The organism is Burkholderia sp. HAN2018, assembly GCF_024704855.1.
GTDB lineage: Bacteria > Pseudomonadota > Gammaproteobacteria > Burkholderiales > Burkholderiaceae > Burkholderia > Burkholderia cepacia.
In genome coordinates, this window is record NZ_QOBB01000044.1 from 1 (window position 1) to 42,017 (window position 42,017).

General features: G+C 67.2%; 44 protein-coding genes and 1 pseudogene. 19 read left to right on the forward strand and 26 right to left on the reverse strand.

What is annotated here, in order from left to right:
- Window positions 1–411 (reverse strand): annotated as a pseudogene (locus DPV74_RS14135) (DUF2339 domain-containing protein); the annotation flags it as partial.
- 48 nt (window positions 412–459) lie between these two features.
- On the opposite strand from DPV74_RS14135, the gene DPV74_RS14140 reads away from it, so the two are divergent.
- The 5 genes from DPV74_RS14140 to DPV74_RS14160 all read left to right on the forward strand — a co-directional run bounded on the left by DPV74_RS14140 (window position 460) and on the right by DPV74_RS14160 (window position 5,234).
- The gene (locus tag DPV74_RS14140; RefSeq protein ID WP_162923034.1) at window positions 460–930 is read left to right on the forward strand and encodes a hypothetical protein; all 471 of its coding nucleotides are present in this window, start codon (window positions 460–462) and stop codon (window positions 928–930) included.
- Window positions 931–1,017: 87 nt separating this feature from the next.
- On the forward strand, window positions 1,018–2,187 hold the full coding sequence (locus DPV74_RS14145) for a glycine betaine/L-proline ABC transporter ATP-binding protein (protein WP_021163995.1): 1,170 nt from the start codon (window positions 1,018–1,020) through the stop codon (window positions 2,185–2,187).
- Window positions 2,180–3,076, forward strand: coding sequence for a choline ABC transporter permease subunit (gene choW, locus DPV74_RS14150; RefSeq protein WP_021163994.1), 897 nt, complete (start codon window positions 2,180–2,182; stop codon window positions 3,074–3,076). The genes DPV74_RS14145 and choW overlap by 8 nt, the downstream gene beginning before the upstream one ends.
- A 107-nt stretch (window positions 3,077–3,183) precedes the next feature.
- Complete coding sequence (locus DPV74_RS14155) at window positions 3,184–4,182, forward strand: GlxA family transcriptional regulator (protein ID WP_027790601.1); 999 nt, start codon at window positions 3,184–3,186, stop codon at window positions 4,180–4,182.
- A 104-nt stretch (window positions 4,183–4,286) separates the two neighbouring features.
- Entirely contained in the window at window positions 4,287–5,234 is a 948-nt protein-coding gene (locus tag DPV74_RS14160; RefSeq protein ID WP_021163993.1) for a choline ABC transporter substrate-binding protein, read from the forward strand.
- Between the two features lie 115 nt (window positions 5,235–5,349).
- Here DPV74_RS14160 and DPV74_RS14165 read toward each other — a convergent pair whose 3' ends face one another.
- The 4 genes from DPV74_RS14165 to DPV74_RS14180 all read right to left on the reverse strand — a co-directional run bounded on the left by DPV74_RS14165 (window position 5,350) and on the right by DPV74_RS14180 (window position 8,824).
- Window positions 5,350–6,768 (reverse strand): tetratricopeptide repeat protein, encoded by a 1,419-nt coding sequence (locus DPV74_RS14165; protein WP_119337418.1) that lies wholly within the window; start codon window positions 6,766–6,768, stop codon window positions 5,350–5,352.
- Between the two features lie 135 nt (window positions 6,769–6,903).
- Window positions 6,904–7,860, reverse strand: coding sequence for a hypothetical protein (locus DPV74_RS14170; protein ID WP_059697134.1), 957 nt, complete (start codon window positions 7,858–7,860; stop codon window positions 6,904–6,906).
- Window positions 7,861–7,938: 78 nt separating this feature from the next.
- On the reverse strand, window positions 7,939–8,067 hold the full coding sequence (locus DPV74_RS14175; RefSeq protein WP_021163990.1) for a hypothetical protein: 129 nt from the start codon (window positions 8,065–8,067) through the stop codon (window positions 7,939–7,941).
- Between the two features lie 331 nt (window positions 8,068–8,398).
- Window positions 8,399–8,824, reverse strand: coding sequence for a PACE efflux transporter (locus tag DPV74_RS14180; protein ID WP_027790606.1), 426 nt, complete (start codon window positions 8,822–8,824; stop codon window positions 8,399–8,401).
- Between the two features lie 147 nt (window positions 8,825–8,971).
- Between DPV74_RS14180 and DPV74_RS14185 the strand changes: the two genes are divergently transcribed.
- Window positions 8,972–9,901 (forward strand): LysR substrate-binding domain-containing protein, encoded by a 930-nt coding sequence (locus tag DPV74_RS14185; protein ID WP_119337420.1) that lies wholly within the window; start codon window positions 8,972–8,974, stop codon window positions 9,899–9,901.
- Between the two features lie 45 nt (window positions 9,902–9,946).
- Here DPV74_RS14185 and DPV74_RS14190 read toward each other — a convergent pair whose 3' ends face one another.
- Together DPV74_RS14190 and DPV74_RS14195 are read right to left on the reverse strand one after the other, a co-directional pair.
- Window positions 9,947–11,107 (reverse strand): exo-alpha-sialidase, encoded by a 1,161-nt coding sequence (locus DPV74_RS14190; protein WP_119337421.1) that lies wholly within the window; start codon window positions 11,105–11,107, stop codon window positions 9,947–9,949.
- 67 nt (window positions 11,108–11,174) lie between these two features.
- Window positions 11,175–11,444, reverse strand: coding sequence for a MoaD/ThiS family protein (locus DPV74_RS14195; protein ID WP_059682289.1), 270 nt, complete (start codon window positions 11,442–11,444; stop codon window positions 11,175–11,177).
- 228 nt (window positions 11,445–11,672) lie between these two features.
- Here DPV74_RS14195 and DPV74_RS14200 point away from each other — a divergent pair, with 228 nt between their 5' ends.
- Window positions 11,673–12,038 carry an ASCH domain-containing protein gene (locus DPV74_RS14200; RefSeq protein ID WP_119337422.1) on the forward strand — a complete coding sequence of 122 codons (366 nt, stop codon included), beginning with the start codon at window positions 11,673–11,675 and terminating at the stop codon, window positions 12,036–12,038.
- A gap of 96 nt (window positions 12,039–12,134) precedes the next feature.
- Here DPV74_RS14200 and DPV74_RS14205 read toward each other — a convergent pair whose 3' ends face one another.
- Window positions 12,135–12,824, reverse strand: coding sequence for an aspartyl/asparaginyl beta-hydroxylase domain-containing protein (locus tag DPV74_RS14205; protein WP_060082562.1), 690 nt, complete (start codon window positions 12,822–12,824; stop codon window positions 12,135–12,137).
- 241 nt (window positions 12,825–13,065) lie between these two features.
- Here DPV74_RS14205 and DPV74_RS14210 point away from each other — a divergent pair, with 241 nt between their 5' ends.
- Both DPV74_RS14210 and DPV74_RS14215 read left to right on the forward strand, forming a co-directional pair.
- Window positions 13,066–13,410 carry a DUF4148 domain-containing protein gene (locus DPV74_RS14210; RefSeq protein ID WP_060174280.1) on the forward strand — a complete coding sequence of 115 codons (345 nt, stop codon included), beginning with the start codon at window positions 13,066–13,068 and terminating at the stop codon, window positions 13,408–13,410.
- 71 nt (window positions 13,411–13,481) lie between these two features.
- On the forward strand, window positions 13,482–13,757 hold the full coding sequence (locus DPV74_RS14215) for a DUF4148 domain-containing protein (protein ID WP_119337433.1): 276 nt from the start codon (window positions 13,482–13,484) through the stop codon (window positions 13,755–13,757).
- A 243-nt stretch (window positions 13,758–14,000) separates the two neighbouring features.
- Here DPV74_RS14215 and DPV74_RS14220 read toward each other — a convergent pair whose 3' ends face one another.
- The 3 genes from DPV74_RS14220 to DPV74_RS14230 all read right to left on the reverse strand — a co-directional run bounded on the left by DPV74_RS14220 (window position 14,001) and on the right by DPV74_RS14230 (window position 16,708).
- Window positions 14,001–14,528: a cytochrome b gene (locus DPV74_RS14220; protein WP_059697126.1), complete on the reverse strand. Its 528-nt coding sequence runs from the start codon at window positions 14,526–14,528 to the stop codon at window positions 14,001–14,003.
- 69 nt (window positions 14,529–14,597) lie between these two features.
- Window positions 14,598–16,052 (reverse strand): ATP-binding protein, encoded by a 1,455-nt coding sequence (locus tag DPV74_RS14225; RefSeq protein ID WP_119337423.1) that lies wholly within the window; start codon window positions 16,050–16,052, stop codon window positions 14,598–14,600.
- A complete protein-coding gene (locus tag DPV74_RS14230) occupies window positions 16,049–16,708 on the reverse strand; it encodes a response regulator (protein WP_021156343.1) in 660 nt (219 codons plus the stop codon). The genes DPV74_RS14225 and DPV74_RS14230 overlap by 4 nt, the downstream gene beginning before the upstream one ends.
- A 225-nt stretch (window positions 16,709–16,933) precedes the next feature.
- Between DPV74_RS14230 and DPV74_RS14235 the strand changes: the two genes are divergently transcribed.
- The 3 genes from DPV74_RS14235 (at window position 16,934) to DPV74_RS14245 (ending at window position 19,655) form a co-directional block, all read left to right on the forward strand.
- Window positions 16,934–17,338, forward strand: coding sequence for a hypothetical protein (locus DPV74_RS14235; protein ID WP_124546912.1), 405 nt, complete (start codon window positions 16,934–16,936; stop codon window positions 17,336–17,338).
- 65 nt (window positions 17,339–17,403) lie between these two features.
- Window positions 17,404–18,573: a bacteriohopanetetrol glucosamine biosynthesis glycosyltransferase HpnI gene (gene hpnI, locus DPV74_RS14240; RefSeq protein WP_027790619.1), complete on the forward strand. Its 1,170-nt coding sequence runs from the start codon at window positions 17,404–17,406 to the stop codon at window positions 18,571–18,573.
- Window positions 18,570–19,655 carry a lysylphosphatidylglycerol synthase domain-containing protein gene (locus DPV74_RS14245; RefSeq protein WP_119337424.1) on the forward strand — a complete coding sequence of 362 codons (1,086 nt, stop codon included), beginning with the start codon at window positions 18,570–18,572 and terminating at the stop codon, window positions 19,653–19,655. The genes hpnI and DPV74_RS14245 overlap by 4 nt, the downstream gene beginning before the upstream one ends.
- Window positions 19,656–19,698: 43 nt before the next feature.
- Here DPV74_RS14245 and denD read toward each other — a convergent pair whose 3' ends face one another.
- The 8 genes from denD to DPV74_RS14285 all read right to left on the reverse strand — a co-directional run bounded on the left by denD (window position 19,699) and on the right by DPV74_RS14285 (window position 27,869).
- Entirely contained in the window at window positions 19,699–20,670 is a 972-nt protein-coding gene (gene denD / locus DPV74_RS14250; RefSeq protein ID WP_119337425.1) for a D-erythronate dehydrogenase, read from the reverse strand.
- A 28-nt stretch (window positions 20,671–20,698) separates the two neighbouring features.
- Window positions 20,699–21,478, reverse strand: coding sequence for a 2-oxo-tetronate isomerase (gene otnI, locus DPV74_RS14255; protein ID WP_059697122.1), 780 nt, complete (start codon window positions 21,476–21,478; stop codon window positions 20,699–20,701).
- Between the two features lie 68 nt (window positions 21,479–21,546).
- Complete coding sequence (locus DPV74_RS14260; RefSeq protein ID WP_042972687.1) at window positions 21,547–22,872, reverse strand: MFS transporter; 1,326 nt, start codon at window positions 22,870–22,872, stop codon at window positions 21,547–21,549.
- Window positions 22,873–22,985: 113 nt separating this feature from the next.
- Window positions 22,986–23,624 (reverse strand): aldolase, encoded by a 639-nt coding sequence (locus DPV74_RS14265; RefSeq protein WP_021156336.1) that lies wholly within the window; start codon window positions 23,622–23,624, stop codon window positions 22,986–22,988.
- On the reverse strand, window positions 23,621–24,910 hold the full coding sequence (gene otnK, locus DPV74_RS14270) for a 3-oxo-tetronate kinase (RefSeq protein WP_060082557.1): 1,290 nt from the start codon (window positions 24,908–24,910) through the stop codon (window positions 23,621–23,623). Before otnK ends, DPV74_RS14265 begins: the two co-directional genes overlap by 4 nt.
- Before the next feature lie 19 nt (window positions 24,911–24,929).
- The gene (gene ltnD, locus DPV74_RS14275; RefSeq protein WP_119337426.1) at window positions 24,930–25,820 is read right to left on the reverse strand and encodes an L-threonate dehydrogenase; all 891 of its coding nucleotides are present in this window, start codon (window positions 25,818–25,820) and stop codon (window positions 24,930–24,932) included.
- Window positions 25,821–25,890: 70 nt separating this feature from the next.
- Window positions 25,891–26,595, reverse strand: a complete 705-nt coding sequence (locus tag DPV74_RS14280; protein ID WP_027790626.1) for a FadR/GntR family transcriptional regulator — start codon at window positions 26,593–26,595, stop codon at window positions 25,891–25,893.
- A 200-nt stretch (window positions 26,596–26,795) separates the two neighbouring features.
- The gene (locus DPV74_RS14285; RefSeq protein ID WP_027790627.1) at window positions 26,796–27,869 is read right to left on the reverse strand and encodes a GlxA family transcriptional regulator; all 1,074 of its coding nucleotides are present in this window, start codon (window positions 27,867–27,869) and stop codon (window positions 26,796–26,798) included.
- 302 nt (window positions 27,870–28,171) lie between these two features.
- On the opposite strand from DPV74_RS14285, the gene DPV74_RS14290 reads away from it, so the two are divergent.
- From DPV74_RS14290 to DPV74_RS14315, 6 genes are read left to right on the forward strand one after another with little or no spacing between them, the layout of a single operon-like run.
- On the forward strand, window positions 28,172–29,557 hold the full coding sequence (locus DPV74_RS14290; RefSeq protein WP_119337427.1) for an L-serine ammonia-lyase: 1,386 nt from the start codon (window positions 28,172–28,174) through the stop codon (window positions 29,555–29,557).
- 14 nt (window positions 29,558–29,571) lie between these two features.
- Window positions 29,572–30,816, forward strand: a complete 1,245-nt coding sequence (locus DPV74_RS14295) for a sarcosine oxidase subunit beta family protein (protein ID WP_006480591.1) — start codon at window positions 29,572–29,574, stop codon at window positions 30,814–30,816.
- A gap of 16 nt (window positions 30,817–30,832) precedes the next feature.
- Window positions 30,833–31,132 carry a sarcosine oxidase subunit delta gene (locus DPV74_RS14300; protein ID WP_027790629.1) on the forward strand — a complete coding sequence of 100 codons (300 nt, stop codon included), beginning with the start codon at window positions 30,833–30,835 and terminating at the stop codon, window positions 31,130–31,132.
- Window positions 31,129–34,140: a sarcosine oxidase subunit alpha family protein gene (locus DPV74_RS14305; RefSeq protein ID WP_119337428.1), complete on the forward strand. Its 3,012-nt coding sequence runs from the start codon at window positions 31,129–31,131 to the stop codon at window positions 34,138–34,140. Before DPV74_RS14300 ends, DPV74_RS14305 begins: the two co-directional genes overlap by 4 nt.
- Entirely contained in the window at window positions 34,130–34,762 is a 633-nt protein-coding gene (locus DPV74_RS14310) for a sarcosine oxidase subunit gamma (RefSeq protein WP_059622413.1), read from the forward strand. Before DPV74_RS14305 ends, DPV74_RS14310 begins: the two co-directional genes overlap by 11 nt.
- Window positions 34,759–35,199, forward strand: coding sequence for a dihydroneopterin aldolase (locus tag DPV74_RS14315; RefSeq protein WP_027790632.1), 441 nt, complete (start codon window positions 34,759–34,761; stop codon window positions 35,197–35,199). The genes DPV74_RS14310 and DPV74_RS14315 overlap by 4 nt, the downstream gene beginning before the upstream one ends.
- Window positions 35,200–35,534: 335 nt before the next feature.
- On the opposite strand, the gene DPV74_RS14320 is transcribed toward DPV74_RS14315, so the two are convergent.
- Window positions 35,535–36,608 (reverse strand): alkene reductase, encoded by a 1,074-nt coding sequence (locus DPV74_RS14320; protein ID WP_119337429.1) that lies wholly within the window; start codon window positions 36,606–36,608, stop codon window positions 35,535–35,537.
- Between the two features lie 168 nt (window positions 36,609–36,776).
- Here DPV74_RS14320 and DPV74_RS14325 point away from each other — a divergent pair, with 168 nt between their 5' ends.
- Window positions 36,777–37,652: a LysR family transcriptional regulator gene (locus DPV74_RS14325; RefSeq protein WP_119337434.1), complete on the forward strand. Its 876-nt coding sequence runs from the start codon at window positions 36,777–36,779 to the stop codon at window positions 37,650–37,652.
- 30 nt (window positions 37,653–37,682) lie between these two features.
- Here the strand turns inward: DPV74_RS14325 and DPV74_RS14330 are convergent, their stop codons facing one another.
- From DPV74_RS14330 to DPV74_RS14355, 6 genes are all read right to left on the reverse strand, one after another.
- Complete coding sequence (locus DPV74_RS14330; RefSeq protein ID WP_081078886.1) at window positions 37,683–38,093, reverse strand: lysozyme inhibitor LprI family protein; 411 nt, start codon at window positions 38,091–38,093, stop codon at window positions 37,683–37,685.
- A 45-nt stretch (window positions 38,094–38,138) separates the two neighbouring features.
- The gene (locus DPV74_RS14335) at window positions 38,139–38,825 is read right to left on the reverse strand and encodes a lytic transglycosylase domain-containing protein (protein ID WP_119337430.1); all 687 of its coding nucleotides are present in this window, start codon (window positions 38,823–38,825) and stop codon (window positions 38,139–38,141) included.
- Window positions 38,826–38,982: 157 nt separating this feature from the next.
- A complete protein-coding gene (gene arr, locus DPV74_RS14340; protein WP_119337431.1) occupies window positions 38,983–39,378 on the reverse strand; it encodes an NAD(+)--rifampin ADP-ribosyltransferase in 396 nt (131 codons plus the stop codon).
- 32 nt (window positions 39,379–39,410) lie between these two features.
- The gene (locus DPV74_RS14345; protein ID WP_027790637.1) at window positions 39,411–40,199 is read right to left on the reverse strand and encodes an ABC transporter permease; all 789 of its coding nucleotides are present in this window, start codon (window positions 40,197–40,199) and stop codon (window positions 39,411–39,413) included.
- Window positions 40,196–41,167 (reverse strand): ABC transporter ATP-binding protein, encoded by a 972-nt coding sequence (locus DPV74_RS14350; RefSeq protein WP_119337432.1) that lies wholly within the window; start codon window positions 41,165–41,167, stop codon window positions 40,196–40,198. Before DPV74_RS14350 ends, DPV74_RS14345 begins: the two co-directional genes overlap by 4 nt.
- A partial coding sequence (locus tag DPV74_RS14355) for an ABC transporter permease (RefSeq protein ID WP_162923035.1) occupies window positions 41,164–42,017 on the reverse strand: 854 nt, incomplete at its 5' end. The genes DPV74_RS14350 and DPV74_RS14355, both read right to left, overlap by 4 nt.

The following is a 42,017-nucleotide window of genomic DNA, read 5'->3' on the forward strand; positions in this document are numbered from 1 at the left end:
CGTGGCCGAAGGCGGGATGGGGGCGGATGAGGTCGCGGACGGCGCCGCGGACACCGATGCGGTGCCGGCGGGCGTGTGCGCCGTCGCCGCGGTCGAGGTCGAGGTCGAGCCGGCCTTCGCGCCGGCCAGCTGGCCGCGCAGCGACGCGACTTCACGTGTCAGCGTCTCGACGGTGGCTTCGAGCCGCGCGACGCGATCGGCGAGCGGAACCGGCGGCTGGGCGGGCGGCGCCTGCATCGCGAACGTGTCGGGTGCCGCGCCTTTGCCCTTGCGCTTGCGCTGTTGCAGCGTGTGATCGAGACAGAACCCGATCGCGGCGCCGAGCACGGCGCCGTTGACGGCGGAGAAATCCCCGATCAATGCGGCAATCCCGCCCACGACGAAGCCGATTGCGGTAAAAGCCCAGTTCATCTCGCCTTGCTCCCTCTCTCGTATCGTTATCGGCCCGCGATCGGACGTATGCCGGTCGAGGCGGTGTCGGCATGGCCGGCAGGCGAACCGGCATGCACGGCTGAAGGCGGCCGCCGCATGGCGGCCTGCGTCGCAATCAGCCTGTTGGCGGGGAATGTATCACAGCGGCTGTCGGGGATTTTCCGGGTCGGCGCGGTATCGCGGCGTGCACCTTCCGGTGTCGTCGTACGGCTTTTTGCACGGTCATGCTTTTTATCGGTGAATGCCGCGCGTGCATTTGTCAGGCTAGTTGGCCGCGGGATCGGACGTGGAATTGTCGTAAAGCGACGCGCGCCCGATGCGAATTCGCGCATAAAACGACGCGATATGCGCCACGCTGCTGCGCACAAGTCCGGCGCGCGATGCCCGCCGTTGCTGGCCGTGCGCGTATTGCGCCGCCGCAATCGCGTGCCGCCGCGCGCCGTGGCCCGCCCGGCGGGGCTGGAGGCCGTGTCGTATTTGCGCAAGCGTTTGTCGTAATTCGTCGGCAGGTCGGGGTTTTTTCTGGCAACTATGTAGGCACGCTATGACACACGTGAGTCCCCGCTACACGAGGAGAAGGTTTCGATGGATGCCCCCAAGGTCGTGGTCGAAGGTCTGTGCAAGGTGTTTGGTAGTAACCCGCAGCAGGCGCTCGACATGCTCGCCGCCGGCGCGACGAAGGATGACGTGCTGAAGCGCACCGGCCAGGTTGTCGGCGTGCACAACGTCTCCTTCGATGTGCAGGAAGGCGAAATTTTCGTGCTGATGGGCCTGTCCGGCTCCGGCAAATCCACGCTGATCCGCCTCGTGAACCGGCTGGTCGATCCGAGCGCCGGCAAGGTGATGATCGACGGGCTCGACGTCGCGTCGGCGCGCCGCTCGGCGCTGACCGCGCTGCGCCGCAAGGACATGAGCATGGTGTTCCAGTCGTTCGCGCTGATGCCGCATCGCTCCGTGGTGTCGAACGCCGCGTTCGGCCTGGAAGTCGCGGGCGTCGGCAAGAAGGAACGCGAGCGCCGCGCGATGGAAGTGCTCGAGCAGGTCGGCCTTGCGCCGTTCTCGCACAAGCTGCCGTCCGAGCTGTCGGGCGGCATGCAGCAGCGCGTGGGCCTCGCCCGTGCGCTGGCCGTGAACCCGTCGCTGATGATCATGGACGAGGCGTTCTCCGCGCTCGATCCGCTCAAGCGCCGCGAAATGCAGGATGTGCTGCTGCAACTGCAGAAGGAACAGCGCCGCACGATCATGTTCGTGTCGCACGATCTGGAAGAAGCGCTGCGCATCGGCAACCGCATCGCGATCATGGAAGGCGGCCGGCTCGTGCAGGTCGGCACGCCGCAGGACATCATCGCGAACCCGGCCGACGACTACGTGCGCGCGTTCTTCGACGGCATCGACACCAGCCGCTACCTCACGGCCGGCGACCTGATGCAGACGGGCGCCGTGCCGATCGTGTCGAAGTGCGATGCCGCGAACGTCGCGGCCACGCTGAACGGCAGTGCCGACTATGCGTTCGTGCTCGACGCGCAACGCAAGATCCGCGGCTTCGTCACGCGCGATGCAATCGGTCAGGACACCCCGTCCGTGAGCCCGATCGAAAGCATCCGGCGCGATGCGTCGCTCGAACATGTCGTCGCGCGCGTGGTCGCGAGCCCGAATGCGCTGCCTGTCGTCGACGACGACGGCTGCTACTGCGGCTCGGTCGATCGTGCGCTCATCCTGAAGGCCATCACGCGTTCGCGAGGCTCCCATGTCTGAAATGATTCCGCTCGGTACCTGGGTCGACCAGTCCGTTCACTACCTGCTCGACCATGACGCCAAGACGTTCGACGCGATCGGTCAAGCGATCGAGGGGCTCGCGGCCTTCGTCGAGCATGGCCTGCAGGCGATCCCGATGTGGCTGATGATGGCGATCTTCATCGGCGTCGGGCTGTGGCGGGTGGGCTGGCGCTTCGCGCTGTTCACCACCGCGTCGCTGCTGCTGATTTTCGCGACCGGCTTCTGGGACCAGACCGTCATCACGCTCGGCCTCACGCTGTCGTCGACGATCATCAGCCTCGTGCTCGGCATCCCGCTCGGCATCTGGGCCGCGAAGAGCAAGTGGGTCGCCGCGATCGTGCGCCCGATCCTCGACCTGATGCAGACGATGCCCGCGTTCGTCTACCTGATTCCGGCCGCGATGCTGTTCGGTCTCGGCCGCGTGCCGGGGATCCTGTCGACGGTGATCTTCGCGATGCCGCCGGCGGTACGCTTGACGAGCCTCGGTATCCGGCACGTGAACCGCGAGATCGTCGAAGCCGGCCAGGCCTTCGGCTGCACGCCGTGGCAGCTGCTGTACAAGGTGCAGTTCCCGAATGCGCTGCCGTCGATCATGCAGGGCGTGAACCAGACGATCATGATGGCGCTGTCGATGGTGATCATCGCGTCGATGGTCGGCGCGGGCGGCCTCGGCAACGACGTGCTCGCCAGTATCCAGCGCCTCGACATCGGCCTCGGTTTCGAAAGCGGCCTGTCGGTCGTGCTGCTCGCGATCATTCTCGACCGCATCACCGAAAGCTTCGGCCGCGCGCCGGGCACCGTGAAGGCGCCGCTGTTCTCGGGCCTCAAGCAGCTGTTTCGCGTGAAGGCCTCACCCGCACAGGCCTGACCTCCGGCGGCCGGAAGCCCCGGCCGCTTACCTTGACGATAGAAAACGACTTCCGCGGCTTCGGCCGCGGGGGTGGCCCCCTGCAACCTCCTCGCCAGGAGACCGATGTGACGTCTGCCGTCGCTGTCGCGCCCGCCGCCTGCGTTTCACCGGTTTCGTCCCTCGCCCATTTCGGCTTCCTGACGCTGCCGAACTTCTCGATGATCGCGTTCTCGAGCGCCGTCGAAGTGCTTCGGATGGCGAATTACGTCGGGCGGGCCGATCACTACCAGTGGTCGATCTACTCGCTCGACGGCAGCCCGGTGCATGCCAGCAACGGCATCGCGGTACGGCCGACGCAGGCGCTCGACTACACGAAGCTGCCCGACGTGATGATCGTATGCGGCGGCATCCGCATCCGCGACGTGGTCGACGAAGAGGCGCGCGATACGCTCGCGGCGCTTGCCGAACGCGGGCTGCCGCTCGGCGGCATCTGCACGGGCGCGTATGCGCTGATGTCGAGCGGACTGCTCGACGGCTATCGCTGCACCGTGCACTGGGAGAACCTGTCGTCGCTGCATGCCGAGTTCCCGCAGGTCGGGTTCGCCGACGAACTGTTCGTCGTCGACCGCGACCGGCTGACCTGCACCGGCGGCACCGCGCCGCTCGACCTGATGCTGAACCTCGTCGGCATGCGGTTCGGCCAGCAGCTGGCCGCGCAGGTATCCGAGCAGTTCATCCTGGAGCGCATCCGCAGCTCGACCGATACGCAGCCGATTCCGGTCGATGCGCGCGTCGGCTTCTCGCGCGCGGAGCTGATCGAGGTCGTGCGGCTGATGGAGGCGAACATCGAGGAGCCGCTGTCGCTCGAGGAACTCGCTCGGCTTGTGCGGCTGTCGCAGCGGCACCTGCAGCGGATGTTCAAGGTGTATTTGAACGTGTCGCCGACCCACTATTACCTGACGCTGCGCCTGAAGCGCGCGCGCGACCTGCTGCGCACGACCGACGCGTCGATCGCGCGCGTGACGACGGTCTGCGGGTTTCATTCGCCGTGCCATTTCAGCAAGGCCTACCGCGCGCAGTTCGGCCATGCGCCGAGCTACGAGCGCAGGCTGCCGGGGCGCTGACTGTCGAGAATCATCCAGTCCGCGACGTCGCCGGGATCGCGGCGCGCGGCTTCAATAAACGATCCCGCATTCAAGCAAACGACATCACTTTGAGGAGAAGCAAGATGAAGCGCCTATTGATCGCAGCGGTGTGCGGGATCGGGATAACCGCGCCGATGTCGGCCGTTTATGCGGCCGATCCGCCCGTGTGCAAGAACGTGCGCTTCGCGGATGTCGGCTGGTCCGACATCGCGGCGACCACGGGCCTCGCCACGACGATGCTGCAGGGGCTCGGCTACAACCCGACGAAGACGATCGCGTCGGTGCCGATCACGTTCGCGGGGATCAAGAGCAAGCAGATCGACGTGTTCCTCGGCTACTGGTCGCCGACGATGGACCCGATCATCCAGCCGTTCACGAAGGCCGGCACGATCAAGGTGCTCTCCACGCCCAACCTGACCGGCGCGAAATACACGCTCGCGGTGCCCGACTACGTCTATCAGGGCGGCCTGAAGTCGTTCGCGGACATCCAGAAATATGCGGACAAGCTGAACGGCAAGATCTACGGGATCGAGCCAGGCAACGACGGCAACCTGCTGATCAAGAAGATGATCGACGGCAACCAGTTCGGCCTCGGCAAGTTCAAGATGGTCGAGTCGAGCGAGGCCGGGATGCTGGTCGAGGTGAATCGCGCGATCCGCGACAAGCAGTGGATCGTGTTCCTCGGCTGGGAGCCGCATCCGATGAACGTGCAGATGAAGATCGACTACCTGAGCGGCGGCGACGACGTGTTCGGCCCGAACTACGGCGAAGCGAAGGTGCTGACGGCGACGCCGCCCGACTACGCGCAGCGCTGCCCGAACGTCGCGAAGTTCGTGTCGAACCTGCAGTTCACGACGACGATCGAGAACCACGTGATGGTGCCGATCATGAACAAGGTGGAGCCGAACAAGGCGGCTGCCGAATGGCTGAAGGCGAACCCGCAGGCGCTCGACAAGTGGCTCGCGGGCGTGACGACGCTCGACGGCAAGCCGGGCCTGCCGGCGGTGAAGGCGTATCTCGGCGTGCATTGAGCGACGCGGCCGGGCGTTCGCCCGGCCCGCAAGCGGCTTGACGGATTCGCGCCCCCGTCCCGGGAAGATTCCGGTAGCCGGGGGCGTCGGCATGCCTGTCCGGCGTGAGCCGGCATCAGGCCACGACTTGCATGAGCCACGCGTTGATGCGTCGAATCACGTCGCTCCAGTCGCCTTCGCGGGTTTGGCGCACGGCGGTCGCATGCGCGATCCAGGGGCTCGCGGTACCCTCGACGCCCCAGCGCCAGTCGCCACAGACGTGGGTCGGTACGCAAGTCCGCATCCCCATCATGGCCGCCAGGTTGGCGACACCCGAATCGACCGCGACCACGGCATCCAGTTGGGCCATGCATGCAGCCGTGTCGCCGAAATCCCGAATCCCGGGCTGGTAGTGACCGACATTGCCGGCCGGCGTGCCCGCCAGCGCCGCGGCAGCGGGGTGATGCAGATTCACGAAATGCATGCTTTCCGCAATGGCGGGGTGTGCCACGATCGCGTCGATCGCATCGAGCGGCAGGCTGCGGCGGCTGGCCCAGCACCTGACGATGGCGCCTTTTTCGGGCCAATGTCGTTGGACGCAATCCCAGAACAGTCCGATCAGCTTCTTGCCCGGATGTTGCCCGCGCACTTGCGCGGCCCATTCGGCAGCGATCCGCTGCTTGTGCGGCGGCGTCTTGATGTACGGCGCGAACCATCGTTCCGGCAGGCGTGTCCGCCGGGCTTTCAGCATCGGCAAATGAAGCAGCGAGGCATGCAGGTCCGGCGCGAAACTGTCGGCGCGTGCCTGCAGTTCATGGGGCAACGGCGCATGAAACTGCACCGGATTGGGGGCGGCGACGACCTCGCACTGCGGCAGTGACGCCTGCATGAGCGCGTGGCTCTGCGGATGGCAGGTGAGCATGACGTGCGCGCCTTCGTCCAGCCAGTCGGCCACGCAGGCCGAGAGGAGAAAGTTGTCGCCGAAGCCGTGTTCATGCGTGATCAGGACACGCCTGCCGCGCACAGTCGATTCGCCGTCCCATGTCGGCAGGTCGACCGGGCGGTAATTGGCGGACAGGCGCGGAACGTCGTCACGCATTCGCCAATAGGCGAAGCCGCGCGGATCGCCCGCCTTGAGCATCGCTTCTCCCATCGCGAATCCGATCGATGCCCTCATCTCGGCAGGGCCGGATGCCGCCATCCGGAAGGCTTCGTCGAGCAACGCGATGGCCTGCGCGAGATCGCCGGCCATCATCAGGCTCATGCCCAGTCGCAAGCGGTGGAGTTCGGGCCGGCTGTGCCGCGACGGATCGCGTTTCCAGGCTTCGGCGGCTTCGACATAGCGGCCCAGCAGGTAGAGCGCATCGGCACGCCGTGTCATGGAGACGGCGTCGTGCGGGTCGAGCGCCAGCGCCAGGTCGGCCCAGGGGAGCATTTCCTCCTCTCGCCGGAGGGCCGTCAACAGTTCGCAGATTCGATGCAGGATCGCGGGATCACGTGAATCGCCTGCGTATTGCGTCTGCGCGGCATGCAGTTGCTGTTCGAGGTCGACCATGAATGCGGTTCCGGCCGGCGCGCTCACCGTGCGGGGCGGGCGCAACGGGATCCGGCGCGAGCAGGGGGCCGGAGGCGGGCATCACGATGCCGGCACTTCGTCGGGGCGTCGATGCCGGCCGTGTCGTCGCAGGGGCTACACACGGAATGCGCCGTCGAAGATGACGGTGTCGTCGAACAGGATCTTTCCGGACGAAAACACCAGATCCAGATGATGGCTGCCGCGTTCACCGCCGCCGAGGCCAAGGTGCAACCCGGGATGGCGTTCTTCGAAACTTGCATTGCGTCCATGCAGCCTGACGTTCAGGTTCGTCCCGATCCCGAACTCCTCGACGATCCTGTTTCCCGCGCATTTGTCGAGATACAACCTGAAATCGTCCTCGAGCTGTCGATTGGCCGATTCGACGCTGACCACCTGGCTCCGCTCGATCCCGATCTTCAATATCGGGTCGATGACACCGTACTTGATGGCAAAGGGCACCGTGCTCAGGAAGGTGCCGCCGAACAAGACGCTTCCGGTCAGGTCGAGTACGCGGGTCGCCACTTCGCCGGGCATCAGGTCGTAGTGGTTGCGGCCATCGAGGCTTTTCCATGTCTGATCCAGCGTTCCGTGCAGCGAACCACCGAAGCCGTCGTGAAATTGCACGCGTCGAGCGCGTTGCGCCGCCGCAATGATGCGTTCGTTGCGGGCGGCAATGTCGTCGATGCTCTCGGAAAAGGCCTCCTTGAAGAATTCGCCGTATTCCCGCAGCAATACCGACTTCTTCCAGTGCTCGGCCATTTTCGGCTTGAGGGGCGGGATGAACGACGGCCCATGCGGGTTGATGTCGGAACGTATGGACGAGTCGTACATGAAGATGAACATGTCACACCGGTCGATTTCCTTTATGACCTGTTCGTGATTTTCCGTGTCAAGCTCGACGTAGGTGAACGAATATTCGAGTTTTTTCGGGCAGTGCCGGATAATCGATTGCGCGGTATTTCTCTGGCTTTGATCCGAACCGACCAGGATGTTGGCGCCGGCTGAATGTTTCTGAACCATGGCTGGATGACCGCGGACACACGAAAAGAAATTTTCGACACTTTTTTCCATGATTATCTCCGGGGTATCCAGTTTCTGGATCAAAAAAATGGCGGGTCATTGCGATCCGCCATCGTTCGGGCTGCCTGCTTAGGCCCACAGAGCCGTTGCGAATGGAATGACTGCGCTGTCCTTCATCATCTCGACCCAGTCTTCATGCTGATCTTCCTGCATCCATTCGATCAGCGGGAGATCCTGCTTTTCCTGATTTTCGTTCATGATGATTTCCTTGTTTAGGAATTGAACTGCGAACATCGCAAATCGCCCCCGAAAATTCGAGGGCGGATTTAGCGATTGAGTGAGCGCATGGGGTTGCGCCGATTATATAGGGTGGGTGTGAATGATTGCCTTCTGTTAATCGTCAGACAACATTAGCATTCGAATTTGCGGAGGGACAATGTAACGTAAACCCTAGGGTCGTTTTGATTTTGTGAATGCTGGTGGCGGTGGTGTTTGAATGTCGAAAAAATGAAACGGGGGTGTGTTTTGAAATGGGAATAAACGCACCGATTGATGTCGATTTCGACTACTTGATTACCGGGCGCTCGTTTCATTCCCCCTTCGTCGCCGCGGGCACGTCGAACACGCGATCGAACGCCCACTGGAAGGCGAACGCGTAACAGAAGAAGAACGCAAACAGCCCGATGTCGACGACGAACGCGTCGAACCACGAGATGTCGAGCCACCACGACACCACGGGCACCAGGATGAAGATGAGCCCGCCTTCGAATCCGGTGGCGTGCAGGATCCGCCGCCCGAGCGTGCGTGCCGGCTGCCGGCGCGACGCTTCCCAGCGCTCGAACAGCGCGTTGAAGATCATGTTCCACAGCATCGCGATCGCCGACATCGTCGCCGACAGCGCGCCAGAATAGACGAGGCCCTGCTTGAAGAGCGCCGCGATCACGGGCGAGATGCAGGAAATCGCGATCGCTTCGTAGAGCACCGCCTGCGTGATCCTGCGCGATAGGCCTTGCACGTTGTTTCTCCGGTTCGACGTCATTCGCCGCGGCACCCTGCCGTGACGTCCCGCAAGGCTATTCGCGTTGCACGCCCGCTTCAATTCACCTAATCTCACCCCGATTCAATCGAATTCAACCCGGCCCGATCCGGCCCGCGAGGCCCCGTGTTCTCGAAACTTCCCCTGACCGCATTGCGTGTATTCGAAGCGTCGGCGCGGCTTGGCGCGTTCAAGGCTGCCGCGGACGAGCTGTCCGTGACGCCGGCCGCCGTGTCGCACCAGATCAAGTCGCTCGAAAGCCGGCTCGGCGTGCTGCTGTTCGAGCGCGGCGCGAGCGGCGTGCGGCTCACGGAGGAGGGCGAGCAACTGTTTCGCGCGAGTCACGATGCATTGCTGGCGCTGAGCCGCGGGCTCGATGCGGTGCGGCCGGAAGCGACCGGCGAGCGCACGCTCGTGCTGACCACCACGCCCGCATTTGCCGCGATGTGGCTGATTCCGCGTCTCGGGCGGTTTCGTCGCATCGATCCGCAACTGCACATCAAGGTCGAAACCGGCAACACGCTCGCCGATCTCGAACGCGATGCGCGGATCGATCTCGCGATTCGCGCATCGTCGCGCACGTTTCCGGCACTGCACGAGATTGCGCTGATCGACGAGTATTTCGGCGCTTATGCGGCCGCCGGGTTCGACGCGCACCGCACGGACGAGCCGCTCGACCTGATCGAGACCGTGTGGGATACGCCGTTGCCGGTGTCGGTCGACTGGGCGTCGTGGTGTCGTGCGGCCGGCCGCGACGCGTGGCTCGAACGCGCGGTGTTTCGCCATTACGACGACGAGCATTACGCGTTGCAGGCCGTGCTGCACGGGCAGGGCATCGCGCTGCTCAGCTCGGTGCTGGCTGCCGAGCATGTCGCGCACGGGGCACTGACGCCGATCGAGCCGTCGGTGCGGCTCGACGGCGCGCGTTTCGTCGCGCTGTGCCGGCCCGGGCGTGAGCGTGAGCCGCAGGTCAGGTCGTTTCTCGACTGGCTCGAAGCGGAGATCGCGCAGACGCGGGTGGCGGTGGCGCGGATGGGGGCGGGCGTCGAGCGCTAAAGCGGGGCCGCGCGCGCCGTGTGCGAACGGTGCGCCCGTACATCGTCACCCGAACCTGACGCAATACACCGGCGGCAAATGCGCGGACACCAACTGCCAGTGTTCCCCGCCGTCAACGGACGTCCACAACCCGCCGGTCGTCGACGCCATCGCGAGGCGCGTGCCCGAATCGTCCACCGCGAGCCCATGCCGATACACGAGGTCGTACGCGGGTGCGGGCGGCAGCCCGTTCGTGAATGACTCGAAACTGCGCCCGCCGTCGCGCGTGCGCGTGACGATGAACCGGCCGTCCACCGGAATCCGGCACGCGTCCTTCACGGCCGGCACGAACCACGCGGTGTCCGGCTCGTGCGGATGCACGGCCACCGCGAAACCGAAGCTCGACGGCTGTGCCTCGATCCTCCGCCAGTGTTCGGCGCCGTCGGTCGAGCGGAAGATCGCGCAGTGATGCTGCGTCCACAGCACGTCCGGGTTGGCCGCGCACTGCACGACGCGGTGCGGGTCCTGCGCGTTGGGTTCGCCGCGTCGCTCGGGCGGCATGTAGTCGGCTTCCATGCCGTCGGCCGTCACACGCCACGTCGCGCCGCCGTCGGCGGTCTGCCAGACGCCGCCGCACGAGATGCCGATCGTCACGTGCCGGCTGTCGCGCGGATCGACCATCACCGAATGGATGCCCGGCGCATCGTATCCGCCGCCGCCCCATTCGGCGCGCTCCGGGCGATCCCACAATGCCCGGTTGAGCACCCAGGAACCGCCGCCGTCGTCGGAGCGGAACAGCCCGCCGGGAATCGTGCCCGCCCACAGCACGCCCGGCTCGTCGGTGCCGCCGGCTTCGAGCGACCAGATCTGCTGGAGCGTCCACGGCGGCTGCGGCGGGCCGGGCGGCGCGTCGCCCGTGTCGCCCGTGTCACTCGCGGCGCCCGTGCCCGACGGGGCGCTCGCGGGCGGATCGTCGGCAGGCTGCGGCGGATATACAGGCACCGCGCATTCTTCCCAGTCGGTGGCGCCGGCCCGCCTGCGATGCAGTTTCACGCCGAAATGTCCCAGGTTGAGCGCCGCATACAGCGTGCCGTCGCGCGGGTCGGCGAGCGCCATGCTGACCGGCTCGCCGGCGAAATGCGGCTCGCCGAGCGTCCAGCCGCCGTTGCCGCCGGGTTGCAGGACGAACAGGCCCTTGCGGGTGGCGACGAGCAGTCGATCGTTCATGTGCGATGTCTCCTGATGGCCCGACCTGGCGTTCCGGTACGCGGTCGGCGCTTGTGCATGCGTCCCTTTATCCGCCTGTCAGCGCCTGTACGACATAGACCCGGCTCGCGTCGCCGAGCACGTCGGACAGGCGCTGACGATCGCGTATCGGCTGGCCGTCGATGAATACCGACAGGTGTTTGCGCAGCGCGCCCTGGTCGTCGAGGATGTAGCCGCGCAGTCGCGGCTGCTCGCCGAAAACGGTGTCGAATGCTTCGCCGAGCGTGCGGGCGTCGATTTCGCGCTCGGGCGTTTCGATATGCCGCTGGATCGAGGCGGCGAAGAAGAGGTGCGCCATGGCGGTGGCTGGCAGGAGCCGCGCGGAGGGGACGGTCTTTAGTTTAGGCGATCCGTCGGAGGCGCCAAGACGACGTCTCGTAGTCGCCGTGCGCCGGCGTGTCGATCCGTCGCGATCGACACGATCACGCGGATCGGCAACAATCCCGCCCGGGCCGCCGTGCTGCCGTGCTGCCGTGCCGCTCGACGGTCGCACGCTCTCCACTTGCCGATGAAGGAAATCCCCGCCATGCCGCGATCCGCGCTGTCGATCGTCAAACCGGCCGTCGACGATATCGTCGCGGGCCGCAAGTGCGTGGAAATCCGTTCTTGGGCGCCGCCGGCCATCCCGTTGCGCGATCTCGTGCTGGTGCAGAACACGATCTTCCTGCGACAGGATGGGCAGGAGGATCCCGACGGTATCGCGCTCGCGATGGTCGATGTCGTGGGGGTGCACGACTGGACGCCCGATGAAGCCCGCTCGCAAGGCAAGCAATGGTGTGCCGGATACGTGTGCTGGGAACTGGAGAACGTTCGGCAGATCGCGCCGCCTGTTCCGTGCGTCGCGAAGCGCGGCATCTATGCGTTGCCGGATGATTTCGGAAAGGTATCCTGATGATTTCGCCTGCATCAGGGGCGAACCGAACGCCCTTTCGACACAAGAGAGGGCAGTCGAAATGAAGAGTCGCCCGGAGCGTGCCCGCCGCCCGCGCTAAACCGGAATCGATCGCCCGCGTATCCTGATCCCGATCCGCACGATGCCGATCACCGCATTCGACAGCCACGTGAGCAGGCGCGGCATTCCGCGTCGGCGGATATCGAGCAGCAGCACGATCCGCACGGCGTCGCTGTCGTTCCACACCTCGTGCATGAACGTATCGTCCCACAGCAGGAAACGGCCTTCGTCGAGCCGGTATTCGTGGCCGTCCACCTTCAGCACGGCGGCTGGCGCACCGTCCGCGCGCTTCGGCATCGACAGCACGAGATAGCCGCGCAGGATGCCGCGAAACGGCCCGCGATGCGGTGGAATGTGCTTGCCGGGTGCGAGGAACGACAGCGATGCGGACAGCACGTCCGGCGACGTCGCGACGATCGACGCGACGGTCGGGCAGCGCGACAGGTTGCGCGGGAACGGCTGGCCGTACGCCTGCATGATGAACATCCGCCAGTCGCGTGCATCGTTGGCCGAGATGTCGTACTGCTCGCGCATGATCTCGTGGAAGCGCGGGATGCGCGCCATGTCGCGCGCCACGGCGAATGCCTCCGCCTGGATGGCGGGCCACGCACGGACGAAACGCTCGGCATCGGGAAACGCGGCCGTATCGAGCACCGCGCCGCCGTCGATATGGCGGTCGTACAGCGTGCGCAGCAGGCCGGCTGCATAGTCGTAAGCGACGGACATGGTCGATCGAGGCGCGATCCGGAAAGGGTGACGTCAGTCTGCCCGAAGCGGGTCGGGCGCTGCGTTACGTCAGGTTACGCCGGCTGACGAAAGAATGACAGGTTCATGAATGTTCGTTCCACGCGCCCCCGGAGCCGGAGAAGCCGCGTGAATCGAGCTGCGACATGCGGGAATAAATGCACACGCTCCGTCGTCATACGGGTGTAGCACGTCGTCTCGTTGACTTCTCGAGGAGTGGAACATGAACAAGCATTGGCTGGTGGCCGCCGCCGTGGCGGCGATTTCTTTCGCGGGTGTCGCGGCGCCCGCATCGGCGCAGGCACTGACGCGCGCGCAGGTCAGGCAGCAACTGATCGACGCCGAGAACCAGGGGCTGCGCTTCGTGACCGATACGTCGTATCCGGACGTGAGCCCGCTGTTCCGGCAGCAGGTCGAACGGATGCCGCAGCGCCAGGCCGGCACGGCAGTCGGCAGCGAGCCGGCCGCCTCGTCCGATGCAGGCAAGCCGGCGACGATGGCGCCGCGCCAGCGTTCCGCCGCATGCGTCGGCCCGGCGAGTTTCTGCACGATCTATTTCGGCAGCTGACGCAGCCGCCTGCATTCGCAGGGCCGGCATTCACCCAGGTTGATCGATACGGAACATTGAAGGAGCTCATGATGAAAGCATATATCGCAGTACTGATGATGATCGCGGCGATCGTCGGTCAGTCGGCCTTCGCGCAATCGGCCGCGCCGCTGACGCGCGCGCAGGTTCGCGACGAATTGATGCGCCTGGAAGCAGCCGGGTACGACCCGGCGAAAGGGGACGACGGCGAGTATCCGGCGGACCTCCAGGCGGCGCAAGCGAAGCTTGCCGATCAGGACCGGGCCCGGATGGCGGCTGCCGGCGCGCATGCACCGGCGGCCGGTATGCCGGCGCAGAACAGCAACTAGGTGTCGATATGGTCTTGTGCGACTTCCGGCCGTCGTGTTCGCGGCACGGCTGTCCGGCAGCCGTTCGTGCCGCCCGACGCGGTGGATGGACACCGGCCGCCGTGCCCGTCATCGCGCGCCGCTTCGCTCGGCGCCGCGATCATCTGGCCGGCGGCGCGCGATGAGCTGGGGCGACGACGGGTTCGGCCCTGGCGGCAGGCCGGTTCATGCGCGCGATGGCATGCCGTGCTGCCGATCGCGCGATCACCAGGGCATCATGCGCTGCAGGATCTGATCGCGCAGCACGAAGCGGTGCGCCAGCGCCGCTGCGACGTGCAGGCAAATGCCGGCGAACAGCGCCCAGGCGAGGATGCCGTGCACATCGCCCATCGCGTGGCCGAATCCGGAACCGGCCGCCGACAGCGCGGGCAGCGGCACGATCCCGAGCAGCGTTACGCCCCACGCGCGCGACGATGCGTTGATCCAGCCGAGCAGCGGCACGGCGATCAGCAGCGCGTAGAGCGCGAAATGCGTGACGCCCGACAGCGCACGCATTGCGGGAGACAGGTCGTTCGCCGGCGGGCGATGCGTCGCGCGCCACAGCACGCGGCAGGCCATCGCGGCGAGCAGTGCGGTGCCCACGATCAGGTGAGCGGCGATCAGGCCGACGGGTTGCGTATCGCGATGCACGTCGGGCATCGTCCAGCCGATCGCATATTGGGCGACGATCAGCGCGACGATCAGCCAGTGAAGAAAACGCGCAACGGTGTCATAACGGGCGGGTGTGGACATGAAGGCTCCTGCGTACGACGGGGACGGTATTGGACGGGTGGATTCTACGACCGCATGCTTAACGAAACGTTAAGCACGCGGCATCTCATGCGGTGATCGGTCGTCGGGTGAGCCTGCCGGCCGCGCTTCGCCCGCGTCCGCCGACGGCAGTGCAACCGCGACGCCGAGACCCTGGCCGCCGATGCCGGGCCCGAACTGCACGGTGCCGCCCAGGTATTGCGCGATGCGCGTGACGATCGACAACCCGAGCCCGCTGCCGGGCGACTGCGCGCCGCTGCCGCGATAGAAGCGGTCGCCGAGCCGCTCGTACTCGCCGGGGGCGACGCCGGGCCCGTCGTCGCGAACGACGATGCATTGCAGTGCGCCGTCGTCGCGCACGCCGAGCTCGATGCGGCCGCCCGGGCGGCCGTACTTCACGGCGTTGTCGACGAGGTTGTCGAGCAGGATGCCGATCAGGATCGGATCGGCGTCGATCGCGCGTCCGGAGACGGGGCCGGCCACGAGGTCGATGGCCTTGTCCGACGCCTTCGCGAGATGGCGGTCGAGGGCAGCTTCGACGAGTTCGCGAACGGCGAGCGCGCGTGTCGGAATGCGTTCGTATTCGTCGAGCCGCGCGAGCAGCAGCAACTGCTCGGCGAGACGCGCACTGCGGTCGACGCCTTGAACGACCCGCTGCATCGCGAGCCGCTGGAGTGCCGGATCGTCGGTCGCGATGGCCACCTGGGCCTGGACCTTGATCGCGGCAAGCGGTGTCTTGAGCTCGTGCGCGGCGTCGGACGTGAACGCGCGCTCGCGCACGATCGATTGCCGCAGTCGGGCCAGCAGGCGGTCGATCGCGTCGACCAGCGGGCGCACTTCGTCCGGCACGGCCGCGATGCCGAGCGGTTCGAGCGATCGCGCGTCGCGCGCGCCGATCAGCGTCGACAGCGTCTTCAACGGCGCGAGACCGCGTCCGATCAGATACCAGAGGAGCAGCGCCAGCACCGGGAGCGCGACGATCAACGGCAGGACGATGCCGCGCGCGGTGCCGGTCGCCAGGTCGCTGCGCGTGTTCGCGATTTCCATCACGCGGATCCAGCGCCCCGACGCGTCGTCGCGCAGCGTGTGCGTCCGCCATGACGCGTCGTGGACGACGATCGTTTCGGGAAGACCGCGCGAGTCGTGCGCGTCGGGCAGGCCGGCGGCGCCGGCCGGGAGGCTCGACGCGACGACCTGGCCCCGTGCGTCGCGCACCTCGAACAGCACGTCGCGCGGAAGGCGATCGCCGTCGGTTTCGGGGACGGGTTTCGAGCCGCGGCGATCCAGTTCGACACGCGCGTCCGGCGGAACACGGGCGAGGCGGCCGAGGTCGGCAGGCGAGAGGTTGACCAGCAGCGACGCATATTCGACGAGGCGGGCGTCTTCCCATTCGCCGATCTCGCGCGTCGCGTACCGGAAGCTGCCGAACACGGCGGCGAGCCACACGACCGTCACGCAGCCGAGCGCCATCGACGAAACGCGGCGCCGTATCGAGCGGGACGTCATGCGAGATCGACGACGTAGCCGACGCCTCGAACGGTGCGGATCAGTTCCGCGCCGAGCTTCTTGCGCAGGTTCGACACATGCACCTCGATCGCATTGCTTTCGATACCTTCCTGCCAGCCGTACAGGGTGTCCTCGAGGCGCGAGCGCGACTGCGGCGCGCCCGGGTGGCTGACCAGCTGAACCAGGATGGCCCACTCGCGCGACGTGAGCGCGATGCGCGACGCATCGCGTGTCACCGTGTGGGCGGTCAGGTCGATCGTGATGTCGCGCCACACGATCTCGTCGCCGGCGCGGCCCTGCGAGCGGCGCACGAGCGCGCGGCAGCGGGCGAGCACTTCGGTCAGTTCGAACGGTTTCGCGAGATAGTCGTCGGCGCCGTCGTCGAGGCCGCGGACGCGGTCGGCCACGGTGCCGCGCGCGGTCAGGACCAGCACGGGGACGGTATCGCCCGCATCGCGCAACGCGCGCAGCAGCTCGGTGCCCGATTTCCCGGGCAGGCCGAGATCGAGCACGACGAGCGCGAAGCGCGTGGTCGCGAGGGCGGCTGCCGCTGCGTGACCGTCGCGCAACCAGTCGACGTGATAGCCGGCCTGGGTCAGGCTGATCTCGAGACCGCTGCCGATCAGGTCGTCGTCTTCAACAAGGAGGAGTCGCATGGTCGATTCGGGGGCAGGATGCCTGCGATTGTACGAGCGCGACCCGCCTGCCGCGCAACGGAATGTAATTGTGCTGGATCAAACTTCTCCCGATTCTGAAGAACGCTTAAGGTTCGGCGGCGGCAATCCCGCTACCATCGGCCACACCGTTTCCAGGGGGATTTTCCGCTGCCCCTGATCCCGAACCGGGTCACGCCTGTCCGGCTTGCCCGTCAATCCGCGACCTTGCCGATCGATGTCCGATCGACGCGAGTCGCCCGTACGGGAGATTCATTCCTCATGGCCCCCTCAACGATCGAGCGATGGCGCGCCTACCTGCTGATCGCCGCGCTGGCCGGCATGTTCGTCCAGTGCTTCGTGCTGGTTTCATGGCTGGCGCTGCGCGTACCCGAGGCATTTTTCACGACGATGACGTTTCGCATGTGGACCGTCGTCGCGATCGTCACCGCGATCCTTTCGGTCCGCAAGCTTGCCCGCGCGGCGTTCAGAGCGGCGCTGGATTGCGGATTCGTACACGTGACCGGAATCGATCGTCACACGGTAGCCGTGTCATCCGATTGCGCGTACCGTCGGCTGGTCATCCTTCATATCCGGCTCAACGGAAATCGGTTCCGCTACGCACACGGGTGAGCCCGCCTTCGCGCGTGCCCGCCCCGACGCACCACGGTCCCGCCGGGCCACCACTGGGGAATCGCATGGTGTTGCTGCATGTGCTGCACGCGCTGGCCGGCGCGATGTCGATCGTCTGCGGGCTGGGCGTATTGCTGGGTATTGCGTATACGGTCGCGGCCAGCGTGCTGGTCGGGCGGTTCTTTTCGAGGCCGGCGGCGCAGCCGCGCGAGTATCCGGGCGTCACCGTCGCGAAGCCGCTACACGGCGACGAGTGGCAGCTCGTACAGCATCTCGAAAGCTTCTTCGTGCAGAATTATCCGGGCCCCGTCCAGCACCTGTTCGGCGTGCACGATGCAGGCGACGCGGCACTCGCGGCCGTCGAGACGCTGCGTGCACGCTACCCTGACGCGAACATCAAGGTCGTCGCCGATGCGCGGCTGTACGGGCCGAACCGCAAGATCGGCAATCTCGTGAACATGCTCGAACACGCGGAGTATGCGGTGCTGTGCCTCGCCGACAGCGACGTGCTGGTCGAGCGCGATTATCTGCGCGCGGTCGTCGGCGCGCTGCAGCAGCCGGATGTCGGCATCGTGACGAGCGTGTACCGTGGCGTCGCATCGCCGGGTTTCTGGCCCAGGATCGCCGTCGCGATGACGAACTACCATTTCCTGCCGGGCGTGATCACCGGGCTCTGCATCGGGCGTGCGCGGCCCTGCTTTGGCCAGACGATTGCGATCACGCGCGCGACGCTCGAACGTATCGGCGGCCTCGCGCGATTCGCGCATCACCTGGCCGAGGATCACGCGCTGGGCGAAGCGGTGCGGCAGGCGGGCGCGCAGGTCGTCATCCCGCCGTTCGTCGTCGGGCATGCGTGCGTCGAGGAGACGTTCTCAAGGCTGTACGCCCACGAGTTGCGCTGGAGCTGCACGATTCGCGCGGCGGACCGGCTCGGTCATGCGGGCTCGGTGCTGATGCACCCGGTGCCGCTCGCGCTGCTGGCGCTGCTGTTCTCGGGCGGCACGGCCGCCGCGTGCGCGCTGGCGGTCGCGGCGCTCGCCGCGCGGGTGCTGCTGATGCTGAAAACCAGCCGTGCAACCGGTGCGGGGCTGCGCGGCGCAATCTGGCTGCCGTTCGTCGATCTCCTGCAGTTCTTCGTGTTCGTGTCGAGCTTCTTCTCGTCGCATGTCGTGTGGCGCGGCACGCGCTTTCGCGTGAACCGGGAAGGGCGGTTGTCGGCGGCGAGCGAATCATGACGACGCAGACGAACCCCGGCGGCGACGCCGCCCGGAACGCCACGCGCAGCGACGCGCGGCTTCGGCGCGCGGGGCAGGCAGCGGCGCTGGGCGGGCTGGCGCTCGCCGTGTGGCTGATCTGGCGCGAGCATCCGCTGGACATCCTGCATCGCCTGCAGATTGCCGGCGCCGGGCTGCTGATCGCGGCGCTGGTTCACCTTCTGCCGATGCTCGCGAATGCGTGGGACTGGCGGATGCTGATCCGCGGCCCGCGCCGGCCGTCGTTCGCGACGATGCTGAAACTCGTGTGGATTCGCGAGTCGATCAACGGGCTGCTGCCGGTCGCGCGCATCGGCGGCGAGATCGTGTCGTTCGGCCTGCTGCGGCAGGCGGGCGTGCGGCCGGCGACGATCGTGGCCAGCCTCGTCGCCGACATGCAGCTGACGCTGATCAGCCAGCTGGTGTTCGCGCTGGTCGCGATCGGCTACGTGCTCGGGCACGTCTCGTCCGATGCCGCCCGGGTGGCCGGGAATCTCGCGATCGGCATGGCCGCGCTGGTGCCGGTGCTGCTGCTGTTCGCGCTGGTGCAGCATGCGCGGCCGTTCGAGCGCGCGATGCGCGTGCTGAACCGCGTCACGAGCGGGAAGGTGGTGGCGCTCGTCGGCGAATCGGCGCGTACCGATCAGTCGATCCGGATGATCTGGAGAAAGACCGGCATCGTCGTGCGCTACCTCGCGATCTGGCAAACCCTGCAGTTCGTGGGCTACGCGCTGGAAATCTGGCTCGCGCTGGTCTTTCTCGGTGCGGAGCCGACCTTCGCGCAGGCGCTCGCGATCGAGGCGCTGATCCAGCTCGTGAGCAGTATCGCGTTCCTGATGCCGGGCGGCCTCGGCGTGCAGGAGGGCGGCTTCGTGCTGATCGGCGGGCTCCTCGGGTTCGATCCGCCGACGTGTCTTGCACTGGCCGGTGCCCGCCGCGTGCGCGACCTGCTGTTCTATCTGCCGGGCCTGCTCGCGTGGCAGTGGGTGGCCGGTTCGGCGAACCGGCCGGGCGGAACGAAACGCGCGTCGTTGCCCATCGGGGAATCCGCCCGGCCGCATTGACGCGGCCACGCAGGCCGTGCCTGCGCGGCCGGCGGCGCGGGAATCAGCGCCGTTCGTCGGCGAGATGGCTGCGGATCACGTCCGCGAACGACGTGTCGCCCTTCAATCCGAGGGCTTCCGCGCGCGACGTGTCCCACCGGCCCGGCCAGCTGCCGACGATCTTCTCGACGCGCTCGTCGGGCACATGGCGGATCAGCTTCACGACTTCGTCGCCCGCGACTTCGCGCAGCGCCGCGATCATTTCGTCGACCGATACCGACAGGCCGGGCAAATTGATCACGCGTCTGTTGCCCAGCTTCGCGCTGTCGATTTCGCAGCCCGCGACGAGCGCTTCGATCGCGCCGCGCGGCGACAGCAGCCACAGCCGCGTCGAACCCGGCACCGGGCACACGCTTTCCTCGCCGTTCAGCGGCTCGCGGATGATGCCGCTCGCGAACGACGACGCGGCCGCATTCGGGCGGCCCGGCCGCACGCTGATCGTCGGCAGCCGCAGCACGCGGCCGTCGACGAAGCCGCGCCGCGCGTAGTCGCACAGCAGCAGCTCGGCGATCGCCTTCTCGGCGCCGTACGACGATTGCGGGTTCAGCGCGGTGTCGTCCTGCACGACATCGGGGAGCGTGCCGCCATACACCGCGACCGAGCTCGTGAACACGACGCGCGGCCGGTGGCCACGGGCGCGGCACACTTCGAGCAGCGCGCGCGACGCGTCGAGGTTGATCCGCATGCCGAGATCGAAATCGGCCTCGGCCTGCCCGCTGACGATTGCCGCGAGGTGGAAGATCGCGCCGGTTTGCGTGTCGATCGCGCGTTCGAGCACCGCGCGATCGGCGATGTCGCCGACGATCGACGTCACGCGCGCATCGCCGAAATCGCTGCCTTCGACGACGTCGAGCAGCACCAGCTCGTCGATCTTCTCGCTGCGGCCGTCGGGGCCGCTCAGTTCGCCGCGCTCGAGCAGCTTGCGCGCCAGACGCTGGCCGAGAAAGCCGGCGCCGCCGGTGATCAGTACTTTCATGTTCGTTACCTTCCGAGGAATGCGTGAATTAGCGGGAGCAGGCCCTGAGCCAGCCGAGCCCTTCCGACGTGCCGGCCTTCGGGCGGTACTCGCAACCGATCCAGCCGTCGTAGCCGAGCGTGTCGATCAGCTCGAACAGATACGGGTAGTTGAGTTCGCCGAGATCCGGCTCGTGGCGGTCGGGCACGCCCGCGATCTGGATATGGCCGATGCCCGCGAAATCGCGCCGGAGCTTGGTCGCGAGATCGCCTTCGACGATCTGGCAGTGGTAGCAGTCGAACTGCACCTTCAGGTTCGGCGCACCGACTTCCGCGCGGATCGCCTGCGCGTCGTCCTGGCGGCTCAGGAAATAGCCGGGCATGTCGCGCTGGTTGATCGGCTCGATCAGGATCGTGATGCCGTGCGCGGCAGCGGCCTGCGCGGCATGGCGCAGGTTCGACAGGTAGGTGTCGCGATGGCGCGCGCGGTCGGCGCCCGGCGGCACCATCCCGGCCATCACGTGCAGCTTCCGGTTGCCGAGTACGCGTGCATAGTCGAGCGCCTGGTCGATGCCGCGCCGGAACTCGTCCTCGCGGCCCGGCAGCGATGCGGTGCCGCGTTCGCCCGCGGCCCAGTCGCCGGGCGGCGCGTTGAACAGCGCCTGTTCGAGGTTGTGCGCGTCGAGGCGCGCGCGGATGTCCTCGGCGGCGAAGTCGTACGGGAACAGGTACTCGACGGCCTTGAAGCCGTCGTAGGCGGCAGCGGCGAAGCGTTCGAGGAACGCGTGCTCGGTGTACATCATCGAGAGGTTGGCGGCGAAGCGTGGCATGGCAGCGGGTCCTGTGAATGAATGGGGCGGGGCATACGTCGCCCCGCGTCGAATGGCAACTCGGCGATTCAGCGGTTCACGAGTTTCGCGGGCGTGAGCCACACGGCGATCGCGCCGATCACGAGCATCGCGGCCAGCACGTACATGCCGGACGCCGTGCTGTGCGTGACGTCCTTCAGGTAGCCGATCACGTACGGGCTCGCGAACCCGGCGAGGTTGCCGACCGAGTTGATGATCGCGATCCCGGCGGCGGCGGCGGAGCCCGCGAGGAACGCGGTCGGCAGCGACCAGAACAGCGGTGCGCAGGTCAGCACGCCGCCCGCCGCGAGCGAGAGGAACACGATCGATACCGCCGTATTGTGCGAGTACGACGCGGCGACCGCAAACCCGACCGCGCCCATCAGCGCGGGCACGATCAGGTGCCAGCGGCGTTCGCGGCGCTTGTCCGCGCTGTGGCCGAACAGGTTCATCACGACGATCGCGACGAGGAACGGGATCGCGGACAGCAGGCCGATCTGCAGCGTATCGGTGATGCCGGTCGACTTCACGAGCGTCGGCATCCAGAACGTGAGGCCGTACTGGCCCGTGACGAACGCGAAGTAGATCAGCGACATCCACCACATGCGCGGGTCGGCGAACACGGCCTTCAGCGAGTGGCCGTGCTGCTGCTGTTCCTGCGGCTGTGCGGCGATCTCGTCCTCCAGCAGTTGTTTCTCGCGTTCGTCGAGCCACTTCGCGCCGCGGATGCTGTTGTCGAGATACAGGATGGTCGCGATGCCGACGAGCACGGCCGGCACGGCTTCGATCATGAACATCCATTGCCAGCCGTGGAAACCCGAGCCGCCGTGGAAGCGCTCCATGATCCAGCCCGACAGCGGGTTGCCGAAGATGCCCGACACGGGAATTGCGGACATGAACACCGCGATGATCTTCGCGCGGCGATGCGACGGGAACCAGTACGTGAGATACAGGATCACGCCGGGATAGAAGCCGGCTTCCGCGAGGCCGAGCAGGAAGCGCAGCACGTAGAACTGCGTCGGCGTCTGCACGAATGCGAACAGCCCGGACAGCAGGCCCCACGTGATCATGATCCGCGCGATCCAGATGCGTGCGCCGATGCGGTGCATCAGCATGTTGCTTGGCAGTTCGAACAGAAAATAGCCAAGGAAGAAGATGCCGGCGCCGAGCCCGAACACGGTTTCGCTGAACGCGAGATCCTGCGACATCTGCAGCTTCGCGAAGCCGACGTTCACGCGGTCGAGATACGCGACCACGTAGCAGAGCATCAGGAACGGCACGATGCGCCAGAACACTTTCTTGTAGGTGCGGTCGAGTTCCGCGGCATGGGCGGGCGCGGCGGGCGAGCGGCCAGCGGCCGCGTCGAGAGCAGTCATCGTCGTCTCCAGGATGTTGTGTGCCGGCGGCGTGTACGCCGCCGGATCATTGTGTGTGCTGACGGAAGGGCCCGCGCACACGGCGGGCATGGGAATCGTTGCGGGGTACGTCGCTACCAGCGCGCGCCGAAGCTGGCGCGCAATTCGTCGAGCGCGGCTTCGTCGAGCGGTTCGGGTTTCGGGTTCGTCATCAGCCACAGCCGCGCCGTTTCCTCGAGCTCTTCGAGCGCATACGACGCGTGCGACACCGATGGCCCCCACATCACCGGGCCGAGGCGGTCGAGCAGCACGCCGCGCACCTGGTCGGCGAGCGCCGCGACTTCCGCGGCGACGCCCGGATCGCCGGGGCGGCGGTAGCGGATCAGCGGAATGTGGCCGACCTTCATCACGTAGTACGGCGTGATCGGCGGCAGCACGTCGGTGTCGCGCCATACGCCCGCGAGCGTCAGCGCGACGAGGTGCGTCGAATGGGTGTGGACGACGCCGTTCGCTTCGGCATTGCGTGCGTAGATGCCGCGATGCAGTGCGAGCGTCTTCGACGGCTTGCCGCCCGATACGGGCTGGCCGTCGAGGCCGACCTTCGCGATGTCGTTCGGGTCGAGCCGGCCGAGGCACGCGTCGGTCGGCGTGATCAGCCAGCCGTCGGGCAGCCGCGCGCTGATGTTGCCGGCGCTCCCGACCGCGTGGCCGCGCGCGTACAGGCTGGCGCCGACGACGCAGATCTCTTCGCGCAGTTTCGCTTCGTCGCTCATCGTGCGGCTCCGTCCAGCGCGCGCAGCGCCTTGTCGAAAAAGTCCGTGGTGCCGAAGTTGCCGGACTTCAGCGCGAGGCCGAGCGGCTGGGCGTCGATGGTGGCCGTCGCCGGCACGCCCGGATCGATCTGCGCGCCGATCTGCAGCGACTTCACGTCGAGCGCCTGCACGACCGCGCCGGACGTCTCGCCGCCGGCGACGACGAACTTGCGCACGCCGAGATCGCGCAGCCCGCGCGCGATCGCCGCGAGCGTGGCTTCGACGAGATGGCCGGCCGCGTCGACGCCGAGCGCTTGTTGTACGGCCTTCACTTCGTCAGGCGTCGCGGTCGCGTAGATCAGCACGGGCTGCGGCAGGTGCGTGCGCGCGAACGCGAGTGCCTGGTCGACGACGGGTTCGCCGCGCGATGCCGCGAGCGGATCGATGCGGAAGCTCGGCCGCGTGGCGCGCCATGCGGCGACCTGCGCGTTGGTGGCCTTCGATGCACTGCCGGCGAGCACCGCCGACAGGCCGTCGATACGCGGCAGCGACGCCGCGTTGTCGCGTTCGGGCAGTTGCTCCGCGCGGCGGAAATTCGCGGGCAGGCCGAGCGCGATGCCCGAGCCGCCGGTGACGAGCGGCAGGCCCGCGCAGGCTTCGCCGAGCACGTAGAGGTCGCGGTCCGACAGCGCGTCGGCGATCGCGAATCGTGCGCCTTCCGCACGCAACTGGTCGATCCGCGTGCGCACGGCGGCCGCGCCCAGCGCGATCGTGTCGTAGCGGATCAGGCCGACGGGCGACTTCGTTTGCCGCTGCAGCACGCGCACGAGGTTCGCGTCCTTCATCGGCGTGAGCGGATGGTTTTCCATGCCCGATTCGTTCAGCAGCACGTCGCCGACGAACAGGTGGCCGCGATAGATCGTGCGGCCGTTCTCGGGGAACGCCGGGCATGCGATCGTGAAGCCGCCGCCGGCCGCATCGAGCAGCGCATCGGCGACGGGCCCGATGTTGCCCGCGTCGGTCGAATCGAACGTCGAGCAGTACTTGAAGAAGAATTGCCGGCAGCCTTGCTCGCGCAGCCATGCGTAGGCGGCGAGCGATTGCGCGACGGCGTCGGCCGCGGGGATCGTGCGCGACTTCAGCGCGACGACGATCGCGTCCGCATCAAGCGTGGCGCCGTCGGCGGGCACGCCGATCGTCTGCACGGTGCGCATGCCGCTCTTCACGAGCATGTTCGCGAGATCGGTCGCGCCGGTGAAATCGTCGGCGATGCAGCCGAGCAGGGGACGGGAAACGGGAGCGGTCATGGCGGGTACGTCGTTCGAATCAGCGGGCGGGCGGCAGCGTGATGCCGGGGAAGGTCTTGATCACGGCGGAATCGTCCTCGCCGCCGTGGCCGGCGCTCGACGCGCTCATGAACATCTGGTGCGCGGTGGCCGACAGCGGCAGCGGGAACTTGCTGCGGCGTGCGGTATCGAGCACGAGGCCGAGATCCTTCACGAAGATGTCGACGGCCGACAGCGGCGTGTAGTCGCCGTTCAGGATGTGCGGCACGCGGTTCTCGAACATCCACGAATTGCCGGCGCTGTGCGTGATCACGTCGTACAGCGCATCGGCATCGACGCCTTCGCGCAAGCCCAGCGCCATCGCCTCGGCTGCTGCTGCGATATGCACGCCGGCCAGCAACTGGTTGATGATCTTCACCTTCGAGCCGATGCCGTGCGCATCGCCGAGGCGATAGACCTTGCCGGCGATCGCGGCGAGCACGTCCTCGCAGCCCGCGTACGCGGCGGCCGGGCCCGACGTCATCATCGTCATCTCGCCGGAGGCCGCGCGCGCGGCGCCGCCGGATACGGGCGCATCGAGCATCTGCAGGCCGGCGGCCTCGATGCGTGCGCCGAGTGCCACCGCGAATTCCGGTGCGACGGTCGCGCTGGCGATCACGACGCCGCCCGGCTTCATCGCCGCGACCGCGCCGTGCTCGCCGAACAGCACCGTTTCGGTCTGCGCGGCATTCACGACGAGCGTAACGACGACGTCGCACTGCGCGCCGAGTTCGGCCGGCGTCGCGCAGGCGACGCCGCCTTCGGCGGCGAATGCCTGCAGCACGGTTTCGCGCACGTCGCATGCGTGCACGCGCAGGCCGGCGCGCAGCAGCGAGCGGGCGACGCCGAGGCCCATCGCGCCGAGGCCGATGACTCCAACATTTCGTGACATGGTCAACCTTGATCGATTCGGAAGAGGTTCGTGACAGCGGCGGCGCCCGTAACGGCCGCGGCCGCCGGCTTCAGCAGATGCCGGCTTCCGCGAGACGGCGGGCGGCGTTGTACATATGCGTGCGTGCCGCGTTGCGCGCGGCCATCGGGTCGCGCGCGCGGATCGCGTCGGCGATCGCCGCGTGTTCCTCGCGCACCTGGCGCGAGAAGTCCTCGCGCGTCGCTTCGTTGCGCCGCGTGACCTTCACGCCGGCTTCGAGGTACTGGTTCAGGAACTGCAGCGTCTTCAGGAAATACGGGTTGCCGGTGACGGCCGCGATCGTGCGGTGGAACGCGACGTCTTCCGCGACGCCGTCGCGCCCTTCGGCCACGGCATCGTCGATCTTGCGCAGCGCCTCGTCGATGTCGGCCATGTCCTCGTCGGTGTGGTGCAGGGCCGCTTCGGCCGCGACCTCGGCCTCGATCGCGCGGCGCACCGCGAGCAGGTGCGGCAGCGAGGTGGCCTCGACCGCTTCCGCATAGTCGATCCGCAGCGGCCGGATCGCGCCGTGCTGGTTCACGTACACGCCGCTGCCCTGGCGCGGCTCGACCACGCCTTCGTTCTTCAGCCGCGAGATCGCCTCGCGGATCACGGTGCGGCTCACGCCGAATTCCTGCGCGAGCACGGCCTCCGTCGGCAGCTTGCCGGTGGCCGAGAAGCTGCCGACTTCGATCTGCTTGAGCAGTTGTTGCGCGACATGGTCGCTCATCGCACGGGCGGGAATTTTCTCGAACATGGTGCTCTGGCTTGTAAGGTTATGTGGTCATCATACAAATTTGAGCGCGACGAAGCATCCGGGATAACCCTCGATCAACGGAGGGCAACGTCGGTTAAATCAACTGAAACCGGTTCCATTTGAAGGGAAATCGGCGCGATCGACTATCGTTTCGCGGTGGGTCAGCCGGGCGGGAAAGAGCAGTGCGGGTGCGTTGGCCGTCAGTCGGCGATGTCCTCGACGGAGTCGTCCGTCGCATCTGCCGTCGCGCCGGCTTCCGCCACTTCTCCGCCGCGCTCCCGATAAGTCGCCGGCGGCACGCCGAACTGCTTGCGGAACTCGCGCCCGAGGTGCGACGCATCGGCGAACCCGCAGCTCGACGCGATATCGGCCACCGTGCGGTCGGAACTGGTCAGCAGCCACGCGGCCGTGCGCAGCCGCACCTGTTTCGCGAACGCCTGCGGGCTCTTGCCCGTTTCCGCCTTGAACAGCCGTTCGAGCTGCCGCGTCGACAGGTCGAGCTTGTTCGCGAGTTCATCGAGCGACAGCGCCCGCCCGACATGCTGTTCCATCAGGAGAATCGCGCGCTTGACCTTCGGGTGCGTCGCCGGCTCGAGGCCCGGCGGATGCGGCTGCGGCGCATTCCCTTTCTGCATCTCGCCGACCAGCAGGATGCGCAGCGCCTTCTGCACGGTCGCGTGATCGAAATGGCGCAGCAGGATCGCGGCGGCGACGTCGATCGACGCGCGGCCGCCCGAGCAGGTGATGCGGCGCCGGTCGATCACGAACAGGCGGTCGGCGATCAGCAGGTCGGGATCGGCGGCCGGAAAGCGCTCGATGAAATCCCAGTAATGGAACCAGCTCACGCAGGTGCGGTAGCCGTCGAGCACGCCTGCGCGCATCAGCGTGAACACGCCGGTGCAGATCCCGACGACCGTTGCGCCGCCGGCCGCCGCGCGGCGGATGAAGTCGAGCGTCTCGGGGCCCGCTTGCGGCCCCGAATGCAGCAGCCCGCCGACCACCACCACGTAGTCGAACGGCTCGGCCGCGTCGAAGGTTTCCCATGGCGTGATCTGGATCCCGCAGCTCGCGCGCACCGGCGCGAGGGTTTCGCCGATCACGCTCCACGCGCAGCGCACGGGCTTGCTGTAGTCGCCGTCGTCCGCCGACAGCCGGAGCATGTCGACGAAGCCCGAGAAGGCCGTCAGCGTGAAGTTCGGCAGCAGCACGATGCCGAAGCGGATGCGTCGCGGTGCGGGTTCTGCGAGGGGGGAAGCGGGTACGTCGGGTGTCATCGCGGCCAATCTCTTCACGCCGGGCAGGCGGTCTCACTCAGTCTGTCGATACGGGTAACGCGGGTACGGCAGTCGGGCACGGCCGGGCGACGCGGATGCAGCCAGCGTCGCCGATCGGCTCCGGCGCGACTTGTGGTTTTCCGTCGCGAACCATCGCCAAAACGCACTTTCCGGCCCGCCGGCGCGGCGCTTGGCGGCGGTATCCCACGCCGATGCCGTTTTTGTTCTATCGGCCGATTTTACGCTTTGATGTACTGGTGCCCAACGTCACTTGATGTATGTCCCCATCCAGAGGAAGCCAGATGAACGTCAGCGCGTTCGACCTGTTCAAGATCGGCATCGGCCCGTCCAGTTCGCACACGGTCGGCCCGATGATCGCCGCGTGCCGCTTCGCGTCGCACGTGGAGGACGCGAACCTGCTCGGTTTCGTGCGCCGCGTGCGGGTCGAACTATACGGCTCGCTCGGCGCGACCGGCAAGGGCCACGGCACCGACAAGGCCGTGCTGCTCGGCCTCGAGGGCCACCTGCCCGACACGATCGATCCCGACCTGATCGAGCCGCGGCTGGCCGCGATCCGCGCGGAGAAATCGCTGTCGCTGCTCGGCAGGCAGACGGTGCGCTTCGACGAAAAGGAACACATCGGCTTCTATCGCAAGCTGATGAGCGGCACGAGCATCGTGCACCCGAACGGGATGCGCTTCCAGGCCTTCGACGAACACGGCCAGCTGCTCGTCGAGAAAGAGTATTACTCGGTTGGCGGCGGCTTCGTCGTGAACCGCGACGGCGATCGCGTGAACGGCGTGCGCGCGGCGGTCGAGGTGCCGTACCCGTTCCGCACCGGCGACGACCTGATGCGCCAGTGCCGCGAGCACGGGCTGTCGATCGCCGAGCTGATGATGCGCAACGAATGCGCGCTGCGCCCCGCCGACGAAGTGCGCGCCGGGCTGCTCGCGATCTGGCGCACGATGGCCGCCTGCGTCGAGCGCGGCTGCAAGGTCGAGGGCGACCTGCCGGGCCCGATGCGCGTGAAGCGCCGCGCGGCCGAGCTGAATGCCCGCCTGCGCGCGCGTTCGGAAGAGTCGCTGCGCGACCCGCTGTCGATGCTCGACTGGGTCAACCTGTATGCGATGGCCGTCAACGAGGAGAACGCGGCGGGCGGCCGTGTCGTCACCGCGCCGACCAACGGCGCGGCCGGCGTGATCCCCGCGGTGCTGCACTACTACGTGAAATTCGTGCCGGGCTCGAACGAAGCCGGCATCGTCGAATTCCTGATGACGGCCGCGGCGATCGGGATCATCTACAAGGAAACCGCGTCGATCTCCGGCGCGGAAGTCGGCTGCCAGGGCGAAGTGGGCGTCGCGTGCTCGATGGCGGCCGCCGCGCTCGCCGCGGTGATGGGCGGCACGCCCGACCAGGTCGAGAACGCGGCCGAGATCGGCATGGAGCACAACCTCGGGATGACCTGCGACCCCGTCGGCGGGCTCGTGCAGATCCCGTGCATCGAGCGCAACGCGATGGGCGCGATCAAGGCGCTGAACGCGTCGCGCATGGCGCTCAAGGGCAACGGCCAGCACTACGTGTCGCTCGACTCGGTCATCAAGACGATGCGCGAGACGGGCGCCGACATGAAGACGAAATACAAGGAAACGTCGCGCGGCGGTCTGGCCGTGAACGTCATCGAATGCTAACGAAGGACCACAACATGAGCCGCTACTCGATATTCAGCCTGTTCCGCAACGGTCTCTCGTATCACGAGAACTGGGAAAAGCAGTGGAAGAGCCCGGAACCGAAGAAGGAATACGACGTCGTGATCGTCGGCGGCGGCGGCCACGGCCTCGCGACCGCCTACTACCTCGCGAAGGAACACGGCATCACGAACGTCGCGATCCTCGAGAAGGGCTGGATCGGCGGCGGCAACACCGCGCGCAATACGACGATCGTGCGCTCGAACTATCTGTGGGACGAATCGGCCGCGCTGTACGAGAAGGCGATGAAGCTGTGGGAAGGGCTGTCGCAGGACCTGAACTACAACGTGATGTTCAGCCAGCGCGGCGTGATGAACCTGGCCCACACGCTGCAGGACGTGCGTGACACCGAGCGCCGCGTGAACGCGAACCGCCTGAACGGTGTCGACGCCGAATTCCTGACGCCCGCGCAGATCAAGGAAATCGAGCCGACCATCAACCTGAATAGCCGCTATCCGGTGCTCGGCGCGTCGATCCAGCGCCGCGCCGGTGTGGCGCGTCACGACGCGGTGGCCTGGGGTTTCGCGCGCGGCGCGGACCGCGCGGGTGTCGACATCATCCAGAACTGCCAGGTGACGGGCATTCGCCGCGAAGGCGGCGCGGTGGTCGGCGTCGATACGGTGAAGGGCTTCATCAAGGCGAAGAAGGTGGCGGTGGTCGCGGCCGGCAACACGACGACGCTCGCCGACATGGCCGGCGTGCGCCTGCCGATCGAAAGCCACCCGCTGCAGGCGCTGGTGTCCGAGCCGATCAAGCCGGTCGTGAACTCGGTGATCATGTCGAACGCGGTGCACGCGTACATCAGCCAGTCCGACAAGGGCGACCTCGTGATCGGCGCGGGTATCGACCAGTACACGGGCTTCGGCCAGCGCGGCAGCTTCCACATCATCGAAAGCACGCTGCAGGCGATCGTCGAGATGTTCCCGGTGTTCTCGCGCGTGCGGATGAACCGCCAGTGGGGCGGCATCGTCGACGTGTCGCCGGATGCGTGCCCGATCATCACCAAGACCGACGTGAAGGGCCTCTACTTCAACTGCGGCTGGGGCACCGGCGGCTTCAAGGCGACGCCCGGCTCGGGCTGGGTGTTCGCGCACACGATCGCGCGCGACGAACCGCATCCGCTGAACGCGCCGTTCGCGCTCGACCGCTTCTACACGGGCCACCTGATCGACGAGCACGGCGCAGCTGCCGTCGCGCACTGAACGAGGAGAAGAAAACATGTTGCTGATCGAATGTCCGTGGTGCGGGCCGCGCGCCGAATCCGAGTTCTCGTGCGGCGGTGAAGCCGACATCGTGCGCCCCGTCAACAACGAGAACATGACCGACCGCGAATGGGGCGAATACGTGTTCATGCGCGAGAACAAGCGCGGGCTGCACAAGGAGCAATGGCTGCACGCGCAGGGCTGCCGCCGCTGGTTCAAGGCCACGCGCGACACGGTGACCTACGATATCAAGGGCTACGAAAAGTTCGGCGGCGACGCTGCCGGCAACGCACACGAAGAGGGCACGAGCAAATGAGCCAGAAAGACCGCCTCGGCACCGGTGGCCGCATCAATCGCGCGATTCCGTTGACGTTCACGTTCAACGGCCGCACGTATCAGGGCTTCCAGGGCGACACGCTCGCGTCCGCGCTGCTCGCGAACGGCGTGCACTTCGTCGCGCGCAGCTTCAAGTACCACCGCCCGCGCGGGATCGTGACGGCCGACGTCGCGGAACCGAATGCGGTCGTGCAGCTCGAATCGGGCCCGTACACGGTGCCGAATGCGCGCGCGACCGAGATCGAGCTGTACCAGGGGCTCGTCGCGTCGAGCGTGAACGCCGAGCCGACGCTCGAGAACGACAAGTACGCGATCAACCAGAAGCTGTCGCGCTTCCTGCCGGCCGGCTTCTACTACAAGACCTTCATGTGGCCGCGCAACATGTGGCCGAAGTACGAAGAGAAGATCCGCGAAGCCGCCGGCCTCGGCAAGGCGCCGGAAGCGCTCGACGCCGATCGCTACGACAAGTGCTATGCGCACTGCGACGTGCTCGTCGTGGGCGGCGGCCCGTCGGGGCTCGCGGCCGCGCATGCGGCGGCCACGGCCGGCGCGCGCGTGATCCTCGTCGACGACCAGCGCGAGCTCGGCGGCAGCCTGCTGTCGTGTCGCGCGGAAATCGACGCGAAGCCCGCGCTGCAGTGGGTCGAGAAGATCGAGGCCGAGCTGCGCAAGCTGCCCGACGTGACGATCCTGTCGCGCAGCACCGCGTTTGGCTACCAGGACCACAACCTCGTGACGGTCACGCAGCGCCTGACCGATCACCTGCCCGTGTCGATGCGCAAGGGCACCCGCGAGCTGCTGTGGAAGGTTCGCGCGAAGCGCGTGATTCTCGCGACCGGCGCGCACGAGCGTCCGATCGTGTTCGGCAACAACGACCTGCCGGGCGTGATGCTCGCCGGCGCGGTGTCCACCTACGTGCATCGCTTCGGCGTGCTGCCGGGCCGCAACGCGGTCGTGTTCACGAACAACGATCGTGCGTACCAGACCGCGCTCGACCTGAAGGCGTGCGGCGCGAAGGTGACGGTCGTCGATTCGCGCGCATCGTCGAACGGCGCGCTGCCGGCCGCGGCGAAGCGGCAGGGCGTGACGGTGTTGAGCGGCGCCGTCGTGACGGCTGCATCGGGCAAGTGGCGCGTATCGTCGGTCGACGTCGCGTCCAGCACGAACGGCCAGGTGGGCGGCAAGCTGCAGACGCTGCCGTGCGACCTCGTCGCGATGTCGGGCGGCTTCAGCCCCGTGCTGCACCTGTTCGCGCAGTCGGGCGGCAAGGCGTGCTGGAGCGACGAGAAGGCGTGTTTCCTGCCGGGCAAGCCCGTGCAGGCGGAAGCGAGCATCGGCGCGGCGGCCGGGGAATTCGGCCTGGCGCGCGCGCTGCGGCTCGCGGTCGATGCGGGCGTGGAAGCGGCGAAGGCCGCGGGCTTCACGGCCGAGCAGCGCCCGGTCGCGCCGCAGGTCGCGGAAACCGTCGAAGGCGCACTGCAGCCGCTGTGGCTCGTCGGCAGCCGCGAGGCCGCGGCGCGCGGGCCGAAGCAGTTCGTCGATTTCCAGAACGACGTGTCGGCCGCCGACATCCTGCTTGCCGCGCGCGAAGGCTTCGAGTCGGTCGAGCACGTGAAGCGTTATACGGCGATGGGCTTCGGCACCGACCAGGGCAAGCTCGGCAACATCAACGGGATGGCGATCCTCGCGGGGGCGCTCGGCAAGTCGATTCCGGAAACGGGCACGACCACGTTCCGCCCGAACTACACGCCCGTTTCGTTCGGTACGTTCGCGGGCCGCGAGCTCGGCGATTTCCTCGACCCGATCCGCAAGACCTGCGTGCACGAGTGGCACGTCGAGCACGGCGCGCTGTTCGAGGACGTCGGCAACTGGAAGCGGCCGTGGTACTTCCCGAAGAACGGCGAGGATCTCCATGCGGCCGTGAAGCGCGAATGCCTGGCGGTGCGCAACAGCGTCGGCATCCTCGACGCATCGACGCTCGGCAAGATCGACATCCAGGGCCCGGATGCCGTGAAGCTGCTGAACTGGATGTACACGAACCCGTGGAACAAGCTCGAGGTCGGCAAGTGCCGCTACGGGCTGATGCTCGACGAAAACGGGATGGTGTTCGACGACGGCGTGACGGTGCGCCTCGCCGACCAGCATTTCATGATGACGACCACGACGGGTGGCGCGGCGCGCGTGCTTACGTGGCTCGAACGCTGGCTGCAGACCGAATGGCCCGACATGAAGGTGCGGCTGTCGTCGGTTACCGATCACTGGGCGACGTTCGCGGTGGTCGGCCCGAAGAGCCGCAAGGTCGTGCAGAAGGTGTGCCAGGACATCGACTTCGGCAACGAAGCGTTCCCGTTCATGAGCTACCGGAACGGCACCGTTGCCGGCGCGAAGGCGCGCGTGATGCGGATCAGCTTCTCGGGCGAGCTGGCCTATGAAGTGAACGTGCCGGCGAATGCGGGCCGCGCGGTGTGGGAAGCGCTGATGGCCGCCGGTGCCGAGTTCGACATCACGCCGTACGGCACCGAAACGATGCACGTGCTGCGTGCGGAGAAGGGCTACATCATCGTCGGCCAGGACACCGACGGCTCGGTCACGCCGTACGACCTCGGGATGGGCGGGCTGGTCGCGAAGTCGAAGGACTTCCTCGGCAAGCGTTCGCTCGCGCGCTCGGACACCGCGAAGGAGGGCCGCAAGCAGTTCGTCGGCCTGCTGACCGAGGACGAACATTTCGTGCTGCCGGAAGGCGCGCAGATCGTCGCGAAGGACACGCAGGTGTCGGCGGTCGATCCGACGCCGATGATCGGCCACGTGACGTCGAGCTACTACAGCCCGATCCTGAAGCGCTCGATCGCGCTCGCGGTGGTGAAGGGCGGCCTGAACAAGATGGGCGAGAGCGTCGTGATTCCGCTGGCCAACGGCAAGCGCATCACCGCGAAGATCTCGAGCCCGGTTTTCTACGATACCGAAGGGGTGCGCCAGCATGTGGAATGAAACCAGAAACCAGACGCAGGTGGCGGGCGCGGGCGGCGTGACGCTTGAATCGCCGTTCGTCGGCGCGGCCGACGTGCTGAAGCCGCACCAGGCGCGCGCATCGAAGAAATTCACGCTGCGCGAGCGGCCGTTCCTCGATCTCGTGAACGTGCGCGGCGAGTTGAGCGATCCGGCGTTCGTCGCCGCGTTCGAGCGCGTGGTCGGCTGCCGGCCGCCGGCGGCGCCGAACACCGTTGCCCGCGGCGCCGAGTACGACGTGCTGTGGCTCGGCCCCGACGAGTGGCTCGTGCGCTCGCACGGGCCCGTGCAGGCGGGCGTGCTGGAGGCGCGACTCGCGGAGGCCGTGCAGGGTTCGTATGCGGCGGCCGTCGACGTCGGCAGCGGTTATACCGTCGTCGAGATCAGCGGCGAACGTGTGCGCGACGTGCTCGCGCGCGGCTGCCCGCTCGATCTCCACCCGCGCGTGTTCAAGCCGGGCCAGTGCGCGCAGTCGCACTACTTCAAGACGTCGATCGTGCTGGTCCCGACCGGCGACGATGCGTTCGAGATCGTCCTGCGCCGCAGCTTCGCCGACTATTTCGTGCGGATCATGCTCGACGCTGCCGCGCCGCTCGCATCATGAAGCCGTTCGACGAACCGTTCGTGGCGATCGACGCGCCGCGCCTGCGCGGGCACGGCTGGAGCGTGTTCGTCGACGAACTGAAGGTGCCCGCGCGGATCGGCATTCATGCGCACGAGCATGAAGCGCCGCAGCCGATCGTGATCGATGCCCGGCTCGGCTATCGCTGCGAGCCGAGCGAGCAGGGCGAGTGGATCGATTACGACGGTTATTGCGCGCGACTTGCCGCGTTCCTGTCGCACAAGCCGCATACGCGGCTGCTGGAGACGCTCGTCGCCGACATCGCGGTGCTGTCGTTCCGCGAATGGCCGGCGCTGGAGTCGCTGACGCTGTCGGTGTACAAGCCGAAGATCCGGCCGGGTACGAAGCGCGTCGGCGTGTCGCTCGACTGGACGCGCGGGGATTACTTGCGGTGGACGGGGGCGGCGGGGCAGCTTTGAAGGGGGCGGGGCGGAGAGGCAATCCGCCCACGCGATTGCTCATTGTTCCTGGAATATCGGAACAATGAGACGTTCCCCCGTCACTTGTCACGCGAGCGCTTTTGGGCAACCCACTGCGGACCCGCTCCAGCAGCTTGCGGTGGCCTTCCCGGTCAATGCATCGTGATGCCGCCCTCTACGAGCCATGCCTGCGACAGTCTCATCAGGATCGCTCCGTTCAATGTGACAGGTGGCGAGCAATGAGACGTTCGGCCTTTGACGGATATCGCGCGGTTCACCGGCGATAGCTGCGAAACAGTTCAGGCGTGTCGCAGCTATCGCCCCGTGTAATCGCGTCAAGCCGCAGCTGCCCCATCCAACGCCGGATAATCCACATACCCGCGCGCATCGCCGCCGAAGAACGTGTCGCGCTGCGCGTCGTTCATCGGTGCGCCCGTCTTCAGCCGCGTGACGAAATCCGGATTCGCGAGCACCATCTGGCCGTACGCTTCGAGATCGGCAAGACCCGTCGCGACATCCGTGCCGATCGCGTCGCGCGTGCGGCCCGGCCGGTTCACGATCAGCGTGCCGTTCCAGCGTGCGCGCAGGTCCGCGAGCAGCGGCTCGTTGCCCTGGTGCATCACGTGCAGGTACGCGAGGCCGAGCCGGTCGAGCTGCGTCGCCAGGTAGCGATACAGGTCCGGCCCTTCCGTGCCTTCGTCGATGCCCCACAACGTGGTGCCCGGCGACAGGCGAATCGCGGTACGGTCCGCGCCGATCTCGTCGGCGATCGCCTCGGCAACCTCGATCGCGAAGCGCGCACGATTTTCGATTGAACCGCCGTAGGCGTCGCTGCGCGTGTTCGCGTTCGGCGCGAAGAACTGCTGGACCAGATACCCGTTTGCGCCGTGGATCTCGACGCCGTCGGCGCCGGCCTCGATCGCGCGGCGCGCGGCGAAGCGGAAGTCGTTCACGGTGCCGCGCACTTCGTCCGTCGTCAGCGCGCGCGGCGCGGGAATCTCCTGCATCCCTTTCATCGTGAACATCGGCACGCCCGGCGCGATCGCGGAAGGCGCGACGCCCTGGCGATGATGCGGCGTATTGTCGGGATGCGACATGCGCCCCACGTGCATCAGCTGGATGAACAGGCGGGCGCCGCGCGCATGCACGCGCTCGCTGACCGCCTTCCAGCCGGCGACGTGTGCATCGGTGTAGATGCCGGGCGTCGTCAGGTAACCCTGGCCGTCGTCCGACGGCTGCGTGCCTTCGCTGACGATCAGGCCGAGATCCGCGCGCTGCGCGTAGTACTCGGCGGCCAGTGCGCCGGGCGTGCCGTCGAACGCGGCGCGGCTGCGCGTCATCGGTGCCATGACCAGGCGGTTCTGCAGCGTGTAGCGGCCGACACGGGCCGGGGTGAACAATGCGTCCATGGTGCGTGCTCCTCGAGGGTCGGGTAACGGCACCGGGGCGGTGCCGTCTCGGGCGCGGGCCGCGCACCGTGCGCGCGCCTCGCCGCCATGGACACATCATCCATTGCTTCCTTTTCGAGATAAACATGGTAGTTTGGATAACATTGATCCATTGATGGAGCAGTGGGCGTGGAACTGCTGAACGACATGGCGCTGTTCGTGGAGGTCGTGAAGGCGAAGGGCTTTCGCAGCGCGGCCGACGCGCTGGGGATGCCGAATTCGACGCTGTCGCGGCGCATCGGCGCGCTGGAAAAGGCGATCGGCTTGCGGCTGCTGCATCGCACGACGCGCCGGATCGAGCTCACGGAAGCCGGGCAGCTGTATTTCGAGCGCTGCAAACGCATCGTCGACGAAGCGCGGCTCGCGCACGAGCAGCTCGGCGAGTTGCTGGCCGAACCGTCGGGCGTGCTGCGCGCGTCGTTTCCGGTCGATTTCGCGGTGGTCTACCTGGCGCCGCTGATCGTCGAATTCGCGAACCGCTACCCGAAGCTCACGTTCGATTTCGAACTGACGTCGCGGCGTGTCGACCTGGTGAGCGAACCATTCGACGTCGCGATCCGCATCGGCGAATCGGCCGATTCGCAACTCGTCGCGCGGCGGCTCGCGACGTTCCGCAATCACCTGTATGCGTCGCCGCGCTATCTCGAGCGCGCGGGCGAGCCGCGCGAACCGGACGACCTGCGGCGGCATCAGTGCCTGAGCGTGCAGCGCGTCGATGCGTGGACGCTGCACGACGCCGCGTGGGAGCTCGAGGTGCCGGTGGGCGGGCGTTTCATCGTGAACAGTGTCGGCATGGTTCGGCAACTCGCCGTGCACGAGGCGGGCATCATCCAGATGCCGGCGGAAGTCGTGGCCGACGACGTGGCCGCGGGCCGGTTGCGTCGCGTGCTGCCCGACTGGGAGGGTGCGCCCGTTCCGGTCTACGCGATGACGGAAACGCGCTTGCTGCCGGCGAAGACGCAGGTCTTCATCGAGTATCTGCGCGCGCATTTCGCGCAGGCGTGAAGGGCGGCTGCGCGGACGATCGTCCGCCGTTCACTGCTGCGCCGGCTGCGGTGCGTCGCCCTGCGCTTCCCATTTCTTCAGGATGCGCACGCGCGCCTGGCTGAAGTCGACCCAGCAGTTCAGCCACGCGTCGTCCGGAATCATCTGCTGCGGATTGGCGGCTCTGACGTAGTCGCAGGTGTCGCTCGCGAAGCCGTGCCAGCTTGCCTGCGATTTCGCGAGCTGTTTCGCCGCATCGGGGTTGCGTTGCCGGGTCTTGCGTTCGAGCGACCGGTACGCGCGTTCCACTTCCTGGTTGTTGTTGTCGACGATGCATCGGCGTACCGCATCCATCGTCGGCCCCTGCCGTTCGCAATCGACCGCGGCGAACGCGGACGCTGCGCCGCTCGCGAGCGCGGCGACGGCGAGAAGGCGGGTGGCGTACCGGATCGTGTCGCGCATGCGCGGAGAGGGAGTCGTGGGGCGGGACGTGTGCGACGTACTGGCTTATTGCGCGTTGCGCGCCGACGTCGATGTCGACGTCGACGTCGACGTCGATTCGCTCACCGGCACCATCCGCGCCTTCGTTTCGTTCGCGGCTTTCGCGTCGTCGTCGGGTTCGAGCACGAACCGGAACGAATCGACCCGCTGCATGACCTTCGCCGCATACGCGCTGGATCCGCCGCTGTAGCTCTTCAGCCCGGCCTGCACGTTGCCGCCGGCCGCTTTCACGTAGCTGGAGAGAATCCGGGAGCCGGCCTCGACGTTCGCATTCGGTTCGGTCAGGTCCTTCACGTTACGCAGCATGCCGCGGTGTGCGGACGGCACGACCTGCATCAGTCCGGTCGCGCCGTGCTGGCCGCGCGCCTTTTCCTGGAAGCGCGATTCGATCGAGATGATGGCGTAAACGAGTGCGGGAGGCAGCGAATATTTCGTCGCAGTGACGCTCACGATATCGGCGAGCTTGGCGGCCCGTTCCTTCGCGACACCGAATTTCTTCGTCAGGTAGGACGTGATGCGGCGGTTTGCTTCGTTCGGCTGATCGTCGGCGTTCGCGAGCGGCGCGGAGGCGACAGCCGGCGCCGATGCCAGCATGTCGGGCGGAGAGGCTGGCACTGCGGGCGTTTGCTGGGCCGATACCTGTTGCGCAATGCCGAGCGAGAGCACGATCAGCCAGAAAAACCGTCGTCGCATGGTCGAGTGCGGGGAAATGGGAGGCGCATAGTATATCGGCCAATCGGGCAAGACGGTCGAGTGCCGGCTCGAATGAAAGCGATGTGTAGGCTTGTGACGTTCGCAACGATCGACGCGGCGATCGTTGCGTGGACACGCATCGGAGTCCGGATGACCGCTAGTTGATGATCTCGCCGATGCCGGCTTCGATGCGGATTCTCAGTTGCTGGATGAACGCCGGATCGTACGGTTCCCAGTGATCGAGTTCGCCAACGATCTTCAAGGGCGATGTGCTTCGATACGAGCGCGTCGGATTGCCCGGGAATTTCTTGTCCGTGACGTTCGGGTCGTTTTCGAATGCCCCGGTGGGCTCGACGATATAGACCCGCGGCTTGCCGTCGCCTTTGGCCATTTCCGCGGCAAGGCCGGCGCCCTTGGGCAGGGCCGTGAAATAAACGTGATTCATCACGACGTCATCCCGGTAATTCGATCTGAAGCCCGCCGTCAGCAAGTCGCCGATCCGCAAATCCGCTTTCGTGCCATGAAAAAACGGGCCGGTGTCCAGGACAGCCATGGCTTCTCCCTTGGAAAATGTCGCGATGACTTCTAGGCGCGCCGCGCGCTCGCCACTCGCGCAATCGACCCGATCGCATCGCTGACGAGCACCGCGAGCAGCCCGACGATCACGCCGCCCTGCAGCACGAACGCGGTATTCGACGTCTGCAGGCCCGCGATGATCACGTCGCCGAGGCCGCGCGCGGCGACCGTCGAGCCGATCGTCGCGGTGCCGAGATTGATCACGACCGCGAGCCGGATACCGTTGACGATCACCGGGAACGCGAGCGGCAGCTCGACCGACACCAGTTGCTGCCAGCCGCTCATCCCCATCCCGCGCGCGGCGTCGACGACATCGCGCGGCACGTCCTCGAGCCCCGCGATCGTGCTTTCGAAAACCGGCAGCAGGCCATACAGCACGAGCGCGATCAGTACGGGTTTCAGCCCGAAGCCGACGGCCGGCACCGCGAGCGCGAGCACCGCGACCGGCGGGAAGGTCTGGCCGATGTCGACGACGCTGCGCGCGACCGGCAGGAAATCCGCGCCGGCCGGCCGCGTGACGAAGATCCCGGCCGCTACCGCGACGATCGTGCCGATCAGGCTCGACAGCGCGACCGTGCCGAGATGCGCGAGCGTCAGGTCGAGCAGGCTCGCGCGATCGTAGATGACGGGCGCGCCGTTGTCCGCGAACGGTGCGAAAAGGCCCTGCAGCCACATCGGCCGCACCAGCAGCACGAGCAGCAGCGCGAGCGCGGCGGCGCGCGCCGTGAACGCGGCAACGTGGCGGGGCAGGGGCGAACGCAAGGGCCGTGTGCGTTGCGTGGCATCCGGCGTCGTCATGCGGGCTGCCTCGCGTGCGCGCGGATCGCGTCGAGCGTGATGCGGCGCGCGCCGCGCACGTTGCGTGCATCGCCGTCGTCGACGGGCAATGCATCGCCGTCGTCGACGGGCAATGCATCGACACCGCGCCACAGCAGTTCCGACACAGCATCGCGCAGCGTGCGCGTCGCGTCGATCGGCTCGCCCTCCGCATGGCCGGGTTCGGCCACTGCGTCGATCTGCGTCAGCGCGAGCAGGCGCAGCGGCCGGTCGACGCCCGCGACGAGCTGCTCGACGACACCGGCCGCCGGCTTGCCGAGAATCTCGGCAGGCGGTGCGACCTGCAGCAGCCGGCCGCCGTCCATCACCGCGATCGTGTCGCCGAGCTTCAGCGCTTCCTCGATATCGTGCGTGACGATCACGACCGTGATGCCGAGGCGGCGCTGCAACGCGAACAGGTCGTCCTGCGCCTTGCCGCGGATGATCGGATCGAGCGCGCCGAACGGCTCGTCCATCAGCAGCATCGCGGGCTCGGCCGCGAGCGCGCGCGCGACGCCGACACGCTGCTGCTGGCCGCCCGACAGTTCGTGCGGCAGCTTGTCCGCGAACTCGGCCGGCGCGAGATGGAACAGGTCGAGCAGCTCGTTCACGCGCGCGTCGATGCGCGCGGCCGGCCAGCCGAGCAGGCGCGGCACGGTCGCGATGTTGCGCGCGACGCTCCAGTGCGGAAACAGCCCGTGCCCCTGGATCGCGTAGCCGATGCCGCGCCGAAGCTGTTCGGGCGCGACGGTCGCCGTATCGACGCCGTCGATGCGGATCGTGCCACTGGTGGGGGCGATCAGCCGGTTGATCATGCGCAGCAGCGTCGACTTGCCGCTGCCCGACGCACCGACGAGCGCGGTGATCGTGCCGCGCTGCATCGTCAGCGAGACGTCGTCGACGGCGACGACATCGCCGAAGCGTTTGCCTGCACGTTCGATCTCGATCATCCTGTACGCCCCTTCGCGAGCGTGGTCGCGGCTTCGAATATGACGGCGGCCACCAGCGCGAGCGCGATCGTCGGGATCGCGCCGAGCAGCACGAGATCGGCGGCCGATTGCCCGATCCCCTGGAAGATGAAGGTGCCGAAGCCGCCGCCGCCGATCAGCGCGGCGACCGCGGTCAGCCCGATGTTCTGCACGAGCACGATGCGCACGCCGCTCAGGATCACCGGCAGCGCGAGCACGAGGTCGACATGCAGCAGCCGCTGCGCGCGCGTCATGCCCATCGCGCGCGCGGCTTCGGTCACGTGCGGCGGCACTTGTCCGAGCCCGACCACGACACTCGACGCGATCGGCAGCAGCGAATACAGGAACAGCGCGAGCACGGCCGGCGCGACGCCGATGCCGCGGATGCCGAGCGCGGCCGCGAGCGGCACGTGTGCGGCCAGCAGCCCGAGCGGGGCCATCATCAGCCCGTACATCGCGATGCTGGGGATCGTCTGCACGACATTGAGCACGGGCATCGCGACGGTCCGCACTGCCGCGATGCGCGCGCAGGCGATGCCGAGCGGCACGCCCGCGACGAGCGCGGCGGCCACCGAGCCGCCCGCGAGCGACACGTGACGGATCGCTTCGCGCCAGAAATCGTCGCTGCGCACCGCATATTCGCGCATCACGGAGAGGCCGTCCCACCAGCCGCTCGCGAGCGGCACCGAGATCGCCGCGATCGCGACGACGAGCGCGGCGAGGCGCCGCCACGGGCCGAACGCGAGCCGTGCGAGCGCGTCCGCGACGAGCACGGCCCACGCGAACAGCAGCAGCCAGACGCCCGCGTCGGGCGACACGCGCGCGAGCATGT

Excerpts from the sequence above, each read along its gene's own strand:
- DPV74_RS14140 (WP_162923034.1), top strand. The coding sequence starts at position 460 with ATGCCGGTCGAGGCGGTGTCGGCATGGCCGGCAGGCGAACCGGCATGC.
- DPV74_RS14145 (WP_021163995.1), top strand. The coding sequence starts at position 1,018 with ATGGATGCCCCCAAGGTCGTGGTCGAAGGTCTGTGCAAGGTGTTTGGT.
- choW (WP_021163994.1), top strand. The coding sequence starts at position 2,180 with ATGTCTGAAATGATTCCGCTCGGTACCTGGGTCGACCAGTCCGTTCAC.
- DPV74_RS14160 (WP_021163993.1), top strand. The coding sequence starts at position 4,287 with ATGAAGCGCCTATTGATCGCAGCGGTGTGCGGGATCGGGATAACCGCG.
- DPV74_RS14165 (WP_119337418.1), bottom strand. The coding sequence starts at position 6,768 with ATGGTCGACCTCGAACAGCAACTGCATGCCGCGCAGACGCAATACGCA.
- DPV74_RS14170 (WP_059697134.1), bottom strand. The coding sequence starts at position 7,860 with ATGGAAAAAAGTGTCGAAAATTTCTTTTCGTGTGTCCGCGGTCATCCA.
- DPV74_RS14175 (WP_021163990.1), bottom strand. The coding sequence starts at position 8,067 with ATGAACGAAAATCAGGAAAAGCAGGATCTCCCGCTGATCGAATGGATG.
- DPV74_RS14190 (WP_119337421.1), bottom strand. The coding sequence starts at position 11,107 with ATGAACGATCGACTGCTCGTCGCCACCCGCAAGGGCCTGTTCGTCCTG.
- DPV74_RS14195 (WP_059682289.1), bottom strand. The coding sequence starts at position 11,444 with ATGGCGCACCTCTTCTTCGCCGCCTCGATCCAGCGGCATATCGAAACG.
- DPV74_RS14200 (WP_119337422.1), top strand. The coding sequence starts at position 11,673 with ATGCCGCGATCCGCGCTGTCGATCGTCAAACCGGCCGTCGACGATATC.
- DPV74_RS14205 (WP_060082562.1), bottom strand. The coding sequence starts at position 12,824 with ATGTCCGTCGCTTACGACTATGCAGCCGGCCTGCTGCGCACGCTGTAC.
- DPV74_RS14210 (WP_060174280.1), top strand. The coding sequence starts at position 13,066 with ATGAACAAGCATTGGCTGGTGGCCGCCGCCGTGGCGGCGATTTCTTTC.
- DPV74_RS14215 (WP_119337433.1), top strand. The coding sequence starts at position 13,482 with ATGAAAGCATATATCGCAGTACTGATGATGATCGCGGCGATCGTCGGT.
- DPV74_RS14220 (WP_059697126.1), bottom strand. The coding sequence starts at position 14,528 with ATGTCCACACCCGCCCGTTATGACACCGTTGCGCGTTTTCTTCACTGG.
- DPV74_RS14225 (WP_119337423.1), bottom strand. The coding sequence starts at position 16,052 with ATGACGTCCCGCTCGATACGGCGCCGCGTTTCGTCGATGGCGCTCGGC.
- DPV74_RS14230 (WP_021156343.1), bottom strand. The coding sequence starts at position 16,708 with ATGCGACTCCTCCTTGTTGAAGACGACGACCTGATCGGCAGCGGTCTC.
- hpnI (WP_027790619.1), top strand. The coding sequence starts at position 17,404 with ATGGTGTTGCTGCATGTGCTGCACGCGCTGGCCGGCGCGATGTCGATC.
- DPV74_RS14245 (WP_119337424.1), top strand. The coding sequence starts at position 18,570 with ATGACGACGCAGACGAACCCCGGCGGCGACGCCGCCCGGAACGCCACG.
- denD (WP_119337425.1), bottom strand. The coding sequence starts at position 20,670 with ATGAAAGTACTGATCACCGGCGGCGCCGGCTTTCTCGGCCAGCGTCTG.
- otnI (WP_059697122.1), bottom strand. The coding sequence starts at position 21,478 with ATGCCACGCTTCGCCGCCAACCTCTCGATGATGTACACCGAGCACGCG.
- DPV74_RS14260 (WP_042972687.1), bottom strand. The coding sequence starts at position 22,872 with ATGACTGCTCTCGACGCGGCCGCTGGCCGCTCGCCCGCCGCGCCCGCC.
- DPV74_RS14265 (WP_021156336.1), bottom strand. The coding sequence starts at position 23,624 with ATGAGCGACGAAGCGAAACTGCGCGAAGAGATCTGCGTCGTCGGCGCC.
- otnK (WP_060082557.1), bottom strand. The coding sequence starts at position 24,910 with ATGACCGCTCCCGTTTCCCGTCCCCTGCTCGGCTGCATCGCCGACGAT.
- ltnD (WP_119337426.1), bottom strand. The coding sequence starts at position 25,820 with ATGTCACGAAATGTTGGAGTCATCGGCCTCGGCGCGATGGGCCTCGGC.
- DPV74_RS14280 (WP_027790626.1), bottom strand. The coding sequence starts at position 26,595 with ATGTTCGAGAAAATTCCCGCCCGTGCGATGAGCGACCATGTCGCGCAA.
- DPV74_RS14285 (WP_027790627.1), bottom strand. The coding sequence starts at position 27,869 with ATGACACCCGACGTACCCGCTTCCCCCCTCGCAGAACCCGCACCGCGA.
- DPV74_RS14290 (WP_119337427.1), top strand. The coding sequence starts at position 28,172 with ATGAACGTCAGCGCGTTCGACCTGTTCAAGATCGGCATCGGCCCGTCC.
- DPV74_RS14295 (WP_006480591.1), top strand. The coding sequence starts at position 29,572 with ATGAGCCGCTACTCGATATTCAGCCTGTTCCGCAACGGTCTCTCGTAT.
- DPV74_RS14300 (WP_027790629.1), top strand. The coding sequence starts at position 30,833 with ATGTTGCTGATCGAATGTCCGTGGTGCGGGCCGCGCGCCGAATCCGAG.
- DPV74_RS14305 (WP_119337428.1), top strand. The coding sequence starts at position 31,129 with ATGAGCCAGAAAGACCGCCTCGGCACCGGTGGCCGCATCAATCGCGCG.
- DPV74_RS14310 (WP_059622413.1), top strand. The coding sequence starts at position 34,130 with ATGTGGAATGAAACCAGAAACCAGACGCAGGTGGCGGGCGCGGGCGGC.
- DPV74_RS14315 (WP_027790632.1), top strand. The coding sequence starts at position 34,759 with ATGAAGCCGTTCGACGAACCGTTCGTGGCGATCGACGCGCCGCGCCTG.
- DPV74_RS14320 (WP_119337429.1), bottom strand. The coding sequence starts at position 36,608 with ATGGACGCATTGTTCACCCCGGCCCGTGTCGGCCGCTACACGCTGCAG.
- DPV74_RS14330 (WP_081078886.1), bottom strand. The coding sequence starts at position 38,093 with ATGCGCGACACGATCCGGTACGCCACCCGCCTTCTCGCCGTCGCCGCG.
- DPV74_RS14335 (WP_119337430.1), bottom strand. The coding sequence starts at position 38,825 with ATGCGACGACGGTTTTTCTGGCTGATCGTGCTCTCGCTCGGCATTGCG.
- arr (WP_119337431.1), bottom strand. The coding sequence starts at position 39,378 with ATGGCTGTCCTGGACACCGGCCCGTTTTTTCATGGCACGAAAGCGGAT.
- DPV74_RS14345 (WP_027790637.1), bottom strand. The coding sequence starts at position 40,199 with ATGACGACGCCGGATGCCACGCAACGCACACGGCCCTTGCGTTCGCCC.
- DPV74_RS14350 (WP_119337432.1), bottom strand. The coding sequence starts at position 41,167 with ATGATCGAGATCGAACGTGCAGGCAAACGCTTCGGCGATGTCGTCGCC.